Genomic DNA, 53,048 nt, shown 5'->3' on the forward strand with positions numbered 1-53,048 from the left:
CCTCGAGGGTTACGCCGTCGACAGCAACCGTCGAGCCACGCCCACGAGTGGCTTCGGAGCTTTCTGCCAGCCATGATCAAGACCATCGACCGGTTTCTCGACCATCAGACCATGTACCGGCTGGTCCTCTACTACCTGATCGCCTTGCTGGGCACGGCCTTTGTGCTCGGCTTCTTCAAACTTGTGCCGCATGATCCGGTCGCGCTCGCCTTCACGACGGGGCTGATGCTGGCCGCCTGCTGGATCACCAACAGGGTTTTTGCTGCCGTCTTCAAGGTTCCGGCCAACAACGAGTCCGTCTACATCACAGCCCTCATCCTGGCACTCATCCTCGATCCGGTGGCAGTAACGGACCTCAAGGGGATCGGTGCGGTGGTGTTCGCCTGCGTCTGGGCGATTTCATCCAAGTTCATCCTCGCCATCGGCAGGACGCACCTGTTCAATCCGGCCGCGCTGGGTGTGGCGCTGACGGCGCTGCTTCTCGACCAGCCGGCTACCTGGTGGGTGGGCGGCAATTTGCCATTGCTTCCCGTCGTGCTTGCCGGCGGCATCCTCATCGTGCGCAAGCTGCGCCGGCTCGATCTGGTCGTCACCTTCGGTGTCGTCGCGCTGGCGACAATCCTGGCAACCACCGAGCCGTCGCAATACGCCACCGCGTTGACGGAGACGCTGGGCTCATCGCCGCTGCTGTTCTTCGCCTTCGTGATGCTGACCGAGCCGCTGACGGCGCCGACGACACGGTGGCCGCGCATCGCCTTCGCCGCCATCGTCGGCTTTCTGTTCGCTCCCAACATCCATGTCGGCTCGCTCTACTTCACGCCCGAGCTGGCACTTCTGGCGGGCAACCTCTTCGCCTACGCCGTGAGCCCGAAAGGGCGTTTCGTGCTGACGCTCGAACGCATCGAGCAATCGGCCGTAGACAGCTACGATTTCATCTTCAGCTCACCGCGAAAGCTTGCCTTCCAGGCAGGACAGTATCTGGAATGGACGCTTGGTCTCGACCGATCGGACAATCGCGGCAACCGCCGCTATTTCACGGTCGCATCGGCGCCCACGGAGCAATCCATACGACTTGGCGTCAAGTTCTATCCGCAATCGAGCGCTTTCAAGCAGATGCTGGGCACGATGAAGCCAGGCAGCACGATCCACGCCTCCCAACTGGCGGGCGACTTCACCTTGCCGGCCAATCCCCAGACCAAGATTGCCTTCCTGGCCGGCGGCATCGGCATCACGCCATTCCGCTCGATGCTGCAATATCTCATTGACAGCCATGAAAAGCGACCGATCGTCGTCCTCTACGGAGCCGACACCCAGCAGGACATCGCCTATCGCGATGTGCTCGGCGAGGCGAGGCGGGAACTGGGCATCAGGACAGTCTTTGCCGTGGCCCGGGGGGCCGAGCGCGGCCAGTATCCCGGCTATATCGACGCGCGGCTGGTGCGCCTCGCCATCCCCGACTGTCTGGAGCGGACCTTCTACATTTCCGGCCCCCAGGCCATGGTCAAGGCGCTGCGCGACACGCTGCTGGCCATGGGCGTTCGCCGTTCGAGGATAAAGGTCGATTATTTCCCGGGCTTTGCCTGAGTCAGCCGTGCCGGGGCAAGGCTATGGTCACCACCAAGCCGGGATCGGCATTGGTCATCGTCAGGCGTCCGCCATAGGCTTCGACAATGTCCGAGACGATGGCCAGGCCTAGCCCGCTGCTGCCGCCCTTGCTGTCCAACTGCACCCCGCGTGACAGGGCGGATTCCCGGTCCGCATCGGGGATGCCCGGGCCGTCGTCGGCGACGGCGATGGACACCTCGCCGTCGCTTGCCCACGCATTGACCTGGACCGAGGATCTTGCGAAGCGCGCCGCGTTCTCCACCAGATTGCCCAGGATCTCCGAAAGGTCGCCCTCATCGACCGGCGCCATGAAATCCTTCGCGACGTCGATCAGGAACGAGAGCTGCTTGCCGCCCGGCGTGCGCTTGATGACGGCGATGACGCCGGCCGCGGTTTCCCTGACCCGGCACGATGCCTTGCCGGAAACGCCGGGCGCCAGACGGGCGCGCGCGAGTTCGCGCTCGACATGACGTCGGATCGCTCCGGCGCTCTTCTCGATCTCGTCGGCCAGCTCGGTTTCGCCCTTCCCGCGCAGGGCCCGGATGTCGGCCGACAGCACCTGCAGTGGCGTCTTGAGGCCATGCGCCAGGTCGGTGGCGCGCGACCGGGCGCGTGCAAGGGCCTTCTCCTGCGCATCGAGGAGCCGGTTGATTTCGTCGGCGAGCGGCTGCACCTCGCTCGGCGCCGCCACGTCCAGTCGTGCCGTCCGCTGCGCGATCACGTTTCGAACGGCGACCCTCAGGTTTTCCAGCGGCGCGAGGCCAACGGTGATCTGGATGAAGAAGGCCACCATGAGGGCGGCGGCGAGCAGGATGAGCGCCGGGACGAGATCGCGAACATATTCGTGCACCGACACTGTGACGCTGCGATGGTCTTCCGCCACGATGGCACGAAACGACCGGCCGTCGGCATCGGTTATGGTGCGCACGACGGCTAGGGTGAGTTCGCCGCCAGGCCCCTTGAGCTCCTCGATCTTTCTCAATTCGCCGCTCGCCCCCTGGTCGGGCAACGCAAGCTTTGCGTCCCACAACGAACGCGAGCGCACCAGGCTATGGCTGGCCAGGTCTTCCACCTGCCAGTAATGACCGGACAGCGGATTGATGAAGCGCGGGTCGGTCAGGTCGGATTTGACCGACAGCCGGCCGTCGGCCGCGAAGCTGGTCGCGCCGATCAGTTCGTTGAGATCGATAGTCAGTTCTCCGACGATGCGCCGCTCGACATTCTTTTCGAACAGATAGCGCAGCCCGACCCCGGCAATGGCAAGGGCGACAAGGATCGAAATGGTTGCCGCCGACCAGAGCCTGAAGCGGATCGAATTGCCCATCAGGACGGCTCGTCGGGCACGAAATATCCGAATCCGCGCCGCGTCTCGATGACGTCGTTGCCGAGCTTGCGGCGCAGGCGCGCGACAATGACCTCGATTGCGTTCGGATCGCGATCATTGCCGGAATCATACAAATGCTCGGCAAGCTCGGTCGGCGCCACCACGCGCCCGGCATGATGCATCAGGAACGCCATCAGCCGGTATTCCAGCGGCGACAGCGCGACGGGAACGCCGCGCAGCGAAATGCGCATCTGGCGCGTGTCGAGAAGCAGCGGTCCGGATTTCAGCACCGGTGCCGCCTGGCCTGTCGAACGGCGCAGGATCGCGCGCAGCCGCGCCAGCAGCTCGTCCATTTCGAACGGCTTGGGCAGGTAGTCGTCAGCGCCGGCATTGATGCCTTCGACGCGCTCGGTCCAAAGGCCCCGCGCCGTCAGGATCAAAACAGGAAAGCGGCGCGTATTGGCCCGCCAGCGCTTCAGCACCGTCAGGCCATCGAGTTTCGGCAATCCGAGATCCAGGATCGCCGCGTCGTAGTTCTCGACATCACCCGCGAACCAGGCAGCTTCTCCGTCGCGCACGGTGTCGACGGCCATTCCCGCGGCCTTGAGCACCGCCGCTATGTCGCCGGCGATACGGGGTTCATCCTCGGCAAGGAGTATCTTCATCAATCGCCGCCCCTGCCGCGCATCAGCACTCCGGCGCCGGCGTCCACGTCGACGATCCTGCGGCGTCCGTCAGCGGCAACGACCTGGAAGCGATAGACCCACCGGTCGCCCATCCGGATAAAATCGACAGCCACGATGTCGCCTGGAGCATCGGCGTGGACCACGCCCAGTATGTTGGCCAGGCCCTTTATTTCGCCACGCTCGTAAAGGTCCCGCGCCCGGTCGTGATCGCCGTCGTCATCCTCGTCGGCGCGGGCGTGGAACGGTCGAAGCAGGACAAGCCCGACCAGGCTCGCCGTCGCCAAACGTTTCAGTATCGGTTTCATCCAAGGGCCATGTAGCAGACCTTGTGTTTCAATCCGGCTCGTCATCTGGCCAGTCTCCTGGTCCGGAAACACGACAAAATGCATCGGCCTGCCGACGTTTGACTCGCGATCAGGAGCCACTTGTCCCCGGCAGCATTCGCCTGAGCACGTCATCCCTGCGGACATAGTGATGCCAGAGCGCGGCCGCCGCATGCAGTCCGGCAAGGATGAGGATGAGATTGGCGCAGAGGCTGTGCAGTTCCCTTATGGTTCGGGCCGTGGCGCTGTCCGCGGAGACCGGAGCCGGGATGGTGAAGAGGCCGAAGAAACTCAAGGCGTCGCCCCTGTACCAGGTCACCAGGATGCCAAGAACCGGAATGGCGACAAGCAGCGCGTAAAGCATGAGATGCGCGATCTTCGCCACCCATCGTTCCAGCTCTGACATTTCCTGCGGCAGCCCCGGGGTTCCCAAGGTCAGGCGCAGGCCAATGCGGATGACGACCAGCGCGAACAGCAGCATCCCGAACGAGATATGGAACCACCAGACGAGCGCCCGGCCAGGGTCGTTGCGTGGAAAGATATCCGCGACATAAGTCAGGCCGTAAAGGCCGATAACCAGCAGAAACACGGCCCAATGCATGGCCTTCTGTGCGCTTGTGTAGGTAGGATTCATGCTGGGCCATCCAATTTTGAATGTTTCTAAACTAGCCGCGATCATGTCAAAGCTTTGTCAGGTGGCCCCTTCGACCGCAATCGAGGAGGCAGTGACGGTTTCCCCGACGAGAGCGGTTCTGGAATCGGGCTTTGGCGATCGTGATCTGGCGGGACATTGGCTGGAGGGACCTGTCAATTCGCTGACAATCCGGCACCGGACAACGCCGATATGCCGGACAAAGAAAAAGCCCGGACGAACCGGGCTTTTTCTTTTGGGTCTCTGAACCATCGAATGGTTCGAAACGGGAATTTGGTGCCCAGAAGAGGACTCGAACCTCCACTCCTTGCGGAACACGGACCTGAACCGTGCGCGTCTACCAATTCCGCCATCTGGGCTGGTGCGGGCTCATGTAAGCGGGCAAGCGATTGCTGTCAACGCGCTTTTTTCAAAGCGGTTCGCGGCTTGCCGGCTCAGCTGTCCAGCACTTCCTTCGACGCCACGGTCGAATCGGCGTTGAGCTGGTAAATGACCGGCACGCCGGTGCCGAGTTCCAGCTTGACGATCTCCTCGCCCGACTTGCCGTCCAGCGCCATGATCAGCGCGCGCAGCGAATTGCCGTGGGCTGCGACCAGCACGGTGCCGCCGCGCAGCACGTGCGACTGCATGTCATGCAGGTAGTAGGGCCAGACGCGGGCGCCGGTGTCCTTCAGGCTTTCGCCGCCGGGCGGCGGCACGTCATAGGAGCGGCGCCAGACATGCACCTGCTCCTCGCCCCATTTCTTGCGGGCGTCGTCCTTGTTGAGGCCCGAGAGGTCGCCATAGTCGCGCTCGTTGAGCGCCTGGTCGCGGATGGTCTTCAGATCGCTCTGGCCGACCGCGTCCAGAATATGCTGGCAGGTTTTTTGCGCCCGCGTCAGCGCCGAGGTGAAGGCGATGTCGAACTTCAGGCCGCGCGCCTTGAGTTTCTGGCCGGCGGCCTTGGCCTCGGCATGGCCCTGCTCGGTCAGGTCGACATCGCGCCAGCCGGTGAACAGGTTCTTCAAATTCCATTCGCTCTGGCCATGGCGCACGAGCACGAGAGTTCTCGACATTTTTACTCCCTTCAAGAGAAAAGTGTGAAGCGGGTTTCCGTCCGGAATTGCGTTAAAACAAGGTGGTTGTGGTTTGCTCAGCTGAGCCCGAGCACGTCCCGCATCGAATACAGCCCTGGCTTCTTGCCACGTGCCCAAAGGGCCGCCTTGACGGCGCCGCGGGCGAAGATGGCGCGGTCCTCGGCATGATGGGACAGCGTGATGCGCTCGCCGGTGCCGGCCAGGATCACGCTATGGTCGCCGACCACCGAGCCGCCGCGCAGCGTCGCAAAGCCGATCGAGCCGGTCTTTCGCACACCCGTGTGGCCGTCGCGTGAACGCACATCGTTGCCGGCCAGCGCGATGCCGCGCCCGGCAGCGGCGGCCTCGCCGAGCAAAAGTGCGGTGCCCGAGGGCGCGTCGACCTTGTGTTTGTGATGCATTTCGAGGATTTCGATGTCGAAATCGTCGGCGTCCAGCGCGCGCGCCGCCTGTTCGACCAGTACCGCCAGGAGATTGACGCCGAGGCTCATATTGCCCGACTTGACGATCGTCGCGTGGCGTGCCGCGGCCGCGATCTTCGCATTGTCGTCGGCCGAACAACCGGTCGTGCCGATGACATGGACGATGCGCGCCTGCGCGGCGTAGCCGGCGAACTCAACTGATGAGGCCGGCGTGGTGAAGTCGAGCACGCCGGCGGCCTTGGCGAAGACCGGCAGCGGATCGTCGCTGATCGGCACATTGATGATGCCGATGCCCGCCAGCTCGCCGGCATCCTTGCCCAGATGAGGCGAATCCGCACGCTCGACCGCGCCGATGACGCGGGCGCCCGGAATGGTATGGATGGCGCGGATCAGCGTCTGCCCCATGCGGCCGGCAGCACCGACCACCACAAGGCCCATATCGCTTGCCGGCTTGCCGGTTGCTGATGTCTCGCTCATGCCATGCTCCGGGCGATGTTCTGGGTTTCGATGTCCTCGACCGAAGTCTCGATCGGCGCGCTGTCGTCGACAAGCCCCAGACCCTTCTTGCCCTGGATGCGGTGGAAGCGGGCATAGATGCTGTTCGGATCGGCCATCAGCGTCGCGTGCGTGCCTTCCTCGACCAGCCGTCCCTCTTCCAGCACTATGATGTGGTCGGCATTGACCACCGTCGACAGCCTATGCGCGATGACGATCGTCGTGCGGCCTTGCATGACATGCGTCAGCGCCTCCTGGACGCGCGCCTCCGCCTCATTGTCGAGCGCCGAGGTCGCCTCATCGAGCAGCAGGACCGGCGCCTGGCGCACGATGGCGCGGGCGATCGAGACGCGCTGGCGCTGGCCGCCGGAAAGGGTCGAGCCGCCTTCGCCGACCGGCGTATCGTAACCTTGCGGCTGCTGGCGGATGAACTCGTCGGCTGCCGCCTGTTTCGCCGCCTGCTCGATCTCGGCGTCCGTGGCCGACAGGCGGCCGTAGCGGATGTTGTCGCGGATCGTGCCCTCGAACAGATAGGGCGCCTGCGCCACATAGGCGATCGACTGCCGCAGCGAATGCTTGGTCACCTTCGAGATGTCCTGGCCATCGACCTCGATGCTGCCCTGGTCGACGTCGTAGAAGCGCTGCAAGAGCGCCACCAGCGTCGATTTGCCGGCACCCGACGCACCGACGATCGCCGTGACCTTGCCGGCGGCGGCGGTAAAGCTCAGATCTCTCAGCACCGGCATGTCAGCGCTGTAGCCGAACGTCACATTGTCGAAGCGCACCTCGCCGGTGGTGATCCTGGCCTCGACAGCATCGGGCACGTCGCCCTGTTTCGGCTCCAGGTCGAGCAACTCGTAGATCATGCGCGCGTTGACCAGCGCACGTTCCATGCCCACCTGTGTGCGCGCCAGGCGTCTTGCCGGATCGTAGGCCATGATCAGCGCGGTGATGAAGGAAAACACCGCGCCCGGCGGCTGCCCAAGATACAGCGCCCGGTAGCCGGAATAGGCGACCACGGCGGTAATGGCGAGACCGCCGAGAATCTCGGAAATCGGCGACAGCCGCTCCGCGACGCGGGCGATCTTGTTGTTACGCTGCTCGGCCGTATCGGCCATGATGCCGATGCGGCGCGCCAGCTCGGCCTCCAAGGTGAAGGCCTTGACGATGGCGATGCCTTGCGTGGCCTCCTGCACGGACCCGTTCAGCCGCGAATTGATCAGCACGGATTCCCGGTTGATACGCCGCAGTCGGCGGGTGATGTAGACGACGGCCCAGATCAGCGGTGGGCCGATCAGCAGCGAGCTGAGCGACAACACCGGATCCTGGTAGATCATCACGCCGACGAGGGCGACCAGCGAGACTGCGTCGCGGCTGATGGAGGTCAGTGTCAGCGACAGCAGGTCGCGAACGCCGCCGACATTCTCGCTGACCTGTGCCGCCAGCCGGCCGGAACGCGTGTCGTTGAAGAAGTTGACGCCGAGCTTCATCAGATGATCGAAGGTGCGTTTCTGGTAACGCGCGACCAGGTTGTTGCCGATCTTGGCCAACGCGACTGCCTGGCCGTAACCGGCGAAGCCGCGCAACAGGGAGGCTCCCATGAAACCGGCGCAGACCCAGAAGATTATGTCGCTGCGCCGCTCGACGAATATCCCATCGATCATCGGGGCCATGATCCATGCCAGAAACGCAGTGGTACCGGAAACAATCAGTAGGCAAGAGACGGCAACGACATAGGTCCAGCGATATTCGTCGCCGTTTTCAGCGAGGATGCGGCGGAGCACCGCCGTGACCTCGCCGGGCTGGACTTTTTGTTTGGGGGCTTGAAGTGTCAAATCAGGAGCGCTTTGTGGTTTCCGCCTCGTGGGACCGGGCTGCAAATTCGGCACCCCTCTTAACGCCCTGCGGCCGGATTGCCTATGCCCGAGGCTGATTAACTTCGTCGCGGGGCTTTAGCGCGTCCGCGGTCTCCCATGGGTTCCTGTAGCAGAAAACTAGGCCTGCCAGCGGCGGCCCGCCGTCTGGACGCCGAACAGCGACGGGTTTCGGGCGTAGGCGGCAAGGCCGAGAAGTGCTGCCAGCGGGTGGGTGATGACATAGACGGGCATGGTGCGCATCAGCGCGCTGTGCGGCGCCTTGTCCTCGAAGGCGGCGCGGAAATTGCCTGCTTTCAGCGCCGGCACAATCTTTTGCGCGATGCCGCCGGTCAAGAACACACCGCCACGGCTCATGAACACCAGGGCAAGATCGCCGGCGGTGCGCCCGAGGCATGTGACGAAGGTCTCCAGCGCTTCTTGCGCCACCGGATCGGTCTTGGCCAAGGCCGCACCGGTGACCTCGGCCGGCGTGGTGAAGGGCGACGGCTTGCCGTCTGCCTTGGCCACCGCCCGGTAGACGTTGACGAGGCCGCGCCCACACAGGATCTGCTCGCCGGAAATGCGGCCCTCAAGCTTCTCGATGTGCGGGAAAACCTCGAAATCGCGCGGTGAGCGCGGGCCGATGTCCATATGGCCGCCCTCGCCGGGCACCGGAATCCAGTGGCGCAAGGCATAGACCAGCCCGGCGACGCCGAGACCGGTACCGGGACCCAGCACGACGCGGCCGGCATTGGGCTCCGGCATACCGCCGCCGATCTTTTCCATATGCTCTTCGCCGAGCGCGACGACGGCCAGCGCCTGCGCCTCGAAATCGTTGAGCACGACAATGTCGCTCAGGCCCAGGCTGGCGAACATCTGCCTCGGCTTGACGACCCACGGGCAGTTGGTGAGCTCGATCTCGTCGCCGTCGACCGGACCGGCCACCGCCAGCACCGCCGAATTGGGGCGCACCGACGAGCGGTCGAGCACCGCCGCCTGGATCGCCTCGTCGATGGTGTTGAAATTGGCGGTCTGGACGATTTGCGGCTCGGTCGGTTCGGAATTGGCGTCGAGCACGATCGAAAAGCGCGCATTGGTGCCGCCAATGTCGCCTATCAGGATTGGAAACCGCAACGACGTGTCGGTATCGCTTACGCTTGGCATGCTCTCGTCCGTCCCCGGCGCCCCCTGACGGCGTCTCGCCGTTCTTCCGTTGACTAGCGCATGAGTTTGAAAAGGGAAACGGTTTTCGAACCCGGTAGCGCGCGCAGAGAGCTTCTGCGGCCAAACGGCCACTATTTCGCAAAAACAGTCCGCTAAACCGATTGAGCCGACCGATGGCGCGGCAATCAGTTCGCGGGTGGCCGTGGCCGCGGAACGGGGGCGCCCATTCTGGGCGTCGCCGCGAAAGCATTTGCCGCGCCTGGCAAGTCGCCGCCACCGGCGGTGCTGGCAGGCTGCGACGGCGCTTCCGGTTCGGGTGCCGCGACCACGACCGGCACGGCGCCGCCGTGGTAGGTCGCCGCCTCGGCCGAGGCCGGGCCTGGCGCTTCGAGCACGGCGCGGCATTCCTTGGGCAGGTTGGCCATGGTCATCACATCACGGGCCTTCGGCGCGTCCGGGTTCTTGTTGGGCCGCCAAGGCTCCTCAGTGAACCACCAGGCCAGCGGCTTGCCGCAGCCCTCATCATCGGGCGTTGCCTCCTGCGCCTTGCAATTGGGCGAACCCGGCTGGCAGCCGATGCGCATGTGGAAATGATAGTCGTGGCCCCAGAACGGCCGGATCTTGCGCAGCCAGGTGCGGTCGCCCTTGACCGTGTCGCAGAGTTTTTTCTTGATGCCGGGATTGACCAGGATGCGCTCGACCTCGGGGTAGCTCGCCGCCCGCTTCAGAAGCGCCGTATGCTGCGGCGTCCACAGCGCGTCCTTCACCAGATGCGTCTTCTCGTCGACCATCAAGGTGGCGCTCATCGATTCGCGCTGCGCCGTCGACAGCGGACGGCTGGGCATCGGCGTCAGCCAGATGTCGGCGTCGAGGCCGATCTGGTGCGAGGCGTGGCCGGTCATCATCGGGCCGCCGCGTGGCTGCGCGATGTCGCCGATCAGAAGGCCCGGCCAGCCATCGGCGGCGGCGTCGCGCGACAGTTTCTCGATCAGGGCGATCATCGCCGGATGACCCCAGCGGCGGTTGCGCGAGGGCCGCATCACTTCCCAGGTCGGGCCGTCCATGGGAATGGCGACGCCGCCGGCAAAACAGCCCTTGGAATAGAAGCCGATCGACTGCGCCGCAGTCGCGGTCGGCAGTTTCTCGGCGCCGAACAGGTCCTTTGCCCGCTCCTCCGCGCTTGCGGGCTGCACGGCGAGACCGGTCAAGGCAAGCAGGCCAAGAGCGGCCGCCGACAGTGACGATTTGCCGAAATATGGACGCATCGCTGTCTTCATGAAACCGGATCCCCACCGCAATCCCGAAGCCGAATCATAGCACGCCGCGCCAGCGGCTTCGATCGTCAGCGCTTCATCGGGCTGCGCGCCTCGCCGTCGCGCCAGTCGCCTTTTGCCCACATATGGTCAAAGGCGGCGCGGTAGTCCGGAAAGCGCAGGGAATAGCCCGCCGCCTTGATCGCCGCATTGGCGACACGCTTGTTCTCGCCATAGAAGGACCGCGCCATGGGCGAAAGTTGGGCAGTGTCGAAGGGAATCTCCGGCGGCGGCGCGACGCCCATCAGCGACGCGGCATAGGCTACGACATCCTGCGGCGGCGCCGGCTCATCGTCGGTGACGTTGAAAATGCCGCCCTTGTTGGCTTCGATAAGCTGCCAGAGCGCCCCGGCAATGTCGTCGCAATGGATGCGGTTGAACACCTGGTCCGGCTTGACCAGTCGCCGCGCGGTGCCGTTTTCCAGATTGACCAGCGCGTTGCGGCCCGGGCCGTAAATGCCGGACAGGCGCAGGACTGCCACAGGCCGGCCGATCTCCTCGCCGAGCTTCAGCCACGCCTGCTCGGCCTCGACCCGCATGACGGAGCGTTTCGACACCGGCCGGCACGTGGTCTTTTCGTTGACCCAGGCGCCGCCATAGTCGCCATAGACGCCGACGGTTGAGAGATAGCCGATCCATTCCAGCGCCGGCATCCCTGCGATTGCGTCCCGGGCGGCATTCAAGACGGGGTCGCCGGCTTCTTCGGGGGCGACCGAAATCACCAGATGCGTCGTTTTCTTCAGCGCCTCGCCGATTTCGCCGCTCAGCGCGCCGTCGAACAGCAGCGGTGCGATGCCGGCCTGGCGCAGCCCCTCGAATTTCTCCGGCGAACGCGTCGTGCCGAAAATCGTGGCGGCGCCCGGATTGGCGCGGGCAAAAGCCTTGCCGGAATAGCCGGCACCGAAGATGAAGACCTGTCTTTCGCTCATGCATGTGCCCTGGTTGGTCGCGCCAGACGCCATTCCTCGCGCACGGCATCATCGCTCTCGGTCATCAGGCCGATCGCGGCCCGTTCGGAATATTCGGCATCGGATACCAGCCGCGCCAGCGCCCATATTGCCGCGCCCCGCACCAGGGGCGAGGCGTCTCCAAGCAGCGCACGCACCGTGCCAGCCAGCCCGACCTCGCCGGAATTGCCGGCGGCGATCAGCACGTTGCGCACAAAACGGTCGCGGCCGATGCGTTTGATCGGCGAGCCGGAAAAGAAGGCGCGGAAGGCCGCGTCGTCCAATTCAAGCAGGTCGGCGAGTGGCGGCTCACGCAAATCGTAGCGCGCGGCGAGTTTTGCTTCGGAAGCTGCCCGGGCGAACTTGTTCCAGGGACAGGCGGCGAGGCAGTCGTCGCAGCCATAGATGCGGTTGCCGATCGCCTCGCGGAATTCATGCGGAATCGGCCCCTTGTTCTCGATGGTGAGGTACGAAATGCAGCGCCGCGCATCGAGCCGGTAGGGCGCCGGGAAAGCGTCGGTCGGGCAAGCGTCGAGGCAGGCGCGGCAGGAGCCGCAATGGTCGATCTCGGCGCGGTCGGGCGCGAGTTCGGCCGTGGTGAAGATGGTGCCGAGAAACAGCCAGGAGCCGTGCTCACGGCTGACCAGGTTGGTGTGTTTTCCCTGCCAGCCAAGGCCGGCGGCCTCGGCCAGCGGCTTTTCCATCACTGGTGCGGTGTCGACGAACACCTTCACGTCGCCGCCGGCGCGCGCGACGATCTTGCCGGCGATTTCCTTCAGCCGGCCCTTCATCACATCGTGATAGTCGCGGTTCTGCGCATAGACCGAGATGGCGCCCCGGTCGTGCCTGGCCTGCAGGTCGCGCGGATCATGGTCCGGCCCGTAATTCATCGCCAGAACGACGATTGAGCGCACTTCAGGCCACAGCGTGGAAGGCTCGCTGCGGCGCGCAATCGTCTCGGCGATCCAGCCCATCGAACCGTGAAAACCGTCGGCGACGAATTCGGCCAGGCGCGCCGGCGCCAGCGGGATCGCATCGGGGGTGGTGACGGCTATGGCATCGAAGCCGGCGCGCTGCGCCTCCGCGTCGATCAGCGCGCGCAGTTTTGCGGCGTCAGAAGTCGAGGTCCGCATAATGCGACACCGGCGACAGGCCGCGCACGCGGTCGGTCAAGAGCGGCCGGAAGGAGGGCCGCGACTTCACCCTTGTATACCATTCGCGCGCCGCGGCGTGTTCGCGCCAGTCGATCTCGCCGAGATAGTCGAGCACCGACAGGGTCGCGGCGGCCGCGAGGTCGGCATAGGTGACCCTGCCGCCGGCAAGCCAATGGCGCGTGCCGGCCAACCAGTTGGTGTATTTCATGTGCTGGCGAATGTTGGCGCGCGCCGCACGGATGGCACCCGAATCGGGCGAGCCGCCGCCCGCCGTTTCCGGCATGATCGGCTTCAGCACGCGTTCGCGCACCAGATGCCTCGTAACCTCGCTCTCGGCCTTGTTGAGGTACCAGTCGATCAGCCGGCGGATTTCGGCGCGCTGCATCGGGTCCTCGGCGAACAGCCGTTTGTCGCGCTTGAGCACCCCGCGCGTCTCGTCGAGATATTCCGAGATCACCGTCGCACCGACGATCGGCACGTCGCCTTCGGCGAGCAGGATCGGCAGCGTGCCGGCCGGGTTCAGCGCCAAGAACTCCTTGCGCCGCGTCCACGGCTTTTCCTCGATCAGCGCCAGTTCCTCGCCATACTCGCCAAAGGCGAGGCGGACGAAGCGGCAGGTTGCGAACATGGGATGGTGGAAAAGCGTCAGCATGGTTCCGCGATGATAAAGCGCACTGGCGAATCGCCGGGCGCACCGGTAAGTCTTGGCCGCCCGGTTAGCGGGCCGTCAGGGTGTTGCGACCTATAGGGGCAGTTCAACGCCATGACAAGCAAACCGTTCTGTTAGCCGTCGCGCAAAGCCGAGGTAGCCATGGAAAGCCAGACCATCGTCGAAGCCCTGCTGCTCGGCCTGCTGGAGGGGCTGACCGAGTTCATACCAGTGTCCTCGACCGGCCATATCCTGCTCGCCGGCCATTTCCTCGGCTTCCACTCGACCGGCAAGGCCTTCGAGATCCTGATCCAGCTTGGCGCCATCCTGGCGATCCTGAGCGTCTACTTCCGCCGCCTGTGGCAGATGCTGCTCGACCTGCCGCATGACCGGCTGACGCGGCATTTCGTCATCGGCATCCTGATCGCCTTCCTGCCGGCGGCCATCATCGGCGCGCTGGCGCATGATTTCATCAAGACGGTGCTGTTCGAATCGCCACGGCTGATCTGCATCATGCTGATCATCGGCGGCGTCATCCTGCTGGCTGTCGATCGCATGAACCTGAAGCCCGTATATCGCGACGTCGAGCGCTTCCCGACCAGGCTTTACCTGCAGATCGGGCTTTTCCAGTGCCTGTCGCTGATCCCCGGCACATCGCGCTCCGGCTCGACCATCGTCGGCGCGCTGCTTTTGGGCGTCGACAAGCGGGCGGCGGCGGAATTTTCGTTCTTCCTGGCGATCCCGACCATGGTCGGCGCCTTTGCTTTCGACCTGTTCAAGAACCGCAACGTGCTGACCACGGCGGATTTGCCCATCATCGCCATCGGCTTCGTCGCCGCCTTCGTCACGGCCTTGGTCGTCGTCCGCTACCTGCTCGATTACGTCTCACGCAACGGCTACTCGCTGTTCGGCTGGTGGCGGCTGGTGGTGGGGATTGTCGGTCTGGTGGCGTTGATGATTTGGGGGTGAGGAGTGGTCCGCGACCTCCTCTCAATTCCTCCCATAAAACGCGTTCTCGACATGCACCGGCCAGCGCCAGGGCAGCACCGCGACCATGTCGAAGCGCATCGACAGCCTGCCATAGTCCGCCTGCCGCGACAGCCAGATGTCGGCGGCGGCCTCGATGCGGCGCTCCGATTCATGGCCGATCGCTTCCATGGCTTCCATCAGCGTGCGGCGCGCCTTGACCTCGACGAACAGCACCAGGTCGCCGCGCCGCGCGATCAGGTCGATCTCGCCGAAGCGGGTGCGATGGCGGCGCGCGAGAATCCGGTAGCCTTTCAGCATCAGCGCCACTGCGGCCAGCCATTCGCCGCGATGGCCGCGCCGATAGGCCTTTTGGCGGCTGGCGCTCGGGCGCTCAGCCACCGTCGCCTTCTCCAGAGTTTTGTTTGACCATGATCTTTTCCGAAAACCGGTTTCCACTTTTCGGGATCATGGTCTGTCCCTAAGCTCCAGCAGCCGCCGGTAAAGCGCCTGCTTCTGGCCGCCGGTCATCTTGGCGGCCTCAGCCGCCGCCTTGGAAGCCGGCATTTCGGCAGCGAGCGACAAAAGCAGGCGGTCGATATCCGCCGGTTCGTCGGCCTTCGCTTCAGCCGGGCCGACGCAGACGACGATCTCGCCCTTCGGCGTATCGGCCGCCGCATAATGGTCGGCGAGCACTTGCAGCGTGCCGATGCGCATTTCCTCAAAAGTCTTGGTCAATTCCCTGCCGATGGCGGCCTTGCGCTCGCCGCCGAGGGCTTCGACCATGGCGCCAAGGGATTCTGCCAGCCGGCGCGGCGATTCGAAGAAGATCAAGGTCGCCGGCACGGCTTTCAGGGCTTCCAGCCGGGTCAGCCGCTGGCCTGATTTGACTGGCAAAAATCCGGCGAACAGGAAGGCGTCGGAGGGCAGGCCGGATGCCGTCAGCGCGGCAAGCGGCGCCGACGGGCCGGGGATCGGCACGACGCGAATGCCGTGGTCAATCGCCTCGCCGACCAGCCGGTAGCCAGGATCGGAGACCAGCGGCGTGCCGGCATCGGAAATCAACGCCACGCTCTGTCCGGCCTGAAGCGCTGCGATCAGTTTCGGCCCGGCCTCACCGGCATTGTGTTCGTGATAGGCCGTGGTGCGGCGGCGGATGCCGTAGCGGTCGAGCAGCACGCGCGACACCCTTGTGTCCTCGCAAGCGACGATGTCGGCGGCGGCGAGCGTCTCCAGCGCGCGCAGCGTGATGTCGGCGAGATTGCCGATCGGCGTGGCCACCAGATAGAGCGCCGGCTCGAGCGGACGGGCGGGGATTTCGGTCTGCCCGACCACATAGCTGCGCCTGCTCGTCTCATCGGTCACTGATGCCGCCTCCGTTCAGCCCTGTTTGGCCTGCCAAATCTTGTTTGGCATGGCTGGCGCGGCCTTGCAAAAGCTCACGCCGATGTAAGGTAATCGCCATGCCTTCGCCACAGTAAGGAACCAAACCGGCATTGGCAGATTTAGCCCCTGATTCCGGAGGAGGACAGGATGGACAGCCTGAAGATACAGGACGCTTTCGAGCCTTACTATGCCGGCCGCAAGCGCATTGCCGCCCCCAGGGACAAGCGCCTGCCTGCCAAGACCGACACCAGCCTGACCAGGCGGGCGACAACCGCCTTGCCGACGAATGTCAGGCTTTCCGACAACGAACCCGACAGCACGACGGAGCACTGACCGAACGATGCCCAATCGCTTCGATATCTTCATCACCCGTCTTGAAACGAAAACCGCCAGAGAAGGCGTGCCCCCGCATCCGATGAACGACCAGCACAGCGTTCGCCGCGAAAAGGCTGACGCCAAACCGGCCCGGAACGGAACGGCGCATGCCGAGAAGGATCGCGGCAAGCGCCGTTTCAAGCACGACGCCTGACCCCTGCGACTGGCCGAGACTGTCTGCCTTCGTCATCGCCGTGGCGACGCTAGGAGCGGAGCGACGCGGCATAGACCCGAGGATGACGAAGGTCTGGTTCACCCCAGATACCGAGAAACGCGGGCCTTCAGAAGGCTAATCAGCTCCAGGTCCATGAATTCGTAATCGTCCGGTATATCGAGACAGATGATTCGGGCCTTCTTCAGGCTCGTCTTGAACTTCTTCTGCAGTTTGGTGCGGTGCGCCTTTTCCATGACGAAGATGATGTCGGCCCAGGCGACCAAATCATGCGTCAGCGGCGTGTCGGCGTCGTGGTTGGTCCCCGCCGACGCAACCTCGATATCCCGGCGCGTGGAAAACACCTGCTCGGCGGTCGGGCTGCGCAAGCGGTTCTGGCTGCAGACGAAGAGGACGTTTTTCACCAGTTGTTGGCTTCCTGGTTCCGCGGCCTTGCGGCTGCGACATTACTCATCGAACATTTCGCGTATCGACTTGGTCAGCGGTATGTACTGGTCAAGTGTCAGTCCGTAGAGTTCAAACTCCACCGCGTGCTCGCGCGGCAGCACCCTCAGATTTATACCGACATAGGTAAGAAAGCCCCGAACTACATCGAACTCAGTCATGCCAGAGGGCTTCAATCTCGATATAACCTTCTGATTTTTGATAATTACGGCATCGGCTTGATAGAAATCTTCGTCGGCCCGTGGTTTCGAAATCTCGGTCAATCCAAACTCGAAGACATCATCCGTGTTCACCGTGCGCAGCGTCTCATGGATCAGATACTTCATGGTGCACCCACATCGGAAACGGCATACTGGTTTTCAGCCAAGCCCGTAGCATCTTTGCCTGGGCAGAAAACTACCTTTTGGCCTATCGCGCCAGATCCGCCACCACGGCGTCGAGCACGATCATGCCGGCCGGTGTGGCGCGGAGCCGCGCATTGCCTATGGGCGCCACCAGCCCCTCGCCCTGCAGCGTCGACAGCCGGGCGCTCGACAGGCCGCGGCCGGAAAACGCCTCGTAGCGCGCGAGGTCGATGCCTTCGGCCAGACGCAACCCCATCAGCAGGAACTCGTCGGCCTCCTCCGAGCGCGTCAGGATTTCGCCGCCGGTGACGCCATGGCCCTTGGCCTCGACGAGGTTGGCCCAGGTTTCCGGCATCCGCTCGGCGATCGTCACCGTGCGGCGGCCATGTTCGACGAAGCGGCCATGGGCGCCGGGGCCGACGCCGACATATTCGCCATAGCGCCAATAGGTCAGATTGTGCCGGCTCTCGGCGCCGGGCCTGGCGTGGTTGGAAATCTCATAGGCCGGCAGGCCGTGCGCCGTGGTGATCTCCTGCGTCAACGCATAGAGATCGGCGGCGTGGTCGTTGTCGGGGATGATGAATTTCTTCGCCGCATGCAGGGCGTGGAAGGGCGTGCCTTCCTCGATGGTCAGCTGGTAGAGCGACAGATGATCGGCGGCATGGCCGATCGCCTGTTCGAGCTCGGATGCCCAAGCCTCCGGCGTCTGGTCGGGCCGGGCGTAGATCAGGTCGAAGGACAGGCGCGGAAAGATCTCCCGCGCCAGCCCGATGGCGTGCAACGCTTCCTCGACATTGTGCAACCGGCCGAGGAAGCGCAAATCCTTGTCGTTCAGCGCCTGCACGCCGAGCGAGACGCGATTGACCCCCGCCGCCCGGTAACCGCGAAACCGTTCCGCCTCGACCGAGGACGGGTTGGCCTCCAGCGTCACCTCGATACCGTCAGGCGCCGTCCAGTTCTTCGCCACGGCGTCCAGAACCCTGGCTACCGTTTCCGGCTTCATCAGCGAGGGCGTGCCGCCGCCGAGGAAAATGCTGGTCACGTCGCGCGGTCCGGTGCGCTGGCGCATGGTCGCGAGTTCCGCCTCGAAGGCGGCGGCAAAGCGCTCCTGGTCGACCGGCTGGTGGCGGACATGGCTGTTGAAGTCGCAATAGGGGCACTTGGCCGCGCAGAATGGCCAATGGATGTAGACGCCGAAGCCGGGCGTGCGGTCGAGCAGCATGCTCATGCCGAGCCCAATCTCGCCAAGTTAAGGCGTGCCTCGGCGAATTTCTGGAAAGCACGGGCGCGATGTGAGAGTGCCGTGGCCTGGCCGGGTTTCCAGCCGTGCTTTTCCTCGGCGCTCATCTCGCCGAAGGTTTTTTCGAAGCCGTTGGGCAAGAACACCGGATCATAACCGAAGCCAAGCTCGCCGCGCGGCGGCCAGACCAGCGTGCCTTCGGCCTCGCCGCGATAATATTCTGCCTCGCCATCGGGGAAGGCGAGGCAGATGACGGCGACAAAGCGGCCCTTGCGCTGTTCGACAGCGGCGGCGCCGACTTCCTGCAACGCCACTTCGGTGCGCTGCATGGCCATGCCGAAATCGCGCGAACCATCAGGGGTTTCGGCCCAGTTGGCGGTGTAGACGCCGGGCGCGCCGTCGAGCGCGTCGACGCACAGGCCGGAATCATCCGAAAGCGCCGGCAGCCCGGTGGCCTTTGCGGCGGCCAGCGCCTTGATGTAGGCATTCTCCTCGAAAGTCGTGCCGGTCTCGTCCGGCTCCGGCAGGCCAAAGTCCTTGGCCGACTTCGCCTCGAAGCCGAATGGCCCCATCAAATCGGCGAATTCGCGCAGCTTGCCGGCATTGTGGCTGGCGACGACGATCTTCTTGCCATCAAGAGTATGCATCAAAGGCCCCAGATTCTCGGCTCGGCGAACTCGATCGAATTGCCCGAGGGGTCGCGTATATAGATCGAACGGCCGCCTTGCGGCCATTCGAATTCGCTTTCGATGGCGATTCTTTTGGCCCCCAGATGCGCTTTCCAGCCGGCGAGTTCGTCAGCGGTCGCCGCAAAGCAGAGATGACCTTCGCCGACCGTGCCATGCGGTGGCACTTTCAGCCGCGCGTCGGGCGCCGGCGGGATCCTGGTTGCCTCGGCGTTGAAGACGAGCAGCACGCCGGCTCCGCAACGGAAGAAGAGGTGGCGGCCGTCGACCTTGCCGAGAAGGGTGAGGCCGAGGATGTCGGTGTAGAAGGCTTCGGCGGCCGTGAGGTCGGTGACGTATAGAGCGGATTCCAGGATGGCGGAGGGTATCACGAGGCACCCCCCTCTGGCCTGCCGGCCATCTCCCCCGCAAGGGGGGAGATTGGCAGCGTCAAAGCTCGGTTATGGCTTGCAACGTTGGTGATTGGCGAAACTCGCGAACACAGCCGATCTCCCCCCTTGCGGGGGAGATGCCCGGCAGGGCAGAGGGGGGTGTTCAAGCTCGGCATTTAAATCCTAAGCCACCGCCATCTGCTGCAAACTCACCAGCCTCTGGATGCCCTTCTTGGCCAGGCCCATCAATTCCCCTAACTGATCCTCGGAAAAAGGCTCGCCCTCGGCGGTGCCCTGGATCTCGACGATGCCGCCCTTGCCGGTCATGACGAAATTGGCGTCGGTGCCGGCCGAGGAATCCTCGAGATAATCGAGGTCGATGACCGGTTGGCCGTCATGGATGCCACAGGAAATCGCCGCGACATGGTCCTTCAGCACCTTCGAAACACTGGCCATCTGCCGGGCTTCCATCCAGCGCAGGCAGTCATACAGTGCCACCCAGCCGCCGGTGATCGAGGCGGTGCGGGTGCCGCCATCGGCCTGGATGACGTCGCAATCGACGGTGATCTGCTGTTCGCCCAGCGCCTGCAAATCGACCACGGCACGCAGCGAACGGCCGATGAGGCGCTGGATTTCCAGCGTGCGGCCGCCCTGCTTGCCGGCGGAAGCCTCGCGGCGCATGCGCTCACCGGTGGAGCGCGGCAGCATGCCATATTCGGCCGTCACCCAGCCCTTGCCGGAATTGCGCATCCAGCCCGGGACCTTTTCCTCGAGGCTTGCCGTGCACAGGACATGGGTATCGCCGAACTTCACCAGGCACGAACCTTCGGCGTGCTTGGAGACGCCGCGCTCGAAGGAGATGGCGCGCATTTCGTCGAATTGGCGTTTGGAGGGGCGCATTCAGGCTTCTTTCCAGTCATTTTTCGGATTCGTGGCCGGCTTTTAGACGCATGGGGGGCAGCGCGCAAAGGAAAACGGACCGGGTGATCTGACACAGACACCGGGTTGCGCCCACCGCACCGAAGTCTATATCCTGAACAAGGAGGTTTTTGGCCGAATGACCAAGGCAATCGAACCCAGTTCGCAGTCGCCTGCACTTCAATCACTCGACATGCGCTCTCGCGACATCTTCCGGCGCATCGTCGATTCCTATCTCAGGGATGGCGAGCCCGTCGGCTCGCGCAGCCTGTCGCGCATCCTGCCGTCCTCGCTGTCGCCGGCCACCATCCGCAATGTGATGAGCGACCTCGAGCATCTCGGGCTGATCTACGCGCCGCACATCTCAGCCGGCCGGCTGCCGACACAGGCCGGCCTGCGTTTCTTCGTCGATGCCTTCATGGAGCTTGGCGACCTCTCCGACGAGGAGCGCCGCACCATCGAGGCTCAGGTGCGGGCGTCCGGCTCGGGCGCGACGCTGGAGCACATGCTGACCGAGGCCAGCCAGATGCTGTCTGGCATGTCGCGCGGCGCCGGCCTAGTGCTGGCCGCCAAGAACGAGGTGGCGCTGAAGCACATCGAATTCATCCAGCTGGAACCGACCAAGGCGCTTGCCGTGCTGGTGTCGCAAAATGGCGATGTCGAAAACCGCGTCGTCGAGCTGCCCGCCGGCATCACCGTCTCGCAGCTGCACGAGGCGTCGAATTTCCTCAACGCGCATATTCGCGGCCGCACGCTGGCCGAGGCGCGGGTCGAGATCGCCCGCATCAAGGAAGAGACGAGAGCGGCCCTCGACACGCTGTCGCAGGACCTCGTCGAGAAGGGCCTGGCGGTGTGGGCCGGCGCCGAAAGCGGCCTGCCGGCGCGGCTCATCGTGCGCGGCCGCGCCAACCTGCTCGAAAACGTCACTGCCCAGGCCGACATCGAACTGCTGCGGCATCTGTTCGAGGACATGGAAACGCAGGACGGGCTGATCCAGCTGCTTGACCTCGCCGAGCAGGGATCGGGCGTGCGCATCTTCATCGGTTCGGAAAACAAGCTGTTTTCGCTGTCGGGCTCGTCGCTGGTGGTCGCGCCCTACCGCGACAAGGATGCCCGCGTCGTCGGCGCGCTCGGCGTCATCGGCCCGACCCGGCTCAACTATGCCCGCATCGTGCCGATGGTCGATTATACGGCGCAGTTGATATCGCGCATGTTGCGCTAAGATGTTGATATTCAGCCGGCCGGCAAACGGCCTGACCTGAATCTCCACACCTTGGTCCTAAAATCGAAACGGCTGCCGAGGAGAAAAAGAATGGCGCTCGAAGAACTCAAGGCCCGGATCAGCTTGCTGCTCGAGGAGATGGTCAACCAGCCGGAAGACCAGCACGAAATCCAGGAACAGCTGCGCGAAAAACTGCGGGAAATGCGGGCCATGGGCCTGCCGCTGCCGGCGGATCTCGTCGCGCTGGAAAAACGCCTCGACGACGATTTTTACGCCGCCGGGACATAAGCGGGGAAACCGGACTTTCGTTTCCCTCAACTCATCATGTGAGGCGGAACCCAGGGACAAACCGGCCGTTGGTTTCCTTCGCGACCCGATGGAGGACAAAATGATCCGATTGGCCGGACTGGTGCTTCCCGCACTCTTTCTCACAAGCGCGGCATTCGCCCAGCAGGCGGACCAGCCGGCGCTGAGGGGCGCGGCCGCCTTCGGCGATTGGCGCGCCGACAAGCCCGGCGTGCGCCGCCTGATCAAGCCGGAAGACCTGCCGAAGCCCTATGTCACCAAGTCCGCCTCGAACAGCCCTGGCCTTGCCGACATGCCGGCGGGTGCCAAGCCGCAATTGCCGCCGGGCTTTTCGGCCGAGCTGATCGCATCCGGCATCGACAATCCGCGTGTCGTGCGCGCAGCACCCAATGGCGACCTGTTCGTCGCCGACAGCGAAGCCAATCAGGTCCGCGTCTACCGCCTGACCAAGGACAGTACCAAGCCCGCCGAGGACGGCATCTTCGCCGGCAATCTCAACCAGCCCTATGGCATTGCCTTCTATCCGCCTGGCGATGACCCGCAATGGGTCTATGTCGCCAACAGCGACAGCATTGTGCGCTTTGCCTACCGCAAGGGCGACCTGAGGGCATCCGGCGAACCGGAAACCATTGTCGACAACATTCCCTCGAACCATCACTGGACGCGCGACATCGTCTTTTCGCCTGACGGCAAGACGCTCTATCTGTCGGTCGGCTCGGGTTCGAACGTCGCCGAGGACATGGGCAAGGCGCCGGATGGCGGCCTCGACGCGTGGGTGAAGTCGAAGCCGCTTGGCGCGACGTGGGGCTCCGAGGACGGCCGCGCCGACGTGCAGGCTTTCGACCCGGACGGCAAGAACGGCCGCATCGTCGCCACCGGCCTGCGCAACTGTTCGGGCATGACCGTCCAGCCGGCGACCGGCGTGCTGTGGTGCGTCGTCAACGAGCGCGACGCGCTCGGCGACAATGTGCCGTTCGAATACGCCACCTCAGTCAGGGACGGCGCCTTCTACGGCTGGCCCTGGTACTATATCGGCAACAATGAGGATCCGCGCCATAAGGGCGCGCGCCACGATCTTGCCGGCAAGGCAACCGTTCCCGATGTGCTGATGCAGGCGCATTCGGCGCCGCTCAACATCGCCTTCTACGATCGCAAGGACTTGCCTGCAGACGCCGGCTTTCCCAAGGAATACAGGGGCGATGCCTTCGTCGCCCTGCATGGTTCATGGAACCGCGGCAACAGGACCGGCTACAAGGTCGTCCGCCTGCTGTTCAAGGATGGCAAGCCGACCGGCGAATATGAGGACTTCATGACCGGCTTCGTCGTCTCGAATGGCGAGGTGTGGGGCCGGCCGGTGGGTGTGGCGGTGGCGGCCGACGGCGCGCTGATCATGACCGAGGACGGCAACGGCACGATCTGGCGCGTGACCTATGATGGCGGGCGGTCCTGAGGAGTCTTGCTGGGCAGCGCAGCCCCCTCACCCGGATTGCCAAAACCGAATTGCAAAGGCAATTCGGGGCAATCCGACCTCCCCCCGTTGGGGAGAGGAGCCGGCTAGCGCTGGCGCCTTCCTCTTCTCCCCTCGGGGAGAAGGTGGATCGGCGCGCAGCGCCGAGACGGATGAGGGGGCCTTCTCCACGTGTCCCAGATAGCTGGTGCAATGGATTCCGCCCCCAGGGAATTCAATCGTGGCCCGTTCCATGCGAAAAGACGTCTTATCCGGAACCACTCGCATGACCCTCACCGGCTTCCTCGCCTACAGTGCCGCCCTTGGCATCGCCGCCGCCATTCCCGGCCCCGGCGTCACCGCGCTTGTCGCGCGGGCGCTCGACTCCGGCTTTCGCTCGTCGCTGGCCATGTCCTTCGGCCTGATGCTGGGCGATCTCACCTATCTGACCGCCGTGGTGCTCGGCCTCGCCTTCGTCGCGCAGACCTTCGGCATGGTTTTCCTCGCCATCAAATGGCTTGGCGTCGCCTATCTGGCATTTCTGGGCTGGCGCTTCTGGACCGCCGGCATCACGCCCGAAACGGTCGAAGCGAAAAAGGGCAAGGGCGGACTGGTTTCGAGCTTTGTCGCCGGCCTCACCGTCACGCTCGGCAATCCGAAGACGATGATCTTCTACCTCGCCATCACGCCGACCATCGTCGACCTGAAGACCATCACGCTGGCCGATTACGGCATCCTCGTCGCGCTGACGGTCGTGGTCCTGTTCGTCGTCCTGGTGCCTTACCTGGCGCTGGCGGCCAAGGCGCGCTGGTTCCTGAAATCGCCGCGCGCGCTGAAGGTGCTGAACCGCACCGCCGCCGGCTTCATGGTGGGCGCGGCAGCAGCGATCGCGGCCCGTCAATAGCACCCTTTCAGCCAAAACATTCCGGGGGCAGGCTTCCCCGCGAAATGCTTTTCCGGGACAAGGGCGTTTTAGACACAGGCCCCACTCGGATATTTCCGGCCGACAGCTTATGTTGCGCGGCTGAAAGCCCTATCTTGCCGGCTGCAATGCCACTTGCCTGAAATCCTGGGAGCGAAACCAATGAACAAGCCCGTCACCTCCGCCCGCGTCCCCGGCCGCGGCCGCATCTACAGTTCCATCACCGACACGATCGGCGACACGCCCCTGGTACGGCTCGACAAGTTCGCCAAGGAGAAGGGCATCGTCGCCAATCTCGTCGCCAAGCTCGAATTCTTCAACCCGATCGCCTCGGTCAAGGACCGCATCGGCGTGGCGATGATCGAGGCGCTGGAGGCGGCCGGCAAGATTTCGCCCGGCAAGACCACGCTGATCGAACCGACCTCGGGCAACACCGGCATCGCGCTTGCCTTCGCCGCCGCCGCCAAGGGCTACAAGCTGATCCTGACCATGCCGGAGACGATGTCGGTCGAGCGCCGCAAGATGCTGGCGTTGCTCGGCGCCGAACTGGTCCTGACCGAAGGCCCGAAAGGCATGAAAGGCGCCATCGCCAAGGCCGACGAGCTGGCCGCGACGATCCCCAACGCCGTCATCCCGCAGCAGTTCGAAAACCCCGCCAATCCGGAAATCCACCGCAAGACGACAGCGCAGGAGATCTGGAACGACACGCAGGGCGAGGTCGACATCTTCGTCGCCGGCATCGGCACCGGCGGCACCATCACCGGCGTCGGCCAGGTGCTGAAGAAGCACAAGCCCTCTGTGCATGTCGTCGCCGTCGAGCCGGAAGCCTCGCCGGTGCTGTCGGGCGGCCAGCCCGGCCCGCACAAGATCCAGGGCATCGGCGCCGGCTTCGCGCCAAAGATCCTCGACACCACGATCTATGACGAGATCGTCAAGGTTTCCAACGAGGATTCCGTCGCCAATGCGCGCCTCGTCGCCCGCCTCGAAGGCGTGCCGGTCGGCATTTCGTCGGGTGCTGCCCTGCAAGCGGCAATCGTCGTCGGCTCGCGGCCGGAGAACAAGGGCAAGACCCTGGTCGTGGTCATCCCCGACTTCGCCGAACGCTATCTGTCGACGATTTTGTTCGAAGGGCTGGGGGCGTAGACCACCGCCTCTTCGACGGACCGCCGCTTTTGCTGGCCCGCTGAAAAACCTTCCGTGGCGCCTGCGACCCGGCTTGAGCAGCACCCTGCTTCCGGTTCATATCGCTCCCGGCCTGCCTTGCGCGGGCCGGGGGAGGAATTCATGTACAAGCTCTATACCCGTCCAGGCAGCGGCGGCTTCGTCGTCGAGGCGGCGCTCGCCTTGGCGAATGCGCCGTTCGAACAGATCGACGTGCCGAAGTCCGACCAGCCCGATCCGGCCTTCCTCGACATCAGCCCGCTGAACCAGGTGCCGGTGCTGACCTTGCCGGACGGAAGCTCGATGACCGAATCGGCGGCGATCTGCATCCTGCTTGCCGAACGCCATCCCGATGCCGGCCTGGCGCCGGCGGTCGACGCGCCGGCTCGCGCCGATTTCCTGCGCTGGATGGCGTTCATGTCCTCGGTGCTCTACCCGGCGGTGCTGCGGCTCTACTACGCCCATCGCTACACGGCCGATGCCGACGGCACGAAAGCCGTCAAGCAGGCGGCCGTCGCCGAAATGGACCGCGGCTTCACCGTTGTCGATGCCGCTCTGCAAGGCCGTGACTGGCTGGTCGGCGAGACCATGTCGCTGGCCGACATCTATCTCGTCATGCTCGTAGCCTGGCATCCCGATATAGACAGAGCGCGGGCAGCCTGGCCGAACATTGAACGGCTCTGGGCCAGGCTGCGCGGCCATCCGCTGATGAAGACACTCAACACGTCGCACGAGATGTGGCCAGGCTGAAGGTCAGTTGCGCAGCGCTGCCCTTTTGCCTTGCAGGAACCGGCGCACTGCCGGATCACGCTCGAGGCCGATCGCGCGATCATAGGCTTCGGTTGCCTGCGGCACCTGACCAAGCCTGGCCAGGAGACCGGCCCGCGCCGCCCAATAGGGCTGATACTCATTGAGCCGCTTGTCGTCGCCCAGCACGTAAAGCGCCGCCAACCCCGCCACGGCGCCCTCCGTCTCGGCAAGCGCCACCGCGCGGTTGATCGCCACCACCGGCGATCCGACGATCGAAAACAGCGCGTCGTAGAGTGCGCGGATCGCTGCCCAGTCGGTGCGGCCGGTCAGCCGCCGCGCGGCGTGGGCAGACTGGACGGCCGCCTCGAGCTGGTAGCGGCCGACGACACCGCTCGCCGCGGCATGGGAAAGAAGCGCCTCCGCCTCATCGATGAGAGCGCGGTCCCATAGGTCGCAATCCTGTTCGGCCAGCGGCACGAAGTCGCCTTCGGCGCTACGCCGGGCGGCGCGGCGGGCCTCGGCAAACAGCATCAGCGCCAGCAAGCCGAGTGCTTCCGGCTCTTCCGGCATCAGCGTGGCCACCAGGCGGCCAAGCCAGATGCCTTCGGTGGCAAGGTTGCGGCGCCGCGTCTCGGTGCCGGCCGGATCGGACCAGCCTTCGGCGAAAGCCGCATAGATCGCCTCCAGCACGGCATCCAGCCGTTCGCCGAGTTCGGCACGCTCCGGCACGCGGAACGGAATGCCGGTTTCGCGGATCCGGGTCTTGGCGCGCACCAGGCGCTGGCCCATCGTTGCCGGCGAGACCAGGAAGGCGGAGGCGATCGTCGCGGCATCGAAGCCAAGAATGGTCTGCAGGATCAGCGGCGCCCGCACGCCCGGTTCGATCGCCGGATGCGCGCAGGCAAACATCAGCCGCAGCCGCTCGTCGGGCAGGTCCTCCTCGGTCATGCGCGCCTCCATCTCTTCGGCGATCAACTGGAGATGATCGCCGGCCGCCTCTCGGGTGAGCCGGCGCCGCATCGCATCGACGCGGCGGCGACGCGCCACGGCCAGCAGCCAGGCTTCCGGTCTTTCAGGCACGCCTGACTTCGGCCAGCGTTCAAGTGCGGCGGCAAAGGCGTCGGCCAGCGCATCCTCGGCGGCGGCCACGTCGCGCGTGCGCGCGGCGAGCCAGGCGACCAGCTTGCCATAGCTCTGCCGGGCGGCGGCCTCGGCGGCCGCCCGGGCGATCTCCGGGCGACTGTCCATCACCCGGTCATCTCTCCGAGATGTATTCGGCCATTTCCCAGATCGGTCGCAGCTCGACCGTGCCCAGGCTGGCTGCCGGACAGCGCGCCGCCCAGTCGATGGCGGTGTCGATGTCGGCCGCCTCGATCATGTAGAAGCCGGCAAGCTGCTCCTTGGTGTCGGCATAGGGGCCGTCGAGCACGTTGGTCTTGCCGTCGGCGATCCGCACCGAGGTGGTTGCCTGGGTCGGGCGCAACCGGTCGCCGGCCAGCCACGTGCCTGACTGCTTCAACGCTTCGGTGTAAGCGCCATAGGCCGCCAGGATCTCCTGGGTCTTCTCGCGCGGCGCATTCACCATCGCGGCTTCGTCGCTATAGATCAAAAGCATGTATCGCATGGGTCTTCTCCCGTGGTTTCGAAGGCCGCGTCCTTGCGGGGCCAGACGTATGTCGCGCGGCGGCAACCGATTTCGACAGGCCGTGGAAAAAACTTTCGGCCTTGAGCGGGCACGGCGCAAGCGGAGAGCTCGCACCCATTGCTAATCAACCGGTTCGAGCCAGCCGCGATAGCGCACGATCAGCCCGGTGAGCGGGTGCGAAATCTCGACATGGAAGCGGAAGCGGCCATTCTCGACGGTTTCGAAGGAGGTCGAGCGCGGGCAGAGCCACATCGGCAAGGGCAGGCCTAGAACACTCCAACCGGCAGGACGAGCGACAGCTTGCCCTCCCCGGTCACCAGCGCCATGGCGAAGGTCAGCGGGCCGAAGCGTTCGCACAACAGGCGCTGCGAGCGCCCCCGCCCCGCAAACTGGCGGCTGGAGAAGCTGTGTGCGCCGAATGTCCGCGTCCAGGTTTCTTCCTCCCTGTCGGCATCGAAGCGGACCCGCACCGGAATATCGGTGCTCGCCTTGGGAAAGCCGACCAGCCAGGCCATTAGTCGGCCAAGAATGCTTGACCCGCGTTCGACACTGGCGCGGCCTTCGGCCGTTTTCGTGCGATCATGCATGGCGCGGATTTTTTCGGGCAAGCCTTGCCAGGCCTCGCCGAGCAGCTCCGCATAGAGCGGTTTGTCCGGGCCGCCGGCCGTGTCGTCGCGAAAGCCGGTATGGATCGTCCTGCCCGCGAACAAGGCCTCATAATCGGCAAGCTCGAGATCGTTCACGGCGGCGCGGGCGCCATGTAGGGGCACACGGCCGTCCAGCGCCTTGCGCACCAGTGCCTCGACCGCCATGGACGGGATTAGCGGCCCGTCATCACCTTCGGCCAAAAGATGCCATGAGCGCTTGATTGGCTTTCCGACCCGGTCAGCGCCTTCGACCAGGACGAACATGCCGCCGCGATGTTCGCCCCAGCGCAGCCGGTTGGTCGCCCAATGCATCAGCGGGGCGAGCGGCGACAGCGAGCGCACCAGCCCGATGCGCACCAGCCAGGCAAGGCTGATCAAGGCACGGTGCAGGATTTCGGGCACCGGCCCGGCACCCATCCAGATGGTTTTCGCCTGTGGCCACAATTCTCCCAGCGCCCGCAGGTCCGGCACGTCGACGAGCGAGAACAGCGTATTTTTGAGCGGCACGCGGCCCGGTGGCGCGATGGTATAACGCATCTGTTCGGTCAGTGGATGGCCTTGCGCCTTGGCGCCGTCGCGCACCAGACCGACCGGCCGGCCGGCATAGCCCGCGATCGCCCGGATGACGTTTTCGCCGACGCCGGCATAGGGCGACGGTGCGATGCCGCCCTTGATCGTGTCGACGCGCGCCATGTCAGAGGACAGCCGGCGCACCACCGCCGCCGTCAGCACTGGAAAGCTGGAGACGCCGGACAACACGAACAGCCCGGCCCGTTTGGCGGCCGCATCGAAGGCCGGCACTCCGGCGACGAAATCCGACCCGTCGGCGAGATCGAGATAGTTGACGCGCTTGGCGATGCAGGCCTCGATCAGCCGGTAGCGCTCCTCGCCATAGGCCTGGAACGGGCCGCTGGCGTCGACCAGCGTGTCTGGCGATAGCGACGTCAGCTGCGCAGCGAGATCGCCATCGCGGTCGAACGCGGCCGGTATCAATTGCGCGGCGACCGCACCACGGCCTCCGCACCAAGCCTCGGCCTTGGCAAGCGAGCGGCCGGCGACGATCAGCGTCAGGCGCGGTTCGCTCTCCAGCAGCTGAATGATGCGTCCGCCGAAGGTGCCGTAGCCGCCGACAATGAGAAGTTTCATGCATGCTCCCCCCAGAGCCTTCAGCCGATCATCCGCCCGCGCAGTTTGGGCGACGGGATGTCGCAACTGTCCTTCCTGCCAAACAGAGCGTAGCGATTCTTGGCGATGCGCTCGTAAAGCCAGTCGCGCAGTGGGCGCGGCAGCAGCAACAGCGCCTTCGCCGCGCGCCACGGCCAGCCGAGTTCCGACATCACCGCGACAAAGCTGTCGAGCTTCGTAAACGCAAGGCCGTCTAAGAGGACGAGATTGGTTTCGTAACTGTCCGTGCGCAGCCCATGTTGCCGGAACAGCGCTTCGCCGAAGGGCGATTGCGCGGTGGCGAAGCGGAAGCGGTTTTTGCGGTCGAGCCTGACCACCATGCGCACGAAGCCGGAGCACAGCACGCAGACGCCGTCGAAAACGATCAGCGGATGGCTTGCATCGAAAGATGGTTCAGCGGGAGGACCGGGCTTGGCCAGATTTGACTTGGCCAGATTTGACTTGGCCAGATTCGACTTGGACAGACGTGATTGGGGCAGACTTGACTGGGGAAGGTCGGTCACGCGGGCCTCGGCTGCTCGTGTCCTGGGACACTAGGCCAGCCGGAGGCGGGATCAAAGACGTGGCGATGTCGCACGCCGCCTGTCGCTCAGAGCCGGGCGCTCGGAACGATAGGTGGTGGCACGGGAGTCGGCACCCGGCCTGCAGATACGGCTGTTGTGGCGGCTCTCGAAGGTCATGGTCAGTGCACGCCCAGCGAGGTGCCACGGCGGGCGCAAGCCGGACCGGGACCGCGCATGTAGTAGCGCTCGGGCCGGTAGGTCGGCGCGACGAACTCGCGGATGGCGGCGGCATAGCCGATGAGGTGCGTAAGGAAGTTCATTTACCCTGTCCCTGTCCCGATTTTCGGATGTCCCTTCCGATTGACGGACATCATAGCGCCGAGGCGTGAATAGTCGGTGAACACGATGTTAATATCTGGTCGAAAACCCGTTGCTTCGTGGCCGGAATGCGGCTGATTCGGGGTGTTTCCGTGCTCTTTGTCGCCATTCCGTCCAGTGTGACTTTTGCATCACATATGTTTCGTTTGAATGTCGCCTGCACGCGGTTCTGTTTCAATTTCTCCAGCGCCCGTGAAATTTCCGTTCTCGCCGCCACAATGGCTCGGCCGCGCGTGGCATGCCTGATGTCACGCACCGGCGGAACTGGAGCGGGCCCTGGCCGTTCTCACCTTCATCTGATTGCTGAAGGGAAATTGCCATGGCACCGCGCCCAGCCTGGAAGGGTTATCTGAAGCTGTCGCTGGTCACCTGTGCGGTCGAGCTGACCAATGTCGTCACCCATACCGAAAAGGTCTCGTTCCGGGTGCTGAACCGCAAGACCGGCAACACGGTGAAGCGCATCTATGTCGATGCGCAAACTGCCAAGCCGTTGGGCGATGGCGACGAGATCAAGGGTTATGAACTCGACGACGGCGATTTCGTCCAGATCGAGGAAGACGAGATCGAGGCGGTGCAGATCGAGTCCTCGCACACGATGGCGCTTGACGGTTTCGTCGACAAAGCCTCGATCCAGCAGATCTATCTCGACACGCCTTACTATGTCGCGCCGGCCGACAAGGTCTCGGAGGAAGCGTTTGCAGTCATCCGCGACGCCATGGCCGGCAAGAAAATGGCCGGGCTGGCGCGCATCGTGCTCTACAGCCGGGAGCGTCCCGTGGTCATCGAGCCACTCGGCAAGGGCATGGTGCTGACGACGCTGCGCTACGACAATACGGTGCGCCAGCCGGACGCCGTGTTCAGCGAGATCAAGGCGGTGAAGACCGATCAGGAAATGACTGAGCTCGCCGAACTCATCATCGACAAGAAAAAAGCGAAGTTCGATCCCTCGAAATTCGACGACAAATATGAGGATGCGCTGCTCGAGCTGATCCGCGCCAAGAAGGCCGGTCACCAGGCACCGAAAGCCAAGGCGGCGCCCAAACCCTCCAACGTCGTCGACCTGTTCGACGCGTTGAAGAAGAGCCTGTCGTCGGATTCGGGCTCAACGACGTCATCGTCCGCGAAAGCCAAACCGGCAGCCAAACGCGCCAAGGCGAAAGCAGCCGCGCCCAAGCGCAAATCGGCCTGAGGACACCAAGCCATGGCAAGCCTTGAGCCGTATCACGCCAAGCGCGATTTCAAGAAGACATCGGAGCCGGCCGGCAAGGTTGTTCGCGGCACGAAAGCCGGCGGCATCTTCGTCATCCAGAAACATGCCGCGACGAGACTGCACTACGATTTTCGCCTCGAGCATGACGGCGTGCTGTGGAGCTGGGCGGTCACGCGCGGCCCCAGCCTCGACCCGCATGAAAAGCGGCTCGCCGTCCATGTCGAGGACCATCCGATCGACTATGCGCCGTTCGAGGGCACGATCCCGAAGGGCGAATATGGCGGCGGTACGGTCATTGTCTGGGACGAGGGGACATGGGTGCCCGAGATCGACCCGGCCAAGGCGATGAAAAAGGGTCATATCAGCTTCGAGCTCAAGGGCCACAAGCTGCATGGGCTGTGGCACCTGGTGCGGCTGAAGCCGCGCCCGGGCGAAAAGCGCGAGAACTGGTTGCTGATCAAGTCGGACGATATCGCCGCGCGCCCGGGCGAGGATATTTTGAAGGAGAAGCCGGAATCGGTGAAGTCGGGCCTGACGATCGAAGAGGTCGGCGAGGGCAAGGCGGCCAAGGGTCAAAAGCCCGAAGTCTGGCATTCCAACAAGCCGGCCGCCAGCAAGGCGAAGGCCAGCAAGCGCCTCGACTTTGTCGAACCGCAACTGGCGACGCTGGAGCGGGATGCACCGCCGGGCAGGGACTGGCTGCACGAGGTGAAATTCGACGGCTATCGCATGCAGGCGCAGATCGCCGGCACCGATGTGCGGCTGCTGACCCGTACCGGCCTCGACTGGACGGAGAAATTCGGCGACGAAATCACTGCGGAACTGGCAGCGCTGAAATGCAGCGACGCCATCATCGACGGCGAGATTGTCGTGCTGGCCGACAGCGGCGTCTCCTCCTTCGCGCTGCTGCAGCAGGATTTGTCGGCGAAGCGGACGAACCGTTTCCTCTACTACGCGTTCGACCTGATGCGTCTCGACGGCAAGGATTTGCGCGCCGAGCCGCTGGTCGAGCGCAAGCAGGCCTTGCAGGAGCTGCTCGGCAAGCAGCCGGAAAATGCGGCGGTGCGTTTCTCCGTCCACTTTTCCGAGCCCGGCAAGATCATGCTGGAGCATGCCTGCCGGATGGGGCTGGAAGGCGTCGTCTCGAAGCGTGCCGACGCACCCTATCGCAGCGGGCGCGGCCCGACCTGGGTGAAGTCGAAATGCACGGCGCGGCAGGAATTCGTCATCGGCGGCTACCTGCCGTCGGACAAGACCGGGCGCGGGCTGCGCTCGCTGCTGGTCGGCTATTACGAGGGCGGCAAACTGCACTATGCCGGCCGTGTCGGAACCGGGTTCTCCGCCAAGGGTGCCACAGAGCTCAAGAAAAAACTCGACGCGCTGAAGGCGACGGCTTCGCCTTTCGACAAGGCTGTGCCGAAGGGCAAGGGCCTGGTCTGGATCAAACCGGAGCTTGTCGGCGAAGTGGAGTTTCGCAGCTGGACCTCGGACCGTATAATACGCCATGCCTCGTTCCAGGGGCTGCGCGAGGACAAGCCGGCGGAGGACGTTGTGCAGGAAAAGCCCAAGGCAGCGACAGGCAAGGCCAAGCCGGCGTCAAGCGGCGGCGGTAAATCCGCCGGAGCGATGACGACCAGTGTAAAACTCTCCCACCCCGACAAGCTGCTGTGGCCAGAGGAAAAGATCTCCAAGCAGGGCCTGCTCGAGCATTATGCAGAGGTTTGGCCGCGCATGGAGCAGTTCGTCATCAACCGGCCGCTTAGCCTGGTCAGGGCACCGGACGGCGTTGGTGGCCCGCGCTTCTTCCAGAAACACGCCTCGGCCGGCATGAGCGACAAGATTGCCAGGATGAAAGACCCGACGGACGGCGAGGAGATCCTGTTCATCAAGGATTTCGACGGGGTCGCAGCGCTCGTCCAATATGGCGTTGTGGAAATCCACATCTGGGGCTGCACGATCGACAAGCTGGAGCAGCCGGATCAGATCATCTTCGACCTCGACCCCGATGAAGGCGTCGAGGTGAAAGCGGTGCGCGAGGCGGCGCTCGATATCAGTGGCAAGCTCGACGAATTGTCGCTGCCGAACTTCGTCAAGACATCGGGCGGCAAGGGTTATCATGTGCTGGTGCCGCTAAAACCATCGGCGGATTGGGAGGCGGTGAAAACCTTCACGCATGATTTCGCCAAGGCGCTGGAACAAGGTGCCCCGGACCGCTACACGGCGACGCTGTCGAAAAAGGCGCGCACCGGCAAAATCTTCGTCGACTATCTGCGCAATGGCAGGGGCTCGACGACGGTCGCGCCCTATTCGTCGCGCGCCAAGAAGGGGGCGACCGTATCGATGCCGGTGACCTGGGCCGAGATCGAGGCCGGGCTGGCGCCGAATGCTTTTCCAATCGGCGACAAGACGACGCTGAAGCAGCTGGCGCAAGCCGATCCGTGGAAGGGGTTTTTCGAGCAGGCGAAGGTGTTGAAGCGGGGGTGAGCCTACTCGACTTCGTCATCCTAGGGCGAAGCAAGGAGCGAAGCGACGCGGCGCAGACCCTAGGATGACGAAGGTTGAGGTGGCGAAAACACCTCAGCTCAAAAACACCCTCTCGAACGCCTGTTTCCCCGGCGGCGAGAAAATCACCGCGCGGCTGTCCTTCTCGCGGCGCGCCCATTTCTCGGCAAGAATCTTGTCGAGGATGGCGGCACCCAGCGTGCCGGCGAGGTGCGAGCGGCGCACGCTCCAGTCGAGGCAGGCGCGGCAGACCGGGCGGCGCGGCTTGGCGCCGACATCGATGCCAATGGCGGAAAAATGCGATACCGCCGACGGGCCGAGCCTGATCTCCTTGTCGTCACGCAGCAATATGTCTTTCTCGACCAGGCGGTCGAGCATCGCCACCGCCTGCTCGCCGGCGAGATGATCGTAGCAGACGCGGGCGACGCGCATGGCGCCGTCGCGCGGGCCTGGCCGCACGCGCTTCGGGCCAACCGCCTCCGCAACACCAGTGATGGCTTCGATCATGCCGGCCACCTGCGGCCCGGCGAGGCCGTAATAGCGATGGCGGCCCTGGCTGGCCAAGGTCAGCAACCCGCCCTCCATCAGTTTTGACAGATGCGAGGAGGCGGTGGGCAGCGACACGCCGGCTTCCAGCGCCAGTTCACTCGCCGTCAGTGCCGTGCCGCCCATCAGGGCGTTCAGCATGTTGGCGCGGGCCGGATCGCCGACCAGGCTGGCGATGCGGGCGATGTCAGGTCCTTCACGCATAGTTCGTTCCTCATCGAAGCATTCTTGTCAGATAACCACTATTCTCCGATCAGATCAAGGAGACGGACGATGACCGCAAGAACCACCTTTACCCCCGCACCGTTCCCCGGCCGCCGATCGTTCCCGTTCATCGCCTGGGTCCGCTCACGATTGCTGGCCCGCTGGTATGACCGTCATTTGCAACGCCGCGACCTCTCGGAGATCGACGATCACCTGCTGCGAGACCTCGGCCTGACACCGGAGGATGTGCGCCGCGAATGCGCGAAATCCTTTTGGCGGGCATGACCCGCAAGGGAATTGCCTAGCAGATCGGGCGGCACGACGTTTCGACGCGGCTCGAACTATCGACGCGAAAAGACACCCCCAAGGAGACGACCATGACCATCACCTGCTTCATCCGCTATGAGATCGACCCGTTCGGCAAGGCCGCCTTCGAGGAGTATGCCCGCAACTGGGGCCAGGCCATTCCGCGCTGCGGCGCCGATCTGATCGGCTACTACGCCCCGCATGAAGGGTCGGCGACGACGGCCTATGCCGCCTACAATATCGAGAACCTGGCGGCTTATGAAGCCTATCGCGCCCGGCTTGCCGCCGATCCCGCCGGCAAGGCGAACTATGAGTTCGCCAAGCGTGAACGATTCATCCTCAAGGAGGACCGCATGTTCCTGAAGCACGTCTCCGGGCCGCACGCGAAGCTGGTGCTGCCGTGATCGCCGTCATCTTCGAGGTCGAACCGGCCGAGGGCAAACGCGATGCCTATCTCGGCATCGCCGCCAAGCTGCGTCCCTTGCTCGACGGCATTGACGGCTTCATCTCGATCGAACGTTTTCAGAGCCTGGTCGACCCGAACCGCGTCCTGTCGCTGTCGTTCTGGCGCGACGAGGAAGCGGTGAAGGCCTGGCGCAACACGGAAGAACACCGGCAGGCGCAGCAGGCCGGCCGCGGTGGTATCTTTTCCGGCTATCGTTTGCGTATCGCGCATGTGGTGCGGGATTATGGGCTGACGGAGAGGGATGAGGCGCCGGCGGACAGCCGGGCGGTGAATGGGTAGGCTCCCCTTCTCCCCTTGTGGGGTGAGGAGCGGTTCGCGCAGCGAACGAAAAGCCAATTGCTTGGCTTTTCGAGCTTCGAACGCCCTGAGCCTGCGAAGGGCCGGGGGGCCGATCCACCTGCCGGGTCCCCGCTGCTTCGCAGCGTCCCGGCGTTCGCCGGCCTTTCATCGTGCCACTGGCACGATGAATTCGCTTACGCGAACCGGCTGCTCACCCCACAAGGGGGGAAGGAAGCTCAAGCATTCCCGATCAGCACACCCGCCGCGAACACCAGCGCGCCGCCCAGCACCACCTGGAAGGCGGCGCGCAGGAAGGGGGTCTGCATGTAGCGGTTCTGGACGAAGGCGATCGCCCACAGCTCGAAGAACACCACCACCGCTGCAACACCCGTCGCCGTCCAGAAGCTCGGGATGAGATAGGGCAGCGCATGGCCGAGACCGCCGAGCGTCGTCATGACGCCGACGGTCAGGCCGCGCTTGATCGGTGAGCCGCGACCCGACAATTTGCCATCGTCGGACGCGACCTCGGTGAAGCCCATCGAAATGCCGGCGCCGATCGAGGCGGCAAGACCGACCAGCAGCGTCTGCCAGGTGTCATGCGTGGCAAAGGCGGCGGCGAAGATCGGCGCCAGGGTCGACACCGAGCCGTCCATCAGTCCGGCCAGGCCCGGCTGCACATAGGTGAGGATGAACTGGCGCTGCTCGGCGGTGGCTTCCTCGGCCTTGACCGCGCCCGGCACATGCTTCTGCTCCAACTGATGCGCCGAGTTCTCGTGCCCCTGCTCGGCCGCCGCCAGGTCGTCGAGCAGTTTCCGGGTAGAGGCATCGGTGGTGCGCTTGGCCGCTTCGACATAGAAACGGTAGGCCTGTTGCTCCATCGCTTCAGCCTGGCGGCGCACGGCATCGATGCCGAGTGGCCTGACCAGCCAGTCGGGCTTGCGCTCATAATAGCCCCTCACATGTTCGCGCCGGATCAGCGGAATGCGCTCGCCGAACCGCTTGCGGAAGAGCTCGATCAGGGAGTCGCGATGGCCGTCCTCTTCCTCGGCCATCTCCTCGAACACCTTTGCCGATTGCGGAAAGCTTTCCGCCAGCCCGTCGGCATAGGCCCGGTAGATGCGCCCGTCATCTTCCTCGGATGAAATGGCCAGCGCCAGGATCTCCTGTTCGGAGAGCGATTCGAAGGGGCGGCGGCCGAAGCCGAAAACGCGGGAAAGCATGAGGAAATGACCCTAGTTTAGAATAGTTCTAAACTAGGGTTTGGCATGCCTCGGGTCAACCGCGTGCTTGGTCGCGGGGTCAAGAATTGTTGAACCGCTCGATCGGTCTCACCTCTTCATTATTGGCAAAGATTCACCTATATAGCTGAACCTGAGACAAGAATGAGGATCACCGCATGACGAAGCCGCACCCACAGCATTTCGATCCAAAACCCGTTCTCGATCTCATCGCCAGCATCGAGGCCGATTTGCAACGCCTCAAGGGCCTGGTCGAGCAGCAGGTCGAAAAATTCGACCCCGCCAATCCGCACAACAAGGCCCCGGACGGCAAGCTGACCGAGGAAGGCGTCGAGTGCTGCTACCGCATGTTCGACGAAGGCAAGTCGCGCTATTCGGTCGCCCAGCAGATGAAGATCTCGTTCGCCGCCGCAACGCACCGCTTCAACAATTGGCGCAAGCTCGGTGGGACCAAGAGGCAAAGGACGTTGCTGGGGTGAGGAGCGGTCCGCGCAGCGGACGAAAAGCCCCCAAATGGGCTTTTCGAGCGACGAACGCCCGGAGCCATAGCGGAGGGCCGGGGCCGTCGCCAATCGCCATAGTCAGCGCCGCCCCTCATTGCCCTGCCGGGCGTTCGTTGTTCGAAAAGCCAAGCAATTGGCTTTTCGTCCGCTGCGCGGACCACGCCTCACCCCCGTAAACGGGGAGAAAGAAGCTGTTTCAGCGCCGCCGCCCCTCCTGCAACGCTCGCTATCTGGCGAAAGCGTCGCGCCAGCGTCCTTTTCCCCGTTCACGGGGAGAAGATGGCGGCAGCCAGATGAGGGGCGGCGCCGTCCATCGGATTATGACTAGTCAACTTTGTAACGGTCACATTTTTTCAATGGCACGCCACGTGCCTTTGCGGGCATCATGGGAGGACATCACCTCTTTCGCTGGACCTCGCATGACCGCTACCGCCCCTCCCGGCATCGCCGACATCCATGCCGCTGCAGCCCGCCTCTCCGGCCTGATCGTCGAAACCCCGCTGATCGAGTCGCAGGAGCTGAACAAGCGCTTCGGCGGGCGCATCCTGTTCAAGCCGGAGACGCTGCAACGCACCGGCTCGTTCAAGTTCCGCGGCGCCTACAACAAGCTGTCGTCGCTGAGCGAGGCGGAGCGCAGCCGGGGCGTCGTTGCCTTCTCTTCGGGCAATCATGCGCAAGGCGTCGCCGCCTCCGCCGCCATGTTCGGCGTCAAGGCGGTCATCGCCATGCCGGCGGATGCGCCGGCGATGAAGATCGGCAATGTCCGCAAGATGGGCGCCGAGGTGGTGCCCTTCGACCGTTTTCGCGACGACCGTATGACCGTGGTTCGCCCCTATATCGAAAGGGGCATGGTGCTGGTGCCGCCCTTCGACGATCCGGCCATCATTGCCGGGCAAGGCACGATCGGCCTCGAGCTGATGAGACAGGCCAGGGCGCTCGGTGTCAGCCTCGATGCGGTGGTGATCCCTTGTGGCGGCGGCGGCCTGTCGAGCGGCATTTCGGTCGCGGTCAAGGATGCCTCGCCAAGCACCGCGGTCTGGGCGGTGGAACCCGAGCATTTCGACGACACGCGGCGCTCGCTCGCCGCCGGCGCCCGGGTTTCGAACGAACCGGGCTACAGCTCGATCTGCGACGCGATCCTGACCGCCGAGCCGGGCGCCATCACTTTCGCGATCAACCGCAAAAACCTCGCCGGCGCCATTGCCGTCTCCGACAGAGCGACGGCACAGGCGATGCGCGACGCCATGGCCTATCTCAAGCTGGTGGTCGAGCCCGGCGGCTGCGTCGCGCTGGCGGCGCTGTCATCGGGCGAGATCGAGCTGTCCGGCAAATGCGTTGCCGTGGTGCTGTCCGGCGGCAATGTCGATTTCGGTACATACGCGGAGATCATGGCCGCTGCATAAAGTCTCGATTGGCCGCGATGCAACGGCGTCGGGCCGCTACCCGCAGTGCGCAGATTGGCGCGGAATCTTCCTGTGTACGGTCATCCCAGTAGCTGCTTTGCCTTCCGCCATGCCGCGGGCGGCATTCCGAATTCACGCTTAAAGGCGCGGGTGAAAGCCTCCTCCGCCTGGTAGCCGATTTCATAGCCCACCTGCGCGATCGACCGATGGCCGCTGCGCAGCTGCTCCTTGGCGAGTTGCATGCGCCAGGCGGTGAGATAGCGTATAGGCGGCATCCCGACGAGGCCGGCAAAACGATCGGAGAAAGTCGAGCGGGAGAGCGCAACCTCGCGCGCCAGCTGCTCCGCGGTCCAGTGAAGGTTCACCCCTGCGTGCATCAGGGCGAGCGCGCGCCCCACGGCCGGGTCGCGCATGCCGGCGAGCCATCCCTTTTGCTCTGGCACAAGCGACGCCGCGTAGCTGCGCACGGCTTCGACGAAAATCAACTCCGAAAGGCGAGACATCACCGCTGGCGAGCCGACCCGGCCCTCCTGCAGGCCCTTGAGGGCGAAGTTCAGAGAGGCCTCGATCCAGTCGCTTGAGCCCGCCGTGACCATGTCGACCTTCAACATCCGTGGCAGCGTGGCAATCAGCGGATTGCGTTGCTCGTCGCTGCCGAGAAAGCCGCAGATCAGCCGCGTGGGCTCGCCACCTCCCCCGTGAACGATTCGGGCAAGGCCGCCCCGCTCTCCGGGTTGAATGAGATGCTCGGTGCCGACCGGGCGCATATCCAGGGCGCTGCCGAGCAGGTGTGGGTCGTTGCGGGACAACACCACCGTTTCACCGGCGCGAACCTCGAACGGGCTCTCGCCCTCGACAGCGGCCAGCATGCGGCCGCTGACGACATAATGATAGGCGATGATCTGGACGGCGTCGGTCAGGGAAGGGCGGCACTGGTCTGAAGTGAACCTGGCTGACACGCACCAAGGTGCGGTGAAATGGGTATCGAGAAAAACGCCGCCCGTCATCTTGACGGCACGCAGCACTTCCCCAAGCGCGTCCAAGATCAATTCCCTTCCGTCAGTCGGTCAAGTGTTCCGGCGGCCCGGTCATTCAAGCTCCGAACGCGGCACTATAGCTAATAGGCCATTGGACGTCGCCGGCGACTTTCAGGGAAAGCACCGTCGCACGGCCAATTCGATCCACAAACCAGGGAGAAGACCATGGATCTCTATGTCATCCGCCGCAGGACCGCCTGGGGCAATCCGGTCGAGCTGAAGGCCGCGGCCGAGAAATCCGGCCGCATCGGCAATGAGGAGATGCCCGACCGCGTCCGCTGGATTCGCAGCTACGTGGTCAAGGAGGCCGACGGTCGGCTTGGCACCGTCTGCATCTACCAAGCTCGCGATCCCCAGTCGATCAAGGAGCACGCCAGCCGTGTCGGCATGCCAGCGGACGAGATCCTGCCGGTCATGGACACGGTCATCGTTCGCGCCGACCCCGAGAAAGCGGTCGCCTGACCCAGAGAAATTTGGAGCGGCGGCTCCGACCTGGTCGGAGCCGCCGCTCCACCTCACAACCTGACATGCCATAGCGACGGTCGACAAGGCGGAAATCCCAACGACGAACAGTATCAAGCCGCAATTTGGGCACTGACGGCACGCGGCGCATTTTTGGAAAGCGGCGGGCTTGCTCGCCGCTTTTTTAAGCTGGCATTTCCGGACCTTCTTTCGAAAGCAGGAATATTCGAATTCGGTCGTTCAGAGTGAATGGGTTTTGATTCTAATCCAGCGTCCGCCTGAACCTGAACAGGGCGACGCCGGCGAACAGCGCCACGAACACCACCAGCCAGCCGATCTCGCCGGCCACTGCCGGCAGTTCGGCGCCCTTCAGCATCACCGCGCGGATGATGCGCAGGAAATGCGTCAGCGGCAGGATCTCGCCGAAGATCTGCGCCCAGCCTGGCATGCCACGATAGGGGAACATGAAGCCGGACAGCATGATCGACGGCAGGAAGAAGAAGAAGGTCAGCTGCAGCGCCTGCATCTGCGTGCGGGCGATCGTCGAAATGGTGTAGCCGAGCAGCACCAGCGCCAGCACGAAGATGAGCACGGCGGTCAACAGCAGCGACATCGATCCGGTGAACGGGATGGCGAACAGAAGCTTGGCCGCCGCCAGCACCACCACAACCTGCACGCCGCCGACCGCCAGATAGGGTAGCACCTTGCCCAGCATGATCTCGAACGGGCTGGACGGCATCGCCAGAAGATTCTCCATCGTGCCGCGCTCGGTCTCGCGCGTCAGCGCGATCGAGGTCATCATCACCAAGGTCATCTGCAGGATGACACCGAGCAGGCCGGGCACGATGTTGTATTGCGAGATGCCTTCCGGATTGTAGCGCTGGTGCACCACCACATCGAGCTGCCCCTTGGCGGCCTCGGCCGCGGCCGCCTGCATGCCTTGCGCTCTCAGCAGCGCCTGGCTGGCGACGGTGCCGAGCGTGGAGATGGCGCCGCTGGCGGCGGCCGGGTCGGTGGCGTCGGCCTCGATCAGGATCTGCGGATTGTCGCCGCGCTCAACCCTTCGGGCAAAGTCGGCGGGGATGGTGACGACGAAGGCGACATCGCCGCGCGCCATCAGGAACTCGGCCTCCTCGGCGGTTCGCGCGACATGGTCGAATCGGTAGTAACCAGTCGTCTGCAGCGCCGCGACAATGGCGCGGGTGTAGGGGTCGTTGCTCGTCGCCACCAGTGCGGCCGGCAGGCTCTTCGGATCATTGTTGATGGCGTAGCCGAACAGCACCAGCTGCATCAGCGGCACGCCAAGCATCATGGCAAAGGTGATGCGGTCGCGCCGCATCTGGATGAATTCCTTGATCAGCAGCGCGCCGAGCCTGGCGAAGGAAAAGACGCTGTTCATGCCATATTGTCCTTCGACCCCGACATGAACTGGATGAAGACGTCTTCCAGGCTGGTTTCGCCCGGCGCCACGGTCACGCCCTTGTGCTCCTTCTCGACATCGGCAAGGGCTGCTTCAAGCTTCTTCCTGTCGGAACCGACGACATGCAGTGTGGCGCCAAACGGCGCCACCTGGTCGACGCCGGGGCGGCCCTGCAGCTCTTCGGCAACCTTGGCGAGCTGCGGACCCTGCACCACGAAGGTGGTCAGGCCGGCATTTTTCACCACCTCGGCGACGGTGCCGGTGGCCAGCATCTTGCCATAGGAGATGTAGCTGATGCGGTGGCAGCGCTCGGCTTCGTCCATGTAGTGGGTGGAAACCAGCACGGTGAGCCCGCCGCTGGCGAGGCGATGGATCTCGTCCCAGAATTCGCGCCGCGCCTTCGGGTCGACGCCGGCCGTCGGTTCGTCGAGCAAAAGCAGCTTCGGCTTGTGCATGATGCAGGCTGCGAGCGCCAGTCGCTGCTTCCAGCCGCCGGACAGCGTGCCGGCCAACTGGTTGCGGCGCGAGGTCAGGCCGAGCTCTTCCAGCGTCCTCGCAACGTACTCGCCGACCGGCTTTAACTGGTAGAGCCGCGCCACGAATTCGAGGTTCTCGCCGATCGTCAGATCCTCGTAGAACGAGAATTTCTGCGTCATGTAGCCGACTTCGCGCTTGATGCTGAGCGAGTCGGTGCGGATGTTGAAACCCAGCACCGTGCCCTCACCCTCGTCGGGCGTGAGCAGGCCGCACATGATGCGGATGGTGGTGGTCTTGCCGGAGCCGTTCGGCCCGAGGAAGCCGACGATCTCGCCTTCGGCGACCGACATCGTCACATGGTCGACGACGGTCTTGTCGCCGAAGCGCTTGACCAGGCCATGAACGTCGATGGCGTTCATTTTGCCGTTTCCGCAAGGTCGACGTCGACAATCTGGCCGGGCTGCAGCAGCCCCGCATCGCCTTCCGGCCGTGCCTCGACCAGATAGACCAGCTTCTGCCGGTTCTCGAGCGAATAGATCACTGGCGGGGTGAATTCGGGATCGGGCGAGACATAGCTGACGCGCGCCTTCACGTCAGAGCCGCAGCCGTCGCAATGAACGCTGAGCAGGCTGCCGATCTTGACCGAGGAGAAGGCGGCCTCCGGTATGTAGACGCTGAGCTTCACCGCGCCGTCGGGCAGCATCGAAATGACCGGCGCGGTCGGGCCGGCGGTGTCGCCGGGATTGCGGATGACGTCGTCGACGCGGCCGGGCGAGGGTGCCGCCAGCGTGCGCTTGGACAGCCGCCACTGAGCCTGCTCCAGTGCTGCCTGCGCCTGCTTGACCTGATTGTCGGCGGCCTTGATCGTCTCAGGCCGCGCCGGCAGGCCGCCGACGGCGAGATTGGCCTCGGCCTGGCCGACCTGGGCGTCTGCTGTCTCCAGCGTCGCCGAGGCGGTGTCGTAGTCGGCCTGCGTACCGGTGCCGCGCTTGAACAGGTCGGCGGCGCGGTCGTATTTGCGCTTGGCATCGTCGGCCTGCGCCTTGGCCATGTCGACCTGCGCCTTGAGTGCGGCGATTTCTTCCGGCCGTTTGCCGACCTGCAGATCGGCGAGTTGCGCCTGCGCCTGGGCGAGGCTTGCCTCGGCCTGCGCCACCGCGATCTTGGCGTCGGCGCTTTCCAGCGTCACCACCGTGGCGCCGGGCGTGACGCGATCGCCGCGCTTGACGTCGACGGTCTCGACCTGTGCCACCTCGATGGGTGCCAGCAGCACATAGTCACCCTCGACATAGCCGACGGCGAGGGGCGCGGCGGGCGCACAGGCACCGAGGAGCTGAGCGGCGAGCGGCAAGGAGCAGAGGAAACTCATTGTTTTGATCCCATTCGGGGTTTTGATCCCATTCGGGCGGCCAGTATGGCGCTGAGATTGTCCGTTGTGACCGCCACCACCTTGGCCGCCTCGGCGGTGCCGATGTCGTGCCAGCCCATGCGGCGCATCACCGCCTCGCGGCCGATGCGGAAATAGATGACCTGGCCGATCAGCGTGAACACGGTGAGCCGGGTTCGTTCGCTTTCGGCCGGCTCGCCAGTCGCCTGCTCCCAGAGCTGGCATAGCCGGCGATGCGTCGGCTCGAACACACCGTCATAGATGCGGTCGAGCGCCGCCGTCGGATGCGAGAGTTCGCGCAATACGAACTGCACGATCTCACCGGCTTGCGGACTTGCCACGACAAAGCCGACCATCCGCTCCAGCGCCGCGAACAGCTGCGCGCGCGCCGCATCCGGGCTGGCCGATCCCGCCGCAGGCGCTTGCACATTGCCGAGCGCCTGACCGGCGCCCAGTGCTTGGCCGGCGACCGCCTGGATGGTCTCGACGATAAAATCGGCGGCGGCAGTGCGAAGGCCTTCCTTGCCGCCGAAATGATAGGCGATCGAACCGATATTGGCCTGCGCCTCGGCCGCGATCTCGCGGGTCGAGGTGCCGTCGAAACCTTGCCGGCCGAACAGTTTCAGCGCCGCGCGGACGAGAGCGGCGCGGGTCAGGTCGGCCGGAGAGGTCTCACGGCGTGGATTTCTGGTGTCAGACAGTTTGATCATGGTCAAACTTTAATCAATCGATTGATTAAAGTCAACTTGTGTGCGGAGTTGTCTTGCCATCGCCTTCGGCAAACGCTTTAGTGCGCGGCCATGGGCAAGGAAGTCGAGCGCAAGTTCCTGGTCTCCAGCACCGCATGGCGGGGCCTGGTCGAGGCGGATATCCGCATTCTCCAGTTCTATCTCGCCACCGCGCCTGGTCGGACCGTCCGCATCCGCATCAGCGACGGCGTTTCCGCCGAGCTGACGCTCAAATTCGGCAGCAGGGGGCGCGAGCGCGACGAATTCGAATATCCAATCCCGCTTGCCGAGGCGGTGGAGATGCTGGACTTCGCCGTTGGGCGTGTCATCGAGAAGACACGTCACCATGTTAGGCATCGCGGCTATCTCTATGAAGTTGATGTCTTTGGCGGCGCACTCGCGGGACTTGTGGTGGCCGAACTCGAGACTCCGGAAGATGTGCCGGACGAAATGCTGCCTGACTGGCTCGGCCGTGAAGTGACCGGCGAGCAGAAATTCTACAACGCGTCGCTCGCCCTCGGGGGGATACCGGAGATCGCCGCATGAGCTTTCGCATCGACCCGCGCCTGCCGCTGACCGGCGAGGTCAGGCGCATCCTTGCCGAGGAAATTGGCAAGGCACTCCAGCATCTGGATGCGGCGCGCAGCCGGCCGGAACAGGGACTGCACAAATGCCGCAAGCGGCTGAAGAGCGCGCGTGCCTTGCTGCGACTGGTTCATTCCGGTGACGAAACATTCTGCATGACGGAGAATCAGTGCTATCGCAATGTGGCGGCGCTGCTTGCCGGCCCACGCGAGGCGACAGCACTGATCGAGACCATCGACCGGCTGGCGGCAGCTTTTCCCAAGGAGAGTGCCGATGGCGGGCTCGATGCCGTGCGCGACAGGCTGATCGCCCGTCAGCACGATCTGCATGAAGGCGCCGGCCTCGAGGCGGCGATCGGTGCGGCGACCGCCGCCTGCGAAGACCGCATGAAGCGGATCGAAAGCCTCGCCTTGCCCGACCAGCCGGAACAGGCGGCCGACGTGCTTGCCGAAGGCGCCCGCGTCACCTTGCGCCGCGCCAGGAAGGCGCTCGACAGGGCCGGCGCGCGCGGCGAGGCCGACGATTTCCACGATTTGCGCAAGGCGGCCAAGACGCATGGCATGCACCTGTCGCTGCTCGGCAGGCTCTGGCCGACGCCGATCAAGGCGCGGCGCAAGGCCGTCGATGAACTGGGCGAGCGCCTCGGCGAACTGCATGACCTCTTCGTCATGCGCGCGCTGCTCGAGGCGGACGACGAGCCGCTTGGGCCGCACGAGGACACAAAGCTGCTCGGCAAGCTCCTGAAGCGCTCGGAAAAGAGCCTGAGGAAATCCTGTCTTGCAGAAGCCGCCGAACTGTTCGGCGACAACCCCAAGCACGCGACGAAAAAACTCGCCCGCAAGGCGCGCGATGATCTTGCCGGCGCTTCGTCTCCCGAGGATTTGGCTGCCGTGGCGAGCTGATGCCTCAGCTTCTCCCACAAGGGGGAGAAGGAAAGCGGCGGCCGGCGCGCTAGCACTTTCCCGCCCGCCTGTGCTAGTCACGCTTCATCATGACCGAGCCCAGCGACACGCTCCTGGACCGACTTGGCCGCTGGCTCGCCGGCCGGCTGCAGGAAGAATCCTCTGGCTATGAGCCCTACACCCCATCGGACCCTGAAACGCTGCGCCGCACGCTGGAGCCGGGCGACATCCTGTTGGTCGAGGGCAACCAGAAGATCTCGGCGGCGATCAAATATCTCACCCAGTCGACCTGGTCGCACGCGGCCTTCTATGTCGGCGACACCTTGCCCGAGCCGGAAGACGGCTCGGAGCGGCCGCGGCTGATCGAGGTCACGATCGGCGAAGGCTGCGTGGCGGTGCCATTGTCGCGCTATCGCACCTACAACACCCGCATCTGCCGGGCGAGCGGGCTGACACCGGAGGATCGCGACAAGGTCGTCGCCTTCATGATCGGCAAGCTTGGCCTGAAATATGACCTCAAGAATATTTTCGACATGCTGCGCTATTTCTTCCCGACGCCGCCGGTGCCGGTGCGCTGGCGCCGCCGCATGCTGGCCTTCGGTTCCGGCGACCCGACGCGGGCCATCTGCTCCTCGCTCATCGCCGAGGCCTATGGCCAGATCCACTACCCGATCCTGCCCGAGATCACCCGCGCCCCGGGCCGCGCTTCGGCGCAGTCGACCTATATGCGCAAGGAAATCCTGCACATTCGCCACCACTCGCTCTACACGCCGCGCGACTTCGACCTGTCGCCGTTTTTCCGCATCGTCAAGCCGACCCTGGAATATGGTTTCGACTACCGGCAGATGGTCTGGGACGACAAGGCTGCCGGCGCGGAGACGAGGGCCGCCGACTAATGCATGTCGCCCAAAAGTGACCTCGGTTTTGGGAAGACGACATGCATAAGCAAAGACCTAAAGCAGTCCTTTCAAGCTGGAAGCGGGCGCCGCCCTTTTGCGGCAGACTGGGCGGGCGGGCGGGCGCCGGCATCGCGCGGGTGCGGGCCGATCGGCATGATCGCCGGAAACGGCGTCGCCCCAAAGGCAAACGTCCATTTGTAGCCGGTGAGGCCATCCTCGGGCGTCGTGTGCTGGTCATGATGGGCGAGCAGTTTGGCGCGCTCGGCGAGGTCTTCCGCCTCGCGCCGCACCATCTCCGCCGTCTCCGGCCGCATCCGCCTGGAGAAGCTGACGAAGGTCGCCTCGTTCTCGATATGGGTGATGGCCCAGCCGATGAAATTCTTGTTGGTCATCTCGAACAGTGGCCGCAGCGGCCCTTCGAAATTCCACTGGATCGGCGTTTCGACCAGCAATCTTGCCGTGAGACCCCGCCCGAGCGCGATCAGTCCGAGTTCCTCAAGGTCGCGCAGATAGAGGAACATCGAAGCTTCGCTCAAACCTTGTGAGCGCATGATGCCTTCAGGCGTGAATTTTTCCGACAGCATGACGAAGATGAACAGCAGCGCCGGCCGGCCGGCGAGCCGACGCTCGATCTCGGGCGCGATGTGGTTGACCGGCCCCGGCCCCCGGTTCATCGAGCCGAGCACGTTTTCCAGTTCGACGCCGGCGGCGGCACAGATCTCCACCAGCCGGTCGAGCTTGCAGTTGCGCTCGTGGAAGATGCGCTTCACCGTCGGCTCGGAAACGCCCATGCGCTCGGCAAGCTCGCGATAGGTGACGCCCTTCGCCTTCAGCGTCCGCTTCAGCGCCTCGAAGATCAGACCGTTCATGGGATGCACCTCTTGCCGACAGTTTCGTATCGATATTCGATACTAGCGGTAATCGGGCTTCCCGAAAAGTATCGGAAATCCTAGCTCTGCGCCTGTCATCACAGGAGACCAGCCATGAAACGCCTCATCATCTCAGCCGTTGTCGCCACCATCGGTATTGCGGCCGCACCCGCCGCCCAGGCCGGCGAACTGTGGCGCGCCACGGGCCTCGAACAGCCGGAATCGGCGCTGTTCGACGCCGCCAACAACCGCATCATCGTGTCCAACATCGTCGGCAATCCCGGCGAGGCCGACGGCAATGGTTATCTCAGTGTGCTGTCCCTGGACGGCAAGACGGTGACCCAGCACTGGACCGACGGCATGGACGCGCCCAAGGGCATGGCAATATCGGGCAGCAAGCTCTATGTCGCCGACATCACCAAGGTCCGCGTCGTCGATCTCGCCAGCGGCAGGCTGATCGCCAGCATCGTGGTGCCGAATGCGGTCTTCCTCAACGACATGACCTCGGACAGCACAGGCAAGGTCTATGTCAGCGACATGCTGGCCGACACGATCTACCGCATCGATGGCGACCGGCCTGAGCTGTTCGTCAGGGATGCACTGCTGGCCTCGCCCAACGGCGTCTTCGCCGATGGCAACAGGCTGATCGTCGCCTCCTGGGGCAAGGGCATCAAGGCCGACTTCAGCACAGAGGAGCCGGGCGGGCTGCTGTCGGTCGACCTCGCCAGCAAGGTGGTTTCGCCACTGCCCGGGGCGCAGAAATTCGCCGACCTCGACGGCGTGATCGCCATCGGCGACACCATCTATGCCACCGCCTACATGACCGGCACGCTTTACCGATACAGAGCCGGCGGCACGCCGGAAGCGGTGGCGCATTTCAAGCCGGGCAGTGCCGACATCGGCACCGACGGCAAGTCGATCCTCTACGTGCCGCTGATGAACGAGGGCGAGGTCGCGGCGCTGAAGCTCGATTGAGAGCCGGCGCTTCAGGGGTCGGGCCTCGAGGCCTTCGCCTGCAGCCGAGACCATCATTCATCGGCGAGCGCGTCGGATTTCAGCCGCGCTCGCCGCTCAGGAACGCTTCGGCCGCCGCGAGAAATTCGCCGGCAGCTTCGAAGTACGCGAGGTGCCCGGCATTGATTTCCCGGCAAACCGATCCGGGAATGTTGGTTGCGAGCTCCGCTGTGGTTGTGACGATCTGGTCGTGAGCACAGCTGATGACGAGCGTCGGGCAGGTCACCATTCTCGATCGAGCGCGTATGTCGACCACCAGATCGAGGGCGATCTGACGTTCAATGCCTTCCCAATTCGCGACTTGCATGTATCCAGTGATCATGTCTTCGACAGCACTCACCCCCAGTTTCGAGATGAAGGCCGGTGTGAGCCCGGTGAGCAGGAGCAGGCGCAGGAATGCGGTGCGATTGGTTCGAAGAAGATCGAGCCAAAGCTCGAATTCGAGCCGCAATCGCAGCTCCGCGCCCCAGGGAAAGCCGGCCACCAGAATGAGCGAGCGCACGAGATCCGGTGCGGTCGCCCCAAGCTCGACCGCAACCGACGCTCCGAGCGAATGTCCGATCAGATCGAACGGGCCAGCTCCAGATGCATCCGCCACTGCCCTTACCTGGTTCGCGAGCTTCTGCAGGGTGAGGGCGCTGCCATCATCGACGGTCTCTCCGGAGCCGGAATAGTCGAGACTGACGACAGTCCGGTTTTTGCTCAGCTCCCCAATCACAGGACCCCAATGAATATCGAGCGCAGCCGTCCCGTTCACAAGTATGATTGCGGGGCCTTGCCCGTGAACCCGATACGCGACGCGCGCGCCGTCGACGTTTACAAATCTTGAATTGGTCACGACCGGACCCGCCTGGCCCGGAGCATGACGTTGACTCTCGACCCGAAGTTCGTTGCGGCTATTCATCGGGGCTCTCCTTCGCATGGCATGTGGTTTGGCCGTTTGGCGTGTCCGTTGCCGGACGCGCCGCGGCTATTTGAGTTGGGTGTTCGCGATCGGCAGGATGGAAGCGACATGCCAGCCGGTTGCGTCGTGGACGAACGTCTGGCTGATCAGAAATGCGTTGTCCTGTGGCGGGTCGCCCGGAAGGCCTCGCGCGAAAACGATGGGAACAAGAACCTGCATCACATCGTCGGAAATCACGGCTACGCGAAATTGCGCCATGTCGGGTTTGAGATGCCATGTGCCTGCGTAGTATTCCTTGAAACGCGCGGCGACCGCCTCGGCCCCTCTTGTTTCCACGCCCCGCGAAAACAAAAGCATGCTGGGCGAATTCCAGAGCATGGCTCTCACATCGCCAGCGTTGTGCGCGTTCTGCGCGGCTACGAATCTCGTGAAGAGGGCTCGCGCCTCGGTTTCATTTGCGGCAGCGGATGCATGTCCGCCCGATGCAACCGTCACCGCGAGAAAAAGGAACGCGGCCGGTACCCGGAGATAGCGAATGTAGGGGATCGACAGCCGCAGCATCGCGGAGATCATCGAATTCGTGGAATGGGTCACACTGGCCTCGCTTGGTTTCAGCGCTTGGCTTCCGCCGGTCAAACCCGTTTCTTTGGATCCGGCGTCAAAGCTTCGCATTCCCGATCCAAAATAGTGGCGTATGCCGCTAATAATTACAGGTATATGCCTGTTTTTCAAGTTGCGAGTTGGAATATCACCCGAACGTGATGGCGCCTTGCCGAGGCGCTGCGTATTTCAAGCCAGGCAGCGCCGGCATCGGTGGGACGGCAAAGCCGACCGTCTTTGTGCCGCTGATGAATGAGGGCAAAGTGGTGGCGGTGACACTCGACAGAGCTGTAATCGGCGGGCCTCCCATCTGGCAGGCCCGCTCCGCGAGGGCATATGATACGACGTTCGACATCGGCGGCGACGGTCAAGGAGGTTTCGATATGGACGACCGGGAAATCCGAGCCGCTCTGGATCGCCACTGGGCTGCCTCCGATGCCGGTGACTTTGAGGCGGAACATCAGATCTACCGGGAGGATGCGGTGCTCGACTATCCGCAATCGGGCGAGCGCATCCGTGGGCGGCGCAACATCCAGTCATCCCGCGCCGCGCAGCCGAACCGTAAGCGCTTCAGCGTGCGGCGGATCACCGGCACCGATGACCTCTGGGTCACCGAATATGTCCTGACCTATGACGGGCGGCCGTCCTATACCGTCAGCATCATGGAATTCCTCGACGGCAAGGTGGCCCGCGAGACCCAGTATTTCAGCGATCCGTTCGAACCGGGACCGTCGCGCGCGCAATGGGTCGAGCGGATACCGTGAGCCACAGGGATGATCATCCGCCGATCGCCCGTTCGGAGCTGCCTAGCGAGACAGTCGCTCTCGCCCGTTATCTCATCGGCAAGGTGGTGGTGCGGGCGTTGCCTGAAGGCGTCGTCAGCGGCCGCATCGTCGAGACCGAGGCCTATGTCGTCGGCGACGCCGCCGGGCATGGTTTCAGGGGGATGACCCCGCGCAACCACTCGCTGTTCCTCGAGCGCGGGCACGCCTATGTCTATGTCGCCTATGGCACCTCCATGATGCTGAATGTCTCCAGCGAGATGGAAGGCATCGGAACCGGCGTCTTGATCCGGGCGCTCGAGCCGCTCGACGGCATCGCCATCATGCGCCAGAACCGCGGCGTCGAACGCCTGCGCGACCTGGCGCGCGGGCCGGGACGGCTAGCGGCGGCGTTGCGTATCGATCGTTCGCTCGACGGGCTCGACCTCTGCCAGCAAGGGCCTCTGTGGCTGGCGAAAGATGGCCAAGACCCCGGCGAGATCGGGCAGGGCATCCGGATCGGCATTTCCAGGGATGCCGACCGCCCGCTGCGATTTTATGTCAGGGGCAGCCCGTTCGTCAGCGGTCCGAGATCACTTCAGGAATAAGAGACCAGCCAGCTTTCGCAGCGCGACGCGCTCAGACGGCGATTTGAAGCGTCCCGTAACGCTTTACCTCAGCCTCGATCTCCCTGACCAAAGTCTCTAGCGCGGGGTTCCGGGGGGTGCGCGCGCGCCTGATTACATAAGCCAGGTCTGGAGGCTTGGGGAATTTGTCGTCGACAATCTCCATGTCGGGCTGCAGGTAGCGCTGACTCAAGAGTGCGACGCCGAGCCCGGCGGTCACGCCTGCAATGATCCCGGCTGCGCTGGAGCATTCGAACACGGTCTCGAACACCGTATCCTCGTCCTGGCCGACGTCGATGCCCCAGCGCCGGTAAAAGCAATTTTCATCGAAGGAAAGAAACGGGACCGGCTTCCCGTTCGACAGAACCAGGTCGCGAGATTTCACCCAATGCAGTGTCTCGCGGAACAGGAGGATGTCGGCGGGGCGGACCTCGTGCTGGAATACCTGGATGATGGCGGCATCAAGGGTTCCCTGGCTGAGCTGCTCCTGCAACACGAGGCTCATGCGCACCTGCGTGCGGACGCTCACCTCCGGGTAGAGCCGGCGAAACCGGCCAAGAATGCGCGAAAGGTCCGTGCAGGTCGTATCCTCGGTCATTCCCAGCGCGATCTTGCCTTGCAAAGTGCTTTTCGACAGGCTGAGCACCGCCTCGTCATGGATGCCCAGAATGCGCCGCGCATAGCCAAGCAGATCCTGCCCGGCCGTGGTGAACATCGGCGCGTTTGCTTTCCGGGTGAGGATTTCGCAGTCGAGACTCGTTTCGAGTCTCCTGATCTTGTGGCTGACGGCCGACTGCGACAAGCCGAGAATTTCGGCCGCGCGCGTGACGCCGCCGTGCTTCTCGATCGCGACCAGTGCGCGTAAGGCGTCGACATCCAGGCGGCGGCTCATCACTCCAGCCATGACAATCCTCGCTCGAAACAAGGGCAAGGCGCCGATTTCTGATCCACAGGCGCCTTTCGGGCAAGTTCGTATGCTGGTTTTA

At 64.1% G+C, this 53,048-nt stretch carries 62 protein-coding genes and 1 tRNA gene (1 of these 63 only partly in view); 25 read left to right on the forward strand and 38 right to left on the reverse strand.

From position 1 onward, the window contains the following. Together DBIPINDM_RS16930 and DBIPINDM_RS16935 are read left to right on the forward strand one after the other, a co-directional pair. Positions 1–76, forward strand: the final stretch of a protein-coding gene (locus DBIPINDM_RS16930) for an FAD:protein FMN transferase (protein WP_258588311.1). Its footprint begins 641 nt before the window's first position; 76 of the gene's 717 nt are visible here — the last part of the coding sequence; its start codon lies beyond the left edge, outside the window; it ends in the stop codon at positions 74–76. Beyond that, positions 73–1,584: an RnfABCDGE type electron transport complex subunit D gene (locus DBIPINDM_RS16935; RefSeq protein WP_258588312.1), complete on the forward strand. Its 1,512-nt coding sequence runs from the start codon at positions 73–75 to the stop codon at positions 1,582–1,584. The genes DBIPINDM_RS16930 and DBIPINDM_RS16935 overlap by 4 nt, the downstream gene beginning before the upstream one ends. Before the next feature lies 1 nt (position 1,585). Here the strand turns inward: DBIPINDM_RS16935 and DBIPINDM_RS16940 are convergent, their stop codons facing one another. From DBIPINDM_RS16940 to DBIPINDM_RS17000, 13 genes are all read right to left on the reverse strand, one after another. Beyond that, positions 1,586–2,929, reverse strand: coding sequence for a sensor histidine kinase (locus DBIPINDM_RS16940; RefSeq protein ID WP_258588313.1), 1,344 nt, complete (start codon positions 2,927–2,929; stop codon positions 1,586–1,588). Then, the gene (locus tag DBIPINDM_RS16945; protein WP_183464532.1) at positions 2,929–3,594 is read right to left on the reverse strand and encodes a response regulator transcription factor; all 666 of its coding nucleotides are present in this window, start codon (positions 3,592–3,594) and stop codon (positions 2,929–2,931) included. Before DBIPINDM_RS16945 ends, DBIPINDM_RS16940 begins: the two co-directional genes overlap by 1 nt. Beyond that, positions 3,594–3,920 carry a PepSY domain-containing protein gene (locus DBIPINDM_RS16950; RefSeq protein ID WP_258588314.1) on the reverse strand — a complete coding sequence of 109 codons (327 nt, stop codon included), beginning with the start codon at positions 3,918–3,920 and terminating at the stop codon, positions 3,594–3,596. Before DBIPINDM_RS16950 ends, DBIPINDM_RS16945 begins: the two co-directional genes overlap by 1 nt. 109 nt (positions 3,921–4,029) lie before the next feature. Then, a complete protein-coding gene (locus DBIPINDM_RS16955) occupies positions 4,030–4,572 on the reverse strand; it encodes a cytochrome b (RefSeq protein ID WP_258588315.1) in 543 nt (180 codons plus the stop codon). Between the two features lie 292 nt (positions 4,573–4,864). After that, a tRNA-Leu gene (locus DBIPINDM_RS16960) sits at positions 4,865–4,949 on the reverse strand. Positions 4,950–5,024: 75 nt separating this feature from the next. Continuing rightward, positions 5,025–5,645, reverse strand: a complete 621-nt coding sequence (locus tag DBIPINDM_RS16965) for a 2,3-bisphosphoglycerate-dependent phosphoglycerate mutase (RefSeq protein ID WP_258588316.1) — start codon at positions 5,643–5,645, stop codon at positions 5,025–5,027. Between the two features lie 77 nt (positions 5,646–5,722). Continuing rightward, entirely contained in the window at positions 5,723–6,565 is an 843-nt protein-coding gene (dapB, locus tag DBIPINDM_RS16970; protein ID WP_258588317.1) for a 4-hydroxy-tetrahydrodipicolinate reductase, read from the reverse strand. Then, positions 6,562–8,418 (reverse strand): ABC transporter ATP-binding protein, encoded by a 1,857-nt coding sequence (locus tag DBIPINDM_RS16975; protein ID WP_258588318.1) that lies wholly within the window; start codon positions 8,416–8,418, stop codon positions 6,562–6,564. Before DBIPINDM_RS16975 ends, dapB begins: the two co-directional genes overlap by 4 nt. A 159-nt stretch (positions 8,419–8,577) precedes the next feature. Beyond that, positions 8,578–9,603 carry a glucokinase gene (locus DBIPINDM_RS16980; RefSeq protein ID WP_258588319.1) on the reverse strand — a complete coding sequence of 342 codons (1,026 nt, stop codon included), beginning with the start codon at positions 9,601–9,603 and terminating at the stop codon, positions 8,578–8,580. Positions 9,604–9,788: 185 nt separating this feature from the next. Further along, positions 9,789–10,880: a penicillin-insensitive murein endopeptidase gene (gene mepA, locus DBIPINDM_RS16985; RefSeq protein ID WP_258588320.1), complete on the reverse strand. Its 1,092-nt coding sequence runs from the start codon at positions 10,878–10,880 to the stop codon at positions 9,789–9,791. Between the two features lie 65 nt (positions 10,881–10,945). Then, positions 10,946–11,845 carry an SDR family oxidoreductase gene (locus DBIPINDM_RS16990; RefSeq protein ID WP_258588321.1) on the reverse strand — a complete coding sequence of 300 codons (900 nt, stop codon included), beginning with the start codon at positions 11,843–11,845 and terminating at the stop codon, positions 10,946–10,948. Beyond that, positions 11,842–12,996 (reverse strand): tRNA epoxyqueuosine(34) reductase QueG, encoded by a 1,155-nt coding sequence (gene queG / locus DBIPINDM_RS16995; RefSeq protein WP_258588322.1) that lies wholly within the window; start codon positions 12,994–12,996, stop codon positions 11,842–11,844. Before queG ends, DBIPINDM_RS16990 begins: the two co-directional genes overlap by 4 nt. Next, positions 12,977–13,669 (reverse strand): glutathione S-transferase family protein, encoded by a 693-nt coding sequence (locus DBIPINDM_RS17000; protein ID WP_010912586.1) that lies wholly within the window; start codon positions 13,667–13,669, stop codon positions 12,977–12,979. The genes queG and DBIPINDM_RS17000 overlap by 20 nt, the downstream gene beginning before the upstream one ends. A 159-nt stretch (positions 13,670–13,828) precedes the next feature. On the opposite strand from DBIPINDM_RS17000, the gene DBIPINDM_RS17005 reads away from it, so the two are divergent. Beyond that, positions 13,829–14,635, forward strand: a complete 807-nt coding sequence (locus DBIPINDM_RS17005; protein ID WP_258588323.1) for an undecaprenyl-diphosphate phosphatase — start codon at positions 13,829–13,831, stop codon at positions 14,633–14,635. 21 nt (positions 14,636–14,656) lie between these two features. Here the strand turns inward: DBIPINDM_RS17005 and DBIPINDM_RS17010 are convergent, their stop codons facing one another. Together DBIPINDM_RS17010 and rsmI are read right to left on the reverse strand one after the other, a co-directional pair. Further along, a complete protein-coding gene (locus tag DBIPINDM_RS17010; RefSeq protein WP_258588324.1) occupies positions 14,657–15,034 on the reverse strand; it encodes a YraN family protein in 378 nt (125 codons plus the stop codon). Between the two features lie 66 nt (positions 15,035–15,100). Beyond that, complete coding sequence (gene rsmI, locus DBIPINDM_RS17015; protein ID WP_258588325.1) at positions 15,101–15,997, reverse strand: 16S rRNA (cytidine(1402)-2'-O)-methyltransferase; 897 nt, start codon at positions 15,995–15,997, stop codon at positions 15,101–15,103. Positions 15,998–16,165: 168 nt separating this feature from the next. Here rsmI and DBIPINDM_RS17020 point away from each other — a divergent pair, with 168 nt between their 5' ends. Further along, the gene (locus DBIPINDM_RS17020) at positions 16,166–16,351 is read left to right on the forward strand and encodes a hypothetical protein (RefSeq protein ID WP_258588326.1); all 186 of its coding nucleotides are present in this window, start codon (positions 16,166–16,168) and stop codon (positions 16,349–16,351) included. Positions 16,352–16,358: 7 nt separating this feature from the next. Further along, entirely contained in the window at positions 16,359–16,547 is a 189-nt protein-coding gene (locus DBIPINDM_RS17025) for a hypothetical protein (protein ID WP_258588327.1), read from the forward strand. Positions 16,548–16,645: 98 nt separating this feature from the next. On the opposite strand, the gene DBIPINDM_RS17030 is transcribed toward DBIPINDM_RS17025, so the two are convergent. The 6 genes from DBIPINDM_RS17030 to rph all read right to left on the reverse strand — a co-directional run bounded on the left by DBIPINDM_RS17030 (position 16,646) and on the right by rph (position 20,550). Beyond that, positions 16,646–16,969: a low molecular weight protein tyrosine phosphatase family protein gene (locus DBIPINDM_RS17030; protein WP_258588328.1), complete on the reverse strand. Its 324-nt coding sequence runs from the start codon at positions 16,967–16,969 to the stop codon at positions 16,646–16,648. Positions 16,970–17,011: 42 nt separating this feature from the next. Beyond that, on the reverse strand, positions 17,012–17,335 hold the full coding sequence (locus DBIPINDM_RS17035) for a hypothetical protein (protein ID WP_258588329.1): 324 nt from the start codon (positions 17,333–17,335) through the stop codon (positions 17,012–17,014). Positions 17,336–17,417: 82 nt separating this feature from the next. Beyond that, positions 17,418–18,581, reverse strand: coding sequence for a radical SAM family heme chaperone HemW (hemW, locus tag DBIPINDM_RS17040; RefSeq protein WP_258588330.1), 1,164 nt, complete (start codon positions 18,579–18,581; stop codon positions 17,418–17,420). Continuing rightward, on the reverse strand, positions 18,578–19,240 hold the full coding sequence (gene rdgB, locus DBIPINDM_RS17045; RefSeq protein ID WP_258588331.1) for an RdgB/HAM1 family non-canonical purine NTP pyrophosphatase: 663 nt from the start codon (positions 19,238–19,240) through the stop codon (positions 18,578–18,580). The genes hemW and rdgB overlap by 4 nt, the downstream gene beginning before the upstream one ends. After that, positions 19,240–19,650, reverse strand: a complete 411-nt coding sequence (locus tag DBIPINDM_RS17050) for a VOC family protein (RefSeq protein WP_258588332.1) — start codon at positions 19,648–19,650, stop codon at positions 19,240–19,242. The genes rdgB and DBIPINDM_RS17050 overlap by 1 nt, the downstream gene beginning before the upstream one ends. 183 nt (positions 19,651–19,833) lie before the next feature. Beyond that, a complete protein-coding gene (gene rph, locus DBIPINDM_RS17055) occupies positions 19,834–20,550 on the reverse strand; it encodes a ribonuclease PH (RefSeq protein WP_258588333.1) in 717 nt (238 codons plus the stop codon). A 157-nt stretch (positions 20,551–20,707) separates the two neighbouring features. On the opposite strand from rph, the gene hrcA reads away from it, so the two are divergent. The 6 genes from hrcA (at position 20,708) to DBIPINDM_RS17085 (ending at position 26,376) form a co-directional block, all read left to right on the forward strand. Further along, positions 20,708–21,790 carry a heat-inducible transcriptional repressor HrcA gene (gene hrcA, locus DBIPINDM_RS17060; protein ID WP_258588334.1) on the forward strand — a complete coding sequence of 361 codons (1,083 nt, stop codon included), beginning with the start codon at positions 20,708–20,710 and terminating at the stop codon, positions 21,788–21,790. Between the two features lie 90 nt (positions 21,791–21,880). After that, on the forward strand, positions 21,881–22,078 hold the full coding sequence (locus DBIPINDM_RS17065) for a hypothetical protein (RefSeq protein ID WP_010912574.1): 198 nt from the start codon (positions 21,881–21,883) through the stop codon (positions 22,076–22,078). 100 nt (positions 22,079–22,178) lie between these two features. Beyond that, positions 22,179–23,546 carry a PQQ-dependent sugar dehydrogenase gene (locus DBIPINDM_RS17070; RefSeq protein WP_258588335.1) on the forward strand — a complete coding sequence of 456 codons (1,368 nt, stop codon included), beginning with the start codon at positions 22,179–22,181 and terminating at the stop codon, positions 23,544–23,546. Positions 23,547–23,829: 283 nt separating this feature from the next. Beyond that, on the forward strand, positions 23,830–24,447 hold the full coding sequence (locus tag DBIPINDM_RS17075) for a LysE family translocator (protein WP_258588336.1): 618 nt from the start codon (positions 23,830–23,832) through the stop codon (positions 24,445–24,447). A gap of 180 nt (positions 24,448–24,627) precedes the next feature. Next, positions 24,628–25,608: a cysteine synthase A gene (gene cysK / locus DBIPINDM_RS17080; RefSeq protein WP_258588337.1), complete on the forward strand. Its 981-nt coding sequence runs from the start codon at positions 24,628–24,630 to the stop codon at positions 25,606–25,608. 141 nt (positions 25,609–25,749) lie between these two features. Next, positions 25,750–26,376, forward strand: coding sequence for a glutathione S-transferase family protein (locus tag DBIPINDM_RS17085; protein ID WP_258588338.1), 627 nt, complete (start codon positions 25,750–25,752; stop codon positions 26,374–26,376). Positions 26,377–26,379: 3 nt separating this feature from the next. Here the strand turns inward: DBIPINDM_RS17085 and DBIPINDM_RS17090 are convergent, their stop codons facing one another. The 6 genes from DBIPINDM_RS17090 to DBIPINDM_RS17110 all read right to left on the reverse strand — a co-directional run bounded on the left by DBIPINDM_RS17090 (position 26,380) and on the right by DBIPINDM_RS17110 (position 30,676). Further along, positions 26,380–27,624 (reverse strand): RNA polymerase sigma factor, encoded by a 1,245-nt coding sequence (locus DBIPINDM_RS17090; protein WP_258588339.1) that lies wholly within the window; start codon positions 27,622–27,624, stop codon positions 26,380–26,382. A 7-nt stretch (positions 27,625–27,631) separates the two neighbouring features. Further along, a complete protein-coding gene (locus DBIPINDM_RS17095) occupies positions 27,632–28,000 on the reverse strand; it encodes a YciI family protein (protein ID WP_258588340.1) in 369 nt (122 codons plus the stop codon). Between the two features lie 141 nt (positions 28,001–28,141). Next, entirely contained in the window at positions 28,142–28,273 is a 132-nt protein-coding gene (locus DBIPINDM_RS43630; RefSeq protein WP_416361782.1) for a DUF4166 domain-containing protein, read from the reverse strand. Between the two features lie 14 nt (positions 28,274–28,287). Beyond that, positions 28,288–29,814 carry a DUF4166 domain-containing protein gene (locus tag DBIPINDM_RS17100; protein WP_416361761.1) on the reverse strand — a complete coding sequence of 509 codons (1,527 nt, stop codon included), beginning with the start codon at positions 29,812–29,814 and terminating at the stop codon, positions 28,288–28,290. 20 nt (positions 29,815–29,834) lie between these two features. Next, a complete protein-coding gene (locus tag DBIPINDM_RS17105) occupies positions 29,835–30,272 on the reverse strand; it encodes a thiol-disulfide oxidoreductase DCC family protein (RefSeq protein WP_258589292.1) in 438 nt (145 codons plus the stop codon). Positions 30,273–30,535: 263 nt separating this feature from the next. Continuing rightward, positions 30,536–30,676, reverse strand: a complete 141-nt coding sequence (locus DBIPINDM_RS17110) for a hypothetical protein (protein ID WP_202357002.1) — start codon at positions 30,674–30,676, stop codon at positions 30,536–30,538. 377 nt (positions 30,677–31,053) lie between these two features. Here DBIPINDM_RS17110 and DBIPINDM_RS17115 point away from each other — a divergent pair, with 377 nt between their 5' ends. Together DBIPINDM_RS17115 and ligD are read left to right on the forward strand one after the other, a co-directional pair. Then, positions 31,054–31,923, forward strand: coding sequence for a Ku protein (locus DBIPINDM_RS17115; protein WP_258588341.1), 870 nt, complete (start codon positions 31,054–31,056; stop codon positions 31,921–31,923). A gap of 12 nt (positions 31,924–31,935) precedes the next feature. Beyond that, positions 31,936–34,428: a DNA ligase D gene (gene ligD / locus DBIPINDM_RS17120; protein WP_258588342.1), complete on the forward strand. Its 2,493-nt coding sequence runs from the start codon at positions 31,936–31,938 to the stop codon at positions 34,426–34,428. A gap of 93 nt (positions 34,429–34,521) precedes the next feature. Here ligD and DBIPINDM_RS17125 read toward each other — a convergent pair whose 3' ends face one another. Next, a complete protein-coding gene (locus DBIPINDM_RS17125) occupies positions 34,522–35,196 on the reverse strand; it encodes an ArsR/SmtB family transcription factor (protein WP_258588343.1) in 675 nt (224 codons plus the stop codon). Positions 35,197–35,265: 69 nt separating this feature from the next. On the opposite strand from DBIPINDM_RS17125, the gene DBIPINDM_RS17130 reads away from it, so the two are divergent. The 3 genes from DBIPINDM_RS17130 (at position 35,266) to DBIPINDM_RS17140 (ending at position 36,247) form a co-directional block, all read left to right on the forward strand. Then, positions 35,266–35,481: a DUF1127 domain-containing protein gene (locus DBIPINDM_RS17130; RefSeq protein ID WP_258588344.1), complete on the forward strand. Its 216-nt coding sequence runs from the start codon at positions 35,266–35,268 to the stop codon at positions 35,479–35,481. A 92-nt stretch (positions 35,482–35,573) separates the two neighbouring features. Further along, positions 35,574–35,906: an NIPSNAP family protein gene (locus tag DBIPINDM_RS17135; protein ID WP_019862263.1), complete on the forward strand. Its 333-nt coding sequence runs from the start codon at positions 35,574–35,576 to the stop codon at positions 35,904–35,906. Beyond that, positions 35,903–36,247, forward strand: coding sequence for an antibiotic biosynthesis monooxygenase family protein (locus DBIPINDM_RS17140; RefSeq protein ID WP_258588345.1), 345 nt, complete (start codon positions 35,903–35,905; stop codon positions 36,245–36,247). The genes DBIPINDM_RS17135 and DBIPINDM_RS17140 overlap by 4 nt, the downstream gene beginning before the upstream one ends. Positions 36,248–36,483: 236 nt before the next feature. Here the strand turns inward: DBIPINDM_RS17140 and mbfA are convergent, their stop codons facing one another. Then, positions 36,484–37,467, reverse strand: a complete 984-nt coding sequence (mbfA, locus tag DBIPINDM_RS17145; RefSeq protein ID WP_258588346.1) for an iron exporter MbfA — start codon at positions 37,465–37,467, stop codon at positions 36,484–36,486. A gap of 176 nt (positions 37,468–37,643) precedes the next feature. On the opposite strand from mbfA, the gene DBIPINDM_RS17150 reads away from it, so the two are divergent. Both DBIPINDM_RS17150 and DBIPINDM_RS17155 read left to right on the forward strand, forming a co-directional pair. Continuing rightward, a complete protein-coding gene (locus DBIPINDM_RS17150) occupies positions 37,644–37,964 on the forward strand; it encodes a hypothetical protein (RefSeq protein ID WP_258588347.1) in 321 nt (106 codons plus the stop codon). Between the two features lie 443 nt (positions 37,965–38,407). Continuing rightward, the gene (locus tag DBIPINDM_RS17155; protein WP_258588348.1) at positions 38,408–39,391 is read left to right on the forward strand and encodes a threonine/serine dehydratase; all 984 of its coding nucleotides are present in this window, start codon (positions 38,408–38,410) and stop codon (positions 39,389–39,391) included. A gap of 80 nt (positions 39,392–39,471) precedes the next feature. Here the strand turns inward: DBIPINDM_RS17155 and DBIPINDM_RS17160 are convergent, their stop codons facing one another. Next, positions 39,472–40,434 carry an AraC family transcriptional regulator gene (locus DBIPINDM_RS17160; RefSeq protein ID WP_258588349.1) on the reverse strand — a complete coding sequence of 321 codons (963 nt, stop codon included), beginning with the start codon at positions 40,432–40,434 and terminating at the stop codon, positions 39,472–39,474. Positions 40,435–40,593: 159 nt separating this feature from the next. Between DBIPINDM_RS17160 and DBIPINDM_RS17165 the strand changes: the two genes are divergently transcribed. Beyond that, a complete protein-coding gene (locus DBIPINDM_RS17165; RefSeq protein WP_095202860.1) occupies positions 40,594–40,890 on the forward strand; it encodes a DUF4242 domain-containing protein in 297 nt (98 codons plus the stop codon). Between the two features lie 262 nt (positions 40,891–41,152). Here the strand turns inward: DBIPINDM_RS17165 and DBIPINDM_RS17170 are convergent, their stop codons facing one another. From DBIPINDM_RS17170 to DBIPINDM_RS17185, 4 genes are read right to left on the reverse strand one after another with little or no spacing between them, the layout of a single operon-like run. Next, entirely contained in the window at positions 41,153–42,289 is a 1,137-nt protein-coding gene (locus DBIPINDM_RS17170) for an ABC transporter permease (protein WP_258588350.1), read from the reverse strand. After that, on the reverse strand, positions 42,286–43,206 hold the full coding sequence (locus tag DBIPINDM_RS17175) for an ABC transporter ATP-binding protein (protein ID WP_258588351.1): 921 nt from the start codon (positions 43,204–43,206) through the stop codon (positions 42,286–42,288). The genes DBIPINDM_RS17170 and DBIPINDM_RS17175 overlap by 4 nt, the downstream gene beginning before the upstream one ends. Beyond that, positions 43,203–44,156 carry an HlyD family secretion protein gene (locus tag DBIPINDM_RS17180; RefSeq protein ID WP_258588352.1) on the reverse strand — a complete coding sequence of 318 codons (954 nt, stop codon included), beginning with the start codon at positions 44,154–44,156 and terminating at the stop codon, positions 43,203–43,205. Before DBIPINDM_RS17180 ends, DBIPINDM_RS17175 begins: the two co-directional genes overlap by 4 nt. Beyond that, entirely contained in the window at positions 44,153–44,884 is a 732-nt protein-coding gene (locus DBIPINDM_RS17185) for a CerR family C-terminal domain-containing protein (RefSeq protein ID WP_258588353.1), read from the reverse strand. Before DBIPINDM_RS17185 ends, DBIPINDM_RS17180 begins: the two co-directional genes overlap by 4 nt. A gap of 90 nt (positions 44,885–44,974) precedes the next feature. Between DBIPINDM_RS17185 and DBIPINDM_RS17190 the strand changes: the two genes are divergently transcribed. The 3 genes from DBIPINDM_RS17190 to DBIPINDM_RS17200 all read left to right on the forward strand — a co-directional run bounded on the left by DBIPINDM_RS17190 (position 44,975) and on the right by DBIPINDM_RS17200 (position 47,285). Then, a complete protein-coding gene (locus DBIPINDM_RS17190) occupies positions 44,975–45,448 on the forward strand; it encodes a CYTH domain-containing protein (RefSeq protein ID WP_095202854.1) in 474 nt (157 codons plus the stop codon). Then, entirely contained in the window at positions 45,445–46,389 is a 945-nt protein-coding gene (locus DBIPINDM_RS17195; protein WP_258588354.1) for a CHAD domain-containing protein, read from the forward strand. Before DBIPINDM_RS17190 ends, DBIPINDM_RS17195 begins: the two co-directional genes overlap by 4 nt. Positions 46,390–46,478: 89 nt before the next feature. Next, complete coding sequence (locus tag DBIPINDM_RS17200) at positions 46,479–47,285, forward strand: YiiX/YebB-like N1pC/P60 family cysteine hydrolase (protein WP_258588355.1); 807 nt, start codon at positions 46,479–46,481, stop codon at positions 47,283–47,285. A 71-nt stretch (positions 47,286–47,356) separates the two neighbouring features. On the opposite strand, the gene DBIPINDM_RS17205 is transcribed toward DBIPINDM_RS17200, so the two are convergent. Continuing rightward, the gene (locus tag DBIPINDM_RS17205; protein ID WP_258588356.1) at positions 47,357–48,157 is read right to left on the reverse strand and encodes a helix-turn-helix domain-containing protein; all 801 of its coding nucleotides are present in this window, start codon (positions 48,155–48,157) and stop codon (positions 47,357–47,359) included. A 114-nt stretch (positions 48,158–48,271) separates the two neighbouring features. Here DBIPINDM_RS17205 and DBIPINDM_RS17210 point away from each other — a divergent pair, with 114 nt between their 5' ends. Beyond that, positions 48,272–49,132, forward strand: a complete 861-nt coding sequence (locus tag DBIPINDM_RS17210) for an SMP-30/gluconolactonase/LRE family protein (RefSeq protein WP_258588357.1) — start codon at positions 48,272–48,274, stop codon at positions 49,130–49,132. Between the two features lie 79 nt (positions 49,133–49,211). Here the strand turns inward: DBIPINDM_RS17210 and DBIPINDM_RS17215 are convergent, their stop codons facing one another. Both DBIPINDM_RS17215 and DBIPINDM_RS17220 read right to left on the reverse strand, forming a co-directional pair. After that, positions 49,212–50,075, reverse strand: coding sequence for an alpha/beta fold hydrolase (locus tag DBIPINDM_RS17215; RefSeq protein ID WP_258588358.1), 864 nt, complete (start codon positions 50,073–50,075; stop codon positions 49,212–49,214). Positions 50,076–50,141: 66 nt separating this feature from the next. Then, entirely contained in the window at positions 50,142–50,747 is a 606-nt protein-coding gene (locus DBIPINDM_RS17220; RefSeq protein WP_258588359.1) for a DUF4440 domain-containing protein, read from the reverse strand. Positions 50,748–51,058: 311 nt separating this feature from the next. Here DBIPINDM_RS17220 and DBIPINDM_RS17225 point away from each other — a divergent pair, with 311 nt between their 5' ends. Next, positions 51,059–51,439 (forward strand): nuclear transport factor 2 family protein, encoded by a 381-nt coding sequence (locus DBIPINDM_RS17225; protein ID WP_258588360.1) that lies wholly within the window; start codon positions 51,059–51,061, stop codon positions 51,437–51,439. Next, a complete protein-coding gene (locus tag DBIPINDM_RS17230) occupies positions 51,418–52,044 on the forward strand; it encodes a DNA-3-methyladenine glycosylase (protein WP_258588361.1) in 627 nt (208 codons plus the stop codon). Before DBIPINDM_RS17225 ends, DBIPINDM_RS17230 begins: the two co-directional genes overlap by 22 nt. Positions 52,045–52,075: 31 nt before the next feature. On the opposite strand, the gene DBIPINDM_RS17235 is transcribed toward DBIPINDM_RS17230, so the two are convergent. Further along, entirely contained in the window at positions 52,076–52,966 is an 891-nt protein-coding gene (locus DBIPINDM_RS17235) for a LysR family transcriptional regulator (protein WP_258588362.1), read from the reverse strand. Positions 52,967–53,048: the final 82 nt, after the last annotated feature.

Source organism: Mesorhizobium sp. AR02 (assembly GCF_024746835.1).
Classification (GTDB): domain Bacteria; phylum Pseudomonadota; class Alphaproteobacteria; order Rhizobiales; family Rhizobiaceae; genus Mesorhizobium.

Coding starts and splice junctions, on each gene's coding strand:
- DBIPINDM_RS17095 (WP_258588340.1), bottom strand. CDS start 28,000: ATGCGATACATGCTTTTGATCTATAGCGACGAAGCCGCGATGGTGAAT.
- DBIPINDM_RS16950 (WP_258588314.1), bottom strand. CDS start 3,920: ATGAAACCGATACTGAAACGTTTGGCGACGGCGAGCCTGGTCGGGCTT.
- mepA (WP_258588320.1), bottom strand. CDS start 10,880: ATGAAGACAGCGATGCGTCCATATTTCGGCAAATCGTCACTGTCGGCG.
- DBIPINDM_RS17135 (WP_019862263.1), top strand. CDS start 35,574: ATGACCATCACCTGCTTCATCCGCTATGAGATCGACCCGTTCGGCAAG.
- DBIPINDM_RS17215 (WP_258588358.1), bottom strand. CDS start 50,075: ATGAATAGCCGCAACGAACTTCGGGTCGAGAGTCAACGTCATGCTCCG.
- DBIPINDM_RS17110 (WP_202357002.1), bottom strand. CDS start 30,676: ATGAACTTCCTTACGCACCTCATCGGCTATGCCGCCGCCATCCGCGAG.
- hemW (WP_258588330.1), bottom strand. CDS start 18,581: ATGAGCATGCTGCTCGACCGCACGCCCGGCTTCGGCGTCTACATCCAT.
- DBIPINDM_RS16965 (WP_258588316.1), bottom strand. CDS start 5,645: ATGTCGAGAACTCTCGTGCTCGTGCGCCATGGCCAGAGCGAATGGAAT.
- DBIPINDM_RS17195 (WP_258588354.1), top strand. CDS start 45,445: ATGAGCTTTCGCATCGACCCGCGCCTGCCGCTGACCGGCGAGGTCAGG.
- dapB (WP_258588317.1), bottom strand. CDS start 6,565: ATGAGCGAGACATCAGCAACCGGCAAGCCGGCAAGCGATATGGGCCTT.
- DBIPINDM_RS17225 (WP_258588360.1), top strand. CDS start 51,059: ATGGACGACCGGGAAATCCGAGCCGCTCTGGATCGCCACTGGGCTGCC.
- DBIPINDM_RS17190 (WP_095202854.1), top strand. CDS start 44,975: ATGGGCAAGGAAGTCGAGCGCAAGTTCCTGGTCTCCAGCACCGCATGG.
- DBIPINDM_RS17070 (WP_258588335.1), top strand. CDS start 22,179: ATGATCCGATTGGCCGGACTGGTGCTTCCCGCACTCTTTCTCACAAGC.
- DBIPINDM_RS17230 (WP_258588361.1), top strand. CDS start 51,418: ATGGGTCGAGCGGATACCGTGAGCCACAGGGATGATCATCCGCCGATC.
- DBIPINDM_RS17150 (WP_258588347.1), top strand. CDS start 37,644: ATGACGAAGCCGCACCCACAGCATTTCGATCCAAAACCCGTTCTCGAT.
- DBIPINDM_RS17020 (WP_258588326.1), top strand. CDS start 16,166: ATGGACAGCCTGAAGATACAGGACGCTTTCGAGCCTTACTATGCCGGC.
- DBIPINDM_RS17075 (WP_258588336.1), top strand. CDS start 23,830: ATGACCCTCACCGGCTTCCTCGCCTACAGTGCCGCCCTTGGCATCGCC.
- DBIPINDM_RS17100 (WP_416361761.1), bottom strand. CDS start 29,814: ATGAAACTTCTCATTGTCGGCGGCTACGGCACCTTCGGCGGACGCATC.
- DBIPINDM_RS17155 (WP_258588348.1), top strand. CDS start 38,408: ATGACCGCTACCGCCCCTCCCGGCATCGCCGACATCCATGCCGCTGCA.
- DBIPINDM_RS43630 (WP_416361782.1), bottom strand. CDS start 28,273: ATGTGGCTCTGCCCGCGCTCGACCTCCTTCGAAACCGTCGAGAATGGC.
- DBIPINDM_RS16980 (WP_258588319.1), bottom strand. CDS start 9,603: ATGCCAAGCGTAAGCGATACCGACACGTCGTTGCGGTTTCCAATCCTG.
- ligD (WP_258588342.1), top strand. CDS start 31,936: ATGGCAAGCCTTGAGCCGTATCACGCCAAGCGCGATTTCAAGAAGACA.
- DBIPINDM_RS17165 (WP_095202860.1), top strand. CDS start 40,594: ATGGATCTCTATGTCATCCGCCGCAGGACCGCCTGGGGCAATCCGGTC.
- hrcA (WP_258588334.1), top strand. CDS start 20,708: ATGACCAAGGCAATCGAACCCAGTTCGCAGTCGCCTGCACTTCAATCA.
- DBIPINDM_RS16955 (WP_258588315.1), bottom strand. CDS start 4,572: ATGAATCCTACCTACACAAGCGCACAGAAGGCCATGCATTGGGCCGTG.
- rph (WP_258588333.1), bottom strand. CDS start 20,550: ATGCGCCCCTCCAAACGCCAATTCGACGAAATGCGCGCCATCTCCTTC.
- DBIPINDM_RS17200 (WP_258588355.1), top strand. CDS start 46,479: ATGACCGAGCCCAGCGACACGCTCCTGGACCGACTTGGCCGCTGGCTC.
- DBIPINDM_RS17210 (WP_258588357.1), top strand. CDS start 48,272: ATGAAACGCCTCATCATCTCAGCCGTTGTCGCCACCATCGGTATTGCG.
- DBIPINDM_RS16935 (WP_258588312.1), top strand. CDS start 73: ATGATCAAGACCATCGACCGGTTTCTCGACCATCAGACCATGTACCGG.
- DBIPINDM_RS17175 (WP_258588351.1), bottom strand. CDS start 43,206: ATGAACGCCATCGACGTTCATGGCCTGGTCAAGCGCTTCGGCGACAAG.
- DBIPINDM_RS17170 (WP_258588350.1), bottom strand. CDS start 42,289: ATGAACAGCGTCTTTTCCTTCGCCAGGCTCGGCGCGCTGCTGATCAAG.
- DBIPINDM_RS17035 (WP_258588329.1), bottom strand. CDS start 17,335: ATGAAGTATCTGATCCATGAGACGCTGCGCACGGTGAACACGGATGAT.
- DBIPINDM_RS17125 (WP_258588343.1), bottom strand. CDS start 35,196: ATGCGTGAAGGACCTGACATCGCCCGCATCGCCAGCCTGGTCGGCGAT.
- DBIPINDM_RS16940 (WP_258588313.1), bottom strand. CDS start 2,929: ATGGGCAATTCGATCCGCTTCAGGCTCTGGTCGGCGGCAACCATTTCG.
- mbfA (WP_258588346.1), bottom strand. CDS start 37,467: ATGCTTTCCCGCGTTTTCGGCTTCGGCCGCCGCCCCTTCGAATCGCTC.
- DBIPINDM_RS17005 (WP_258588323.1), top strand. CDS start 13,829: ATGGAAAGCCAGACCATCGTCGAAGCCCTGCTGCTCGGCCTGCTGGAG.
- DBIPINDM_RS17085 (WP_258588338.1), top strand. CDS start 25,750: ATGTACAAGCTCTATACCCGTCCAGGCAGCGGCGGCTTCGTCGTCGAG.
- DBIPINDM_RS17205 (WP_258588356.1), bottom strand. CDS start 48,157: ATGAACGGTCTGATCTTCGAGGCGCTGAAGCGGACGCTGAAGGCGAAG.
- cysK (WP_258588337.1), top strand. CDS start 24,628: ATGAACAAGCCCGTCACCTCCGCCCGCGTCCCCGGCCGCGGCCGCATC.
- queG (WP_258588322.1), bottom strand. CDS start 12,996: ATGCGGACCTCGACTTCTGACGCCGCAAAACTGCGCGCGCTGATCGAC.
- DBIPINDM_RS17090 (WP_258588339.1), bottom strand. CDS start 27,624: ATGGACAGTCGCCCGGAGATCGCCCGGGCGGCCGCCGAGGCCGCCGCC.
- DBIPINDM_RS17220 (WP_258588359.1), bottom strand. CDS start 50,747: ATGCGAAGCTTTGACGCCGGATCCAAAGAAACGGGTTTGACCGGCGGA.
- DBIPINDM_RS17185 (WP_258588353.1), bottom strand. CDS start 44,884: ATGATCAAACTGTCTGACACCAGAAATCCACGCCGTGAGACCTCTCCG.
- rdgB (WP_258588331.1), bottom strand. CDS start 19,240: ATGCATACTCTTGATGGCAAGAAGATCGTCGTCGCCAGCCACAATGCC.
- DBIPINDM_RS16990 (WP_258588321.1), bottom strand. CDS start 11,845: ATGAGCGAAAGACAGGTCTTCATCTTCGGTGCCGGCTATTCCGGCAAG.
- DBIPINDM_RS17235 (WP_258588362.1), bottom strand. CDS start 52,966: ATGGCTGGAGTGATGAGCCGCCGCCTGGATGTCGACGCCTTACGCGCA.
- DBIPINDM_RS16945 (WP_183464532.1), bottom strand. CDS start 3,594: ATGAAGATACTCCTTGCCGAGGATGAACCCCGTATCGCCGGCGACATA.
- DBIPINDM_RS17180 (WP_258588352.1), bottom strand. CDS start 44,156: ATGAGTTTCCTCTGCTCCTTGCCGCTCGCCGCTCAGCTCCTCGGTGCC.
- DBIPINDM_RS17115 (WP_258588341.1), top strand. CDS start 31,054: ATGGCACCGCGCCCAGCCTGGAAGGGTTATCTGAAGCTGTCGCTGGTC.
- DBIPINDM_RS17065 (WP_010912574.1), top strand. CDS start 21,881: ATGGCGCTCGAAGAACTCAAGGCCCGGATCAGCTTGCTGCTCGAGGAG.
- DBIPINDM_RS17130 (WP_258588344.1), top strand. CDS start 35,266: ATGACCGCAAGAACCACCTTTACCCCCGCACCGTTCCCCGGCCGCCGA.
- DBIPINDM_RS17000 (WP_010912586.1), bottom strand. CDS start 13,669: ATGCTGACGCTTTTCCACCATCCCATGTTCGCAACCTGCCGCTTCGTC.
- DBIPINDM_RS17025 (WP_258588327.1), top strand. CDS start 16,359: ATGCCCAATCGCTTCGATATCTTCATCACCCGTCTTGAAACGAAAACC.